The sequence below is a fragment of the Corynebacterium pseudokroppenstedtii genome, from assembly GCF_019754945.1.
GTDB classification, from domain to species: Bacteria; Actinomycetota; Actinomycetes; order Mycobacteriales; family Mycobacteriaceae; genus Corynebacterium; species Corynebacterium pseudokroppenstedtii.
The window spans coordinates 1-57377 of sequence record NZ_JAEUWU010000006.1; the positions used below are offsets into that span (position 1 = coordinate 1).

General features: G+C 55.2%; 60 protein-coding genes, 2 tRNA genes and 1 riboswitch. Of the genes, 34 read left to right on the forward strand and 28 right to left on the reverse strand.

The features are described from left to right. Positions 1-291: 291 nt before the first annotated feature. Positions 292-1569 carry a UDP-N-acetylglucosamine 1-carboxyvinyltransferase gene (gene murA / locus JMN36_RS10170; protein ID WP_204088641.1) on the reverse strand — a complete coding sequence of 426 codons (1278 nt, stop codon included), beginning with the start codon at positions 1567-1569 and terminating at the stop codon, positions 292-294. Positions 1570-1756: 187 nt separating this feature from the next. Here murA and JMN36_RS10175 point away from each other — a divergent pair, with 187 nt between their 5' ends. After that, positions 1757-2356, forward strand: a complete 600-nt coding sequence (locus JMN36_RS10175) for a cob(I)yrinic acid a,c-diamide adenosyltransferase (protein WP_204088109.1) — start codon at positions 1757-1759, stop codon at positions 2354-2356. Between the two features lie 46 nt (positions 2357-2402). Here the strand turns inward: JMN36_RS10175 and ramA are convergent, their stop codons facing one another. The 3 genes from ramA to JMN36_RS10190 form a co-directional block, all read right to left on the reverse strand. Then, complete coding sequence (gene ramA, locus JMN36_RS10180) at positions 2403-3242, reverse strand: acetate metabolism transcriptional regulator RamA (RefSeq protein WP_204088108.1); 840 nt, start codon at positions 3240-3242, stop codon at positions 2403-2405. A 567-nt stretch (positions 3243-3809) separates the two neighbouring features. Then, positions 3810-4370 carry a DUF2505 domain-containing protein gene (locus tag JMN36_RS10185; protein ID WP_204088107.1) on the reverse strand — a complete coding sequence of 187 codons (561 nt, stop codon included), beginning with the start codon at positions 4368-4370 and terminating at the stop codon, positions 3810-3812. A 70-nt stretch (positions 4371-4440) separates the two neighbouring features. Beyond that, on the reverse strand, positions 4441-5316 hold the full coding sequence (locus JMN36_RS10190; protein ID WP_236881949.1) for an enoyl-CoA hydratase-related protein: 876 nt from the start codon (positions 5314-5316) through the stop codon (positions 4441-4443). Positions 5317-5709: 393 nt separating this feature from the next. On the opposite strand from JMN36_RS10190, the gene cysK reads away from it, so the two are divergent. Together cysK and epsC are read left to right on the forward strand one after the other, a co-directional pair. Further along, positions 5710-6648: a cysteine synthase A gene (gene cysK, locus JMN36_RS10195; protein ID WP_204088106.1), complete on the forward strand. Its 939-nt coding sequence runs from the start codon at positions 5710-5712 to the stop codon at positions 6646-6648. Positions 6649-6739: 91 nt separating this feature from the next. Then, the gene (epsC, locus tag JMN36_RS10200) at positions 6740-7360 is read left to right on the forward strand and encodes a serine O-acetyltransferase EpsC (RefSeq protein ID WP_204088105.1); all 621 of its coding nucleotides are present in this window, start codon (positions 6740-6742) and stop codon (positions 7358-7360) included. A 42-nt stretch (positions 7361-7402) separates the two neighbouring features. Here epsC and JMN36_RS10205 read toward each other — a convergent pair whose 3' ends face one another. From JMN36_RS10205 to JMN36_RS10230, 6 genes are all read right to left on the reverse strand, one after another. Beyond that, positions 7403-7705 (reverse strand): GNAT family N-acetyltransferase, encoded by a 303-nt coding sequence (locus JMN36_RS10205; protein WP_204088104.1) that lies wholly within the window; start codon positions 7703-7705, stop codon positions 7403-7405. Between the two features lie 67 nt (positions 7706-7772). Then, positions 7773-7845 (reverse strand) — tRNA-Phe (locus JMN36_RS10210). A gap of 171 nt (positions 7846-8016) precedes the next feature. Beyond that, positions 8017-8838 (reverse strand): ABC transporter ATP-binding protein, encoded by an 822-nt coding sequence (locus tag JMN36_RS10215; protein ID WP_204088103.1) that lies wholly within the window; start codon positions 8836-8838, stop codon positions 8017-8019. Further along, entirely contained in the window at positions 8831-9868 is a 1038-nt protein-coding gene (locus tag JMN36_RS10220; protein WP_204088102.1) for a FecCD family ABC transporter permease, read from the reverse strand. The genes JMN36_RS10215 and JMN36_RS10220 overlap by 8 nt, the downstream gene beginning before the upstream one ends. Beyond that, complete coding sequence (locus tag JMN36_RS10225; RefSeq protein WP_204088639.1) at positions 9865-11088, reverse strand: ABC transporter substrate-binding protein; 1224 nt, start codon at positions 11086-11088, stop codon at positions 9865-9867. Before JMN36_RS10225 ends, JMN36_RS10220 begins: the two co-directional genes overlap by 4 nt. A 68-nt stretch (positions 11089-11156) precedes the next feature. Then, positions 11157-11225, reverse strand: a riboswitch (cobalamin riboswitch). 160 nt (positions 11226-11385) lie between these two features. Continuing rightward, positions 11386-11459: transfer RNA gene (locus tag JMN36_RS10230), tRNA-Asp, on the reverse strand. Between the two features lie 320 nt (positions 11460-11779). Between JMN36_RS10230 and JMN36_RS10235 the strand changes: the two genes are divergently transcribed. The 3 genes from JMN36_RS10235 (at position 11780) to JMN36_RS10245 (ending at position 15183) form a co-directional block, all read left to right on the forward strand. Further along, positions 11780-13201: an MFS transporter gene (locus JMN36_RS10235; protein WP_236881951.1), complete on the forward strand. Its 1422-nt coding sequence runs from the start codon at positions 11780-11782 to the stop codon at positions 13199-13201. Beyond that, a complete protein-coding gene (locus JMN36_RS10240; protein ID WP_221924385.1) occupies positions 13201-14283 on the forward strand; it encodes a glycerophosphodiester phosphodiesterase family protein in 1083 nt (360 codons plus the stop codon). Before JMN36_RS10235 ends, JMN36_RS10240 begins: the two co-directional genes overlap by 1 nt. A 555-nt stretch (positions 14284-14838) precedes the next feature. Further along, entirely contained in the window at positions 14839-15183 is a 345-nt protein-coding gene (locus JMN36_RS10245; protein WP_204088100.1) for a hypothetical protein, read from the forward strand. A 611-nt stretch (positions 15184-15794) separates the two neighbouring features. Here the strand turns inward: JMN36_RS10245 and JMN36_RS10250 are convergent. After that, the gene (locus tag JMN36_RS10250; RefSeq protein ID WP_204088099.1) at positions 15795-16007 is read right to left on the reverse strand and encodes a hypothetical protein; all 213 of its coding nucleotides are present in this window, start codon (positions 16005-16007) and stop codon (positions 15795-15797) included. 29 nt (positions 16008-16036) lie between these two features. Continuing rightward, complete coding sequence (locus JMN36_RS10255) at positions 16037-16348, reverse strand: hypothetical protein (protein ID WP_046203715.1); 312 nt, start codon at positions 16346-16348, stop codon at positions 16037-16039. 90 nt (positions 16349-16438) lie between these two features. On the opposite strand from JMN36_RS10255, the gene JMN36_RS10260 reads away from it, so the two are divergent. The 25 genes from JMN36_RS10260 (at position 16439) to JMN36_RS10380 (ending at position 42634) form a co-directional block, all read left to right on the forward strand. After that, complete coding sequence (locus JMN36_RS10260; protein WP_052722412.1) at positions 16439-16903, forward strand: phage terminase small subunit; 465 nt, start codon at positions 16439-16441, stop codon at positions 16901-16903. 3 nt (positions 16904-16906) lie between these two features. Next, positions 16907-18523, forward strand: a complete 1617-nt coding sequence (locus tag JMN36_RS10265; protein WP_221924386.1) for a hypothetical protein — start codon at positions 16907-16909, stop codon at positions 18521-18523. Beyond that, positions 18520-19998, forward strand: coding sequence for a phage portal protein (locus JMN36_RS10270; protein WP_204088097.1), 1479 nt, complete (start codon positions 18520-18522; stop codon positions 19996-19998). The genes JMN36_RS10265 and JMN36_RS10270 overlap by 4 nt, the downstream gene beginning before the upstream one ends. Beyond that, positions 19999-20592: a VG15 protein gene (locus tag JMN36_RS10275; protein WP_221924387.1), complete on the forward strand. Its 594-nt coding sequence runs from the start codon at positions 19999-20001 to the stop codon at positions 20590-20592. Positions 20593-20805: 213 nt separating this feature from the next. After that, positions 20806-21369 (forward strand): hypothetical protein, encoded by a 564-nt coding sequence (locus JMN36_RS10280; protein ID WP_221924388.1) that lies wholly within the window; start codon positions 20806-20808, stop codon positions 21367-21369. A 29-nt stretch (positions 21370-21398) separates the two neighbouring features. After that, on the forward strand, positions 21399-21827 hold the full coding sequence (locus tag JMN36_RS10285; RefSeq protein ID WP_012732201.1) for a hypothetical protein: 429 nt from the start codon (positions 21399-21401) through the stop codon (positions 21825-21827). Beyond that, entirely contained in the window at positions 21827-22885 is a 1059-nt protein-coding gene (locus JMN36_RS10290) for a major capsid protein (RefSeq protein WP_221924389.1), read from the forward strand. The genes JMN36_RS10285 and JMN36_RS10290 overlap by 1 nt, the downstream gene beginning before the upstream one ends. 18 nt (positions 22886-22903) lie before the next feature. Continuing rightward, complete coding sequence (locus JMN36_RS10295) at positions 22904-23287, forward strand: hypothetical protein (RefSeq protein ID WP_204088094.1); 384 nt, start codon at positions 22904-22906, stop codon at positions 23285-23287. Positions 23288-23318: 31 nt separating this feature from the next. Further along, positions 23319-23633 carry a hypothetical protein gene (locus tag JMN36_RS10300; protein ID WP_221924390.1) on the forward strand — a complete coding sequence of 105 codons (315 nt, stop codon included), beginning with the start codon at positions 23319-23321 and terminating at the stop codon, positions 23631-23633. A gap of 6 nt (positions 23634-23639) precedes the next feature. After that, a complete protein-coding gene (locus tag JMN36_RS10305; protein ID WP_221924391.1) occupies positions 23640-23927 on the forward strand; it encodes a hypothetical protein in 288 nt (95 codons plus the stop codon). Then, positions 23924-24301, forward strand: a complete 378-nt coding sequence (locus JMN36_RS10310; RefSeq protein ID WP_204088091.1) for a hypothetical protein — start codon at positions 23924-23926, stop codon at positions 24299-24301. Before JMN36_RS10305 ends, JMN36_RS10310 begins: the two co-directional genes overlap by 4 nt. Before the next feature lie 83 nt (positions 24302-24384). Continuing rightward, complete coding sequence (locus JMN36_RS10315) at positions 24385-25377, forward strand: phage tail tube protein (RefSeq protein ID WP_204088090.1); 993 nt, start codon at positions 24385-24387, stop codon at positions 25375-25377. Between the two features lie 50 nt (positions 25378-25427). Then, positions 25428-26057, forward strand: coding sequence for a hypothetical protein (locus tag JMN36_RS10320; protein ID WP_204088089.1), 630 nt, complete (start codon positions 25428-25430; stop codon positions 26055-26057). Positions 26058-26059: 2 nt separating this feature from the next. Continuing rightward, positions 26060-27337: a hypothetical protein gene (locus tag JMN36_RS10325; RefSeq protein WP_204088088.1), complete on the forward strand. Its 1278-nt coding sequence runs from the start codon at positions 26060-26062 to the stop codon at positions 27335-27337. 100 nt (positions 27338-27437) lie between these two features. Continuing rightward, positions 27438-32498 carry a hypothetical protein gene (locus tag JMN36_RS10330; protein WP_204088087.1) on the forward strand — a complete coding sequence of 1687 codons (5061 nt, stop codon included), beginning with the start codon at positions 27438-27440 and terminating at the stop codon, positions 32496-32498. Positions 32499-32618: 120 nt separating this feature from the next. Beyond that, positions 32619-32912, forward strand: coding sequence for a hypothetical protein (locus JMN36_RS10335; RefSeq protein WP_204088086.1), 294 nt, complete (start codon positions 32619-32621; stop codon positions 32910-32912). Beyond that, complete coding sequence (locus JMN36_RS10340) at positions 32890-33333, forward strand: hypothetical protein (RefSeq protein WP_204088085.1); 444 nt, start codon at positions 32890-32892, stop codon at positions 33331-33333. The genes JMN36_RS10335 and JMN36_RS10340 overlap by 23 nt, the downstream gene beginning before the upstream one ends. Before the next feature lie 2 nt (positions 33334-33335). Continuing rightward, positions 33336-37106 carry a tape measure protein gene (locus JMN36_RS10345; protein WP_221924392.1) on the forward strand — a complete coding sequence of 1257 codons (3771 nt, stop codon included), beginning with the start codon at positions 33336-33338 and terminating at the stop codon, positions 37104-37106. A gap of 24 nt (positions 37107-37130) precedes the next feature. Then, a complete protein-coding gene (locus JMN36_RS10350; RefSeq protein WP_221924393.1) occupies positions 37131-37982 on the forward strand; it encodes a hypothetical protein in 852 nt (283 codons plus the stop codon). Next, entirely contained in the window at positions 37945-39519 is a 1575-nt protein-coding gene (locus tag JMN36_RS10355; protein ID WP_204088082.1) for a Gp37-like protein, read from the forward strand. The genes JMN36_RS10350 and JMN36_RS10355 overlap by 38 nt, the downstream gene beginning before the upstream one ends. 260 nt (positions 39520-39779) lie before the next feature. Further along, positions 39780-40445, forward strand: coding sequence for a glycoside hydrolase family 25 protein (locus JMN36_RS10360; RefSeq protein ID WP_204088081.1), 666 nt, complete (start codon positions 39780-39782; stop codon positions 40443-40445). Between the two features lie 63 nt (positions 40446-40508). Then, positions 40509-40961, forward strand: coding sequence for a hypothetical protein (locus JMN36_RS10365; RefSeq protein ID WP_204088080.1), 453 nt, complete (start codon positions 40509-40511; stop codon positions 40959-40961). A 49-nt stretch (positions 40962-41010) separates the two neighbouring features. Next, on the forward strand, positions 41011-41373 hold the full coding sequence (locus JMN36_RS10370; protein ID WP_204088079.1) for a hypothetical protein: 363 nt from the start codon (positions 41011-41013) through the stop codon (positions 41371-41373). Then, entirely contained in the window at positions 41370-41648 is a 279-nt protein-coding gene (locus JMN36_RS10375; protein WP_204088078.1) for an HNH endonuclease, read from the forward strand. The genes JMN36_RS10370 and JMN36_RS10375 overlap by 4 nt, the downstream gene beginning before the upstream one ends. A gap of 101 nt (positions 41649-41749) precedes the next feature. Next, complete coding sequence (locus tag JMN36_RS10380) at positions 41750-42634, forward strand: SGNH/GDSL hydrolase family protein (RefSeq protein ID WP_204088077.1); 885 nt, start codon at positions 41750-41752, stop codon at positions 42632-42634. 467 nt (positions 42635-43101) lie between these two features. Here the strand turns inward: JMN36_RS10380 and JMN36_RS10385 are convergent, their stop codons facing one another. From JMN36_RS10385 to arsD, 6 genes are all read right to left on the reverse strand, one after another. After that, entirely contained in the window at positions 43102-43704 is a 603-nt protein-coding gene (locus JMN36_RS10385; protein ID WP_012732224.1) for a hypothetical protein, read from the reverse strand. 5 nt (positions 43705-43709) lie between these two features. Then, the gene (locus tag JMN36_RS10390) at positions 43710-44291 is read right to left on the reverse strand and encodes a hypothetical protein (RefSeq protein ID WP_204088076.1); all 582 of its coding nucleotides are present in this window, start codon (positions 44289-44291) and stop codon (positions 43710-43712) included. 23 nt (positions 44292-44314) lie between these two features. Continuing rightward, on the reverse strand, positions 44315-45604 hold the full coding sequence (locus JMN36_RS10395; RefSeq protein ID WP_012732226.1) for a hypothetical protein: 1290 nt from the start codon (positions 45602-45604) through the stop codon (positions 44315-44317). Positions 45605-45963: 359 nt separating this feature from the next. Beyond that, entirely contained in the window at positions 45964-46086 is a 123-nt protein-coding gene (locus JMN36_RS10955; RefSeq protein WP_269091350.1) for a hypothetical protein, read from the reverse strand. A gap of 44 nt (positions 46087-46130) precedes the next feature. Beyond that, positions 46131-47882: an arsenical pump-driving ATPase gene (gene arsA / locus JMN36_RS10400; RefSeq protein ID WP_221924394.1), complete on the reverse strand. Its 1752-nt coding sequence runs from the start codon at positions 47880-47882 to the stop codon at positions 46131-46133. Beyond that, a complete protein-coding gene (gene arsD, locus JMN36_RS10405; protein ID WP_204088074.1) occupies positions 47882-48250 on the reverse strand; it encodes an arsenite efflux transporter metallochaperone ArsD in 369 nt (122 codons plus the stop codon). The genes arsA and arsD overlap by 1 nt, the downstream gene beginning before the upstream one ends. Before the next feature lie 87 nt (positions 48251-48337). Here arsD and JMN36_RS10410 point away from each other — a divergent pair, with 87 nt between their 5' ends. Continuing rightward, entirely contained in the window at positions 48338-49084 is a 747-nt protein-coding gene (locus JMN36_RS10410) for a metalloregulator ArsR/SmtB family transcription factor (RefSeq protein WP_221924395.1), read from the forward strand. Positions 49085-49537: 453 nt separating this feature from the next. Here JMN36_RS10410 and JMN36_RS10415 read toward each other — a convergent pair whose 3' ends face one another. The 6 genes from JMN36_RS10415 to JMN36_RS10440 form a co-directional block, all read right to left on the reverse strand. Then, positions 49538-49738, reverse strand: coding sequence for a hypothetical protein (locus tag JMN36_RS10415; RefSeq protein WP_204088072.1), 201 nt, complete (start codon positions 49736-49738; stop codon positions 49538-49540). 3 nt (positions 49739-49741) lie between these two features. Next, the gene (locus JMN36_RS10420) at positions 49742-50554 is read right to left on the reverse strand and encodes a nucleotidyltransferase family protein (RefSeq protein WP_204088071.1); all 813 of its coding nucleotides are present in this window, start codon (positions 50552-50554) and stop codon (positions 49742-49744) included. Between the two features lie 97 nt (positions 50555-50651). After that, complete coding sequence (locus JMN36_RS11135) at positions 50652-50966, reverse strand: DUF2283 domain-containing protein (protein ID WP_204088070.1); 315 nt, start codon at positions 50964-50966, stop codon at positions 50652-50654. Between the two features lie 378 nt (positions 50967-51344). Next, positions 51345-51944, reverse strand: coding sequence for a phosphoribosyltransferase (locus JMN36_RS10430; protein ID WP_204088069.1), 600 nt, complete (start codon positions 51942-51944; stop codon positions 51345-51347). Positions 51945-52090: 146 nt separating this feature from the next. Next, entirely contained in the window at positions 52091-52981 is an 891-nt protein-coding gene (locus tag JMN36_RS10435; protein ID WP_204088068.1) for a DNA-processing protein DprA, read from the reverse strand. A 260-nt stretch (positions 52982-53241) separates the two neighbouring features. After that, a complete protein-coding gene (locus JMN36_RS10440) occupies positions 53242-53622 on the reverse strand; it encodes a hypothetical protein (RefSeq protein ID WP_204088067.1) in 381 nt (126 codons plus the stop codon). Between the two features lie 90 nt (positions 53623-53712). On the opposite strand from JMN36_RS10440, the gene JMN36_RS10445 reads away from it, so the two are divergent. Continuing rightward, positions 53713-53880: a hypothetical protein gene (locus JMN36_RS10445; RefSeq protein WP_204582244.1), complete on the forward strand. Its 168-nt coding sequence runs from the start codon at positions 53713-53715 to the stop codon at positions 53878-53880. Positions 53881-54036: 156 nt separating this feature from the next. Further along, complete coding sequence (locus JMN36_RS11140; RefSeq protein WP_221924402.1) at positions 54037-54168, forward strand: Fic family protein; 132 nt, start codon at positions 54037-54039, stop codon at positions 54166-54168. A gap of 187 nt (positions 54169-54355) precedes the next feature. Here the strand turns inward: JMN36_RS11140 and JMN36_RS10455 are convergent, their stop codons facing one another. The 4 genes from JMN36_RS10455 to JMN36_RS10470 form a co-directional block, all read right to left on the reverse strand. Then, on the reverse strand, positions 54356-54703 hold the full coding sequence (locus tag JMN36_RS10455) for a hypothetical protein (RefSeq protein WP_012732236.1): 348 nt from the start codon (positions 54701-54703) through the stop codon (positions 54356-54358). 619 nt (positions 54704-55322) lie between these two features. Beyond that, entirely contained in the window at positions 55323-55823 is a 501-nt protein-coding gene (gene ssb, locus JMN36_RS10460) for a single-stranded DNA-binding protein (RefSeq protein WP_221924396.1), read from the reverse strand. Positions 55824-55935: 112 nt separating this feature from the next. After that, positions 55936-56427: a hypothetical protein gene (locus tag JMN36_RS10465; RefSeq protein ID WP_221924397.1), complete on the reverse strand. Its 492-nt coding sequence runs from the start codon at positions 56425-56427 to the stop codon at positions 55936-55938. After that, complete coding sequence (locus JMN36_RS10470) at positions 56424-57281, reverse strand: helix-turn-helix domain-containing protein (RefSeq protein ID WP_204088063.1); 858 nt, start codon at positions 57279-57281, stop codon at positions 56424-56426. Before JMN36_RS10470 ends, JMN36_RS10465 begins: the two co-directional genes overlap by 4 nt. Between the last annotated feature and the right edge of the window lie 96 nt (positions 57282-57377).

A 57377-nucleotide genomic window follows, 5' to 3' on the forward strand; every position in this document is an offset into this window, starting at 1 on the left:
CCACCAACACAACCAACAACCGGCTACAAATCTTTCCAGCTGCCGGGCGGCTGCCTCGGCGACGACAAAAAACACTACACACCCCACCCACACACCACAAACCCCCAGCACACACCCACAAAACACACCAACAAACACAACAAAAAAGGGACCGCACACGCGACCCCGTCCCGTCCGTTCCATCGTCGGCAATCTAGTTGACCCCAGTAGCGCTCAGGAAAAACCGCCCTTGCGAGAGACCAATCAGTAGGTCTACGCGGCAAACACATCACGGGACTGAGTTACAAAGCATCACTCCGCAGAGTCGTGGTGGGCACGCTCGATCGTCGCTCCCAGTTCCGTCAACGTCTCCACAAAGTCCGGATACCCGCGGTCAATGTGATAAACGTCGTTGACTTCGGTCATACCGTCGGCACATAGGCCAGCTAAAACAAGCCCGGCACCTGCGCGGATGTCAGAGCTCCATACCGGGGCAGACGACAATTGTTCCACCCCTCGGATCATGACATGGTGGCCGTCGATGTAGGCATCGGCACCAAGGCGAGTCATTTCATCAACAAACCGGAAACGCGACTCGAAGACATTCTCGGTAATCACGGATGTGCCCTCCGACACGGAACACAGCGCAATCGCCATCGGTTGGAGGTCCGTCGGAAAGCCGGGAAACGGCAGCGTCTGGTAATCGACAGCCTTCGGACGGTGGTTTTGCACAACGCGGAATCCCGTCGCGTAGGTTTCTACCTCGGCACCCGCGCCCTTGACCTTCTCCAGAACCAGGTGAAGGAAAGACGGATCAATTCCGCCGACGGTGATATCGCCTTGGGTAATGGCAGCGGCATATGCCCAGGTACCCGCGACAATACGGTCCCCGATCACTTCGTGGCGGACCGGATCCAGCCGAGGAACCCCCTCGACCGTGATCGTATTCGAGCCAGCCCCGGAAATCTTCGCGCCCATTTCTGAGAGCATTGTGCACAAATCCACGATCTCAGGCTCGCGAGCAGCGTTATCCAGAATGGTGGTGCCCTCCGCCAACACCGCGGCCGTCAAAATATTCTCCGTCGCACCAACCGAAGGGAAATCGAGTTTGATCGACGCACCATGCAAGCTTTCAGCTTCAGATACGACGCAACCATGCTCGATTTTCGTCGTCGCACCCAGCTTTTCGAGACCACTTTGATGCATATCCAACGGGCGCGACCCGATCGCATCTCCCCCGGGCAAGGCAACCACCGCACGGTGACTACGAGCGGTCAACGGCCCGAGCACGCACACCGACGCGCGGAACTTACGCACAGCATCGAAATCCGCATCACTCGTCACGTGCTCTGGAACCGTGATGTAGACCGTCGGTCCATCCAGAACCACTCGGCACCCTAACCCCCGCAGGACGTCGGCCATATAAGGAACATCGGCGATCTCGGGGCAATTGGTCAGCACCGTCGTGCCCTCGGCCAACAACGCGGCCCCCATCAGCTTAAGGACACTGTTCTTCGCCCCCGTCACACGAACCTGCCCTTGCAAACGGGCTCCACCAGTTACCTTGAAATTATCGTTTCGGGATTTCACGTCACTCACACTTACAGGTTAAACAAGCATGATCGGGAATGCGCAGAAACCCATCTTAGCAGCGCGGTTGTCAATAATATTTCTGAAATTTTCCTCCCCGACGGCGCGAAACCGATCCTGGGCGACGGGGCTATATAAAGCACGCGAATAGGGAACGCGCAGACCGGCACGGACGTAACATGAAATCATGAGCGTCCATCTCACCCGCATCTACACACGAACCGGCGACGACGGAACCACCGGACTATCGGACTTCTCGCGCGTCAGCAAAAACGACCCGCGGCTTGTCGCATATTCGACGTGCGACGAGGCGAACACCATCATCGGCATGGCTCTCGCAGCCGAAAATAGCGCTGAGAAGCCGCAACTTCCCGACGCTGCGCAATCTGCTCTCGCCATTATTCAAAACGAACTTTTCGACGCGGGGGCCGATCTTTCAACGCCCGTCGTCGAAAATCCGAAATATCCCCCACTTCGGATTGAGCAAAGCTACATCGATCGCCTTGAGAAATGGTGCGACGAATTCAATGAAGACTTGCCTAAACTCGATTCGTTCATCCTCCCCGGGGGGACGATGACTTCGGCATTCTTGCAGAACGCGCGAGCGGTGGTGCGGCGTGCGGAACGGGCGGCGTGGGCAGCTGTCGAAGCGTATCCGGACACGACGTCGAAACTGCCCGCCAAGTACCTCAACCGGCTCTCTGACCTGCTGTTTATCTTGTCGCGTGTGGCGAACGACGGTAACGACGTGAAATGGGTTGGTGGAGGCACGCGCGACTCGTTGTAGACGCACCTGTATCGGTACAGGCGGTCTCAACGCCCAGAGCTCTGTTTTACGGCAAGGCCCCAATGCGACGTGCAGCATTCACCGCTTCATAGCGAGTGTGCGCACCCAATTTACGCATCACCGAACGGAGATAGCTCTTCACGGTTTCCGCTCCGATGCCCATCTCTTCCGCAGCCTCAACGTTGGTGTGCCCCAAGGCCACGCAGGCCAAAACATCCAGCTCACGCGCGGAAAGTTTCGTCGTTTGCTTTACCCGAACAGGCTGAACCATTTGATCACACAGCTGTTCAAGCTCTTGGCGAAGATCATCGGACTCTACACGGTTCGCCAGCATCCGGAGCTTCGAGTGAGTAGAGCGGACCTGCTCCCACTCGGCACCGTTCATTAACCGACCGCTCTTCCCACCACTGCGGCTCGGGTCGGTGCGGCGGAAAGCGTCGCCGACAGCCAAATCCTGCTCAAGGGTGCGGGCAGTCATGGTCACTTCTTCCAGGACTTTGTCGCCAAGGCGGACTGGTGAGTGAACGCCTGCATACAACACCCCGCGCAGGTCACGAGAGACGATGATCGGCACCGCAACCACGGAGTGCAGGCCCTCATCTTGAATGGCACGGTCGTGTTCGTGGGAGATCACCTTTGCCCGGGTGTAATCACTAACGCCGACCGGGCGACGCGTTGTTACCACGCGACCGCCCACGCCTGATCCGGCGTCGATGGAAAGATTGTGTAAAGCCGGTGTACGAAGCCCAACCCACGCGTTGATCTTAAGGCTGTTATCCGTCTCGATCGCGCCATACATAGTCACGGGAATTCCGGTGGCGTTCTTCAACGAGGCGAGAGCTCTCCGAACGGCTTCACCATCGTCTTTGTATCGTAGTGCGTCCACGACTACCCTCCTGGTATCCCCCACCGGGTTACACCCGATGGGGGCAAAAACACGCTTCGAGCTTCACTATAAAGCCAGTAAATTGCCCTACAAAATGTAACTGAAGGATTCAAACGATCATCGACGGTCGCTTGACCGGCTGTGAGCTGGGGTTTTCCATTGTGGTTGGGCAATATGGGAGCGGAAAAATGTGAACTATCTCTCACAGAGATAAATAAGATTTCTCATATTCTTTTAGCAGTAAAATCACGTGCTACCTTTTACTACCCCACCGACACCCGGTGACTAACCGACGCAGAAAAACCCATCTACCAGGACTTACGGTCCCCATTTCGGGTAGCTCAGACCGTTCGCCACACGAAAAGGCGCACAAAACGATGGGGGAAACGACCCGCCAGAGGGACGAAACAACAATCGAAACCGCGCGATAAGACGACAGAATGACGGACCGCTATAAAGGGGGTTTAACGCCGCCTAAAACCAAAAATTAAAACCTACGGTTCCGTTGTTTTTACCCCCTCTACCCCCATGCGTGTTGAGCGCGGTGTTTTCATCATCCCAGCACACCTACTGTCCCCACGTCTGGGTGGCCAGATCATTAATCCGCTCAATCGTCCTATCCAAGGAGGCGCCGAGACTCGAGACGACGCTTTTTTCGAGTTTCCGCCCCACCACAGGAATACGAGACTTCGCGGTCGCCTTCGCATCAACATGGCAACCGAGCGATTTTTCACCAACTTGATTAGTTTCACTCTGCTCAACCCCACCGGACGACGCAGAATAGCGAAACGTGATGCTCATCCGCCCGGTGTTCCCTGGCAGCGACGCTTCACTTTCAATGCGGAATGAGCCATTTTCCAACGGGAAAACCGTACTCGACTGCGTCATGCGCAGTGTTTTCGGCTTGGCGTCCTCGCCAGCGTCCTCCGGCGGCTGCATGACCTGTTCTGCCGTCGCCTCAGAGAAAACTGAGCCATCGTCACGACGTTCATAACGCGAGTCAACGATCGTTACCGGCCTCTCGGACGTGCCACCACTTCGCAGTAGAAATTCCTCGCTACAGCAAATTTCGTACACGCGGTCAATCGGCTGAGCAAAGTCACGTTGTTCCGTCTTCGACGCACTCATACGTGCCATTCTTTCATGAAGTCACACTGGCATGCGGAACACACTGGCACGGATGCACTAGCAGCAATTCCTACTGGTTATGCTGCCATTTCGCCGGGCGCTTTTCAGCGAAGGCCGACATCCCCTCTTTCTGGTCAGCAGTGGCGAACAAACTATAAAAGCTCTCCCGCTCTGCACGAAGCCCCTCAGACAACGTCGTCTCAAAGGCTCGATCCACAGCATTTGTCGCAGCGCGAAGAGCTGTAGCACTGAAACCAGCAACTGTTTTCGCAACCTCGTAAACATCCTCGGTAAAGGAGTCAGAGGGGAACACACGGGAGACCAAGCCGCAGCGTTCGGCTTCGTCGGCACGCATCGGCCTCCCCGTTAGCACCAAATCCATCGCCTTCGCTTTACCGATTGCCCTGGTTAAACGCTGAGTACCACCGAGGCCAGGAATAATTCCCAGCGTGATTTCCGGCTGCCCGAAGCGCGCAGTTTCCGAGGCCAACACAATGTCGCCGGTCATGGCCAGTTCGCACCCGCCCCCCAGCGCGTACCCCGACACCGCGGTAATGATTGGCGTATCGACCTCGCGCAGGCGATCGAGCTCGCCGAACATCCGTCGTTCCCTGATCTCAGGAAAGGTGCGGTCCTTCATCTCTTTAATGTCTGCGCCCGCGGCGAAGGCCTTCTCAGATCCGGTTATGACAATCACGCCGACAGATGGATCGGTATCCAAAGTCTCAACGGCATCCACCAAATCACGCACTAACGCCGCATTGAGCGCGTTGAGCGCGCGCGGACGATTCAGCGTCACCGTCGCTACGCGACCGTCCTGTGAGACCAGCACCGTCTCGTATTCAGCCGAGTCGGGCTGAACCTTCGATTCGCTCGCTTTATTGCCACTATTCTTTTCGTTCATTGTCGACGGATCCTCCGCGTTGTTGCTCGCGTTACTGGCCATGTATTTTCCACCTCAGTGTTAGTGCTCAGTGTTAGTGACGTGTTCGTTTCAACTGGATTTTTACGCCAAAACCCCGTTCCAGATCTGTGGCCGTCGGAGCTTCGGCGATCCAGTTGAAGTCTGTGGGGACGATCCTAACGTGAGGTCCGGACATACGGGACGAAACGCAGTTTTCGTCCTCGGTGGGTATTCGAACGTTCCAAACTCAGCACTCATCCGCTCAGTAGACACTCGCACGTTACAGACCGATCTGTCTGTTTATTTCAGGGAAGAAAGCGTAGACTGACGAACGGCGAGGGACGACATCTACGATTCCCTCAGCACGCAGCGAAAATAAGGTCTGCGGCCATTAGGCCAAGGACCGGTAAGAAATCACGAATTGGAGATTCACCCATGTCAAACGTCTATGACAATGTTTCTGAACTCGTCGGCAACACGCCACTAGTTCGACTGAACTCTCTCACAAAGGACCTTGACGCCGAGGTCCTCGTGAAGCTGGAGTACTACAACCCCGCCAACTCGGTGAAGGACCGCATCGGTGCAGCAATCATCGACGCAGCTGAAGCCGACGGTTCCCTCAAACCCGGCGGCACCATTATTGAAGCAACGTCCGGGAACACAGGCATCGCCCTCGCCATGGTCGGAGCCGCACGAGGCTACAAAGTAGTGCTCACCATGCCGGAGTCCATGTCGAAAGAGCGTCGCGCACTCCTCCGCGCACTCGGTGCAGAACTCGTCCTCACTCCGCCCCCATCAGGCATGCAGGGTGCCGTCGACAAGGCCCAAGAACTAGCCGATAACACCGAAAACTCCATCTTGGCGTCACAGTTCACCAACCCGGCCAACCCCAAGAAGCACTACGACACCACCGGGCCTGAGATCTGGAACGACACCGACGGAAACGTTGATGTTTTCGTTGCCGGTGTTGGCACTGGCGGCACCATTACCGGCGTCGGCAAGTACCTGAAGGAACAAAAGAGCGACGTCAAAGTTGTTGGTGTCGAGCCATCCGATTCTCCGCTGCTCTCTGAGGGCCGCGCGGGGTCTCACAAGATCCAGGGAATCGGAACCAACTTCTACCCTGAGACGCTTGACCGCGATATCCTGGACAATGTGTTGACCGTCAGCTTTGAGGACGCCGTTTCGACGGCACAGGCTGCGGCTGCGAAGGAAGGTATCCTCGGCGGGATTTCCTCCGGCGGCAACATCTGGGCTGCGCTTCAGGAAGCTAAGAAGCCGGAAAACAAAGGCAAGACCATTGTGACTGTGGTGTGCGACTTCGGTGAGCGCTACATCTCCACGCCGCTGTTCGAAGGACTTCGCGACGACTAAAGCTGGCTAATTCCGACGGCTGGAAGGGTCTGACGGGCGGATGGACACCCTCCATCTGCCCGTTTTGGTCATAACAGGTACGCTTCTTGGCATGCTCGGTTCGATCATCACAACCCTCAAAGAGGATCTGCGCAACGCACGCGAACATGACCCTGCAGCCAGAGGCGACGCAGAAAATGCCCTGGTCTACTCCGGTCTTCACGCGATTTGGTCGTACCGAGTAGCACACTGTTGGTGGGAACGCGGCTGGAAAGGCCCCGCCCGTGTCCTGTCGCAATTCACCCGGTTTATGACGGGGATCGAAATTCATCCCGGCGCGACGATTGGACGCAGGTTTTTCATCGACCACGGGATGGGCGTGGTCATCGGCGAAACCGCCGAAATTGGCGACGGCGTCATGCTCTATCACGGCGTGACTCTGGGTGGGCAGGTGCTTACACAGACCAAGCGTCACCCTACTGTGGGCGACAACGTCACTATCGGCGCTGGCGCGAAGGTGCTTGGCCCGATCACAATCGGTGACAACACGTCGATCGGCGCGAACGCCGTCGTGACGAAAGATATCCCGGCGAACTGCATCGCCGTCGGAATCCCCGCGACGTGCAGGCGACGCAAAGAATGCGAATGCACCAAGCTAGTCGACCCCGACAAATACGTCACGAGTGCTCATGACCCACTCAAAGGTGGGTCTAAAAAGTCGGACGCTTCATAGGAGCTTCGTAGGAGCCGGTGGAACGAGTGGCCAACGCCGCAGCTAGTCCACGACTAGGTCGGCGTAATCATGATTCTTGGACACAAAGTGGGCAACGGCAGAACACGTCGGAATGATATGCATGCCAGCTTCTCTAGTTTCATCAAGAGCTGACTTAATCAGCTTGGACGACAGGCCTTGGCCGCGGAACTCGGGGTGCACCACCGTGTGGTTGAAATCCCGTACGTCCCCAGCAGCCGTGGGAGAGTACTCGGCGAATCCCGCTATCTCACCGTCGACTTCAATAATGAAACGGTGACGATCAGCTTCATGCTTGACGTGGGCATTGACATCGTTATCTGACATAACCCCACTCTAGACGGATTAAACGAAGGAAACCCCTACTCCACACATTGGCAAAGTAGGGGTGATGTGGCCAGAGCCGGGATCGAACCGGCGACCTTTCACTTTTCAGGCGAACGCTCTGCCGACTGAGCTATCTGGCCACCACGTCAGCCCAGGTAAACCGGGCTTCACGCACGAGACGATACTTTACCTGTCGCCTCAGAAAGAACGCAAATAGGCCTACAGCCTGCACGTACAGAACCTGCAGGGCCACACAGGACTACGTGCGAACGATGGGATTCGGCTGCTTGACCGGTACCACCCAACCAGCGCTACTCGTCCTCACCGGCGTTAGTCGTCGCCGAGTGAAACTCAAGATTAATCCCATCCGGGGTTTCCCACACGCGCGATTCCACATCGAAGTGCCGCTCGATGACGTCCTCAGTGAAGACATCGCGTGGCGCACCCGCAGCAACAGGGTCGCCACCATCCAAAACAATGACGTAATCACAAAACTTCGCGGCTAGGTTCAAATCGTGAAGAACCACGACAGTCACCAGACTCGAGCTCGACACATACCCCATCAGCTGCAGCTGAGCACTAATATCAAGGTGGTTCGTCGGCTCATCAAGAAGGATCACATCAGGCTGCGTCGCCAGAGCGCGCGCAAGATGCACACGCTGCTGCTCACCGCCTGAGAGATGGACGAAGCGCCGATCAAGCAGGTCATGCACTCCCACCTCTCGTGCCGACGCCACCACCATGTCACGGTCGCTTTGGCGCATTCCCAGCACACCGAGGTACGGGGTTCGCCCCAACGCGATGACATCCCGGACGGTGACGTCGGTACTAGCCACATTATGTTGCGCGACAAAAGCCATCCGACGTGCGCGAATCTTCCGCGGGATCGTATCCCAGTCTTCACCGTCAATCGTGACGTGTCCAGAATGTGGGGCCAGGCCGGCGATGGCACGCAACAAGGTGGTCTTGCCCGACCCGTTACGCCCGACTATTCCGACCGTGTCACCTGAACGGGCCTCGAACGACACGTTATTCACCGGAGGAACGCGTGAGCATACGTCGGCAACAACGAATGAGACCGAGCGACCCGCGTTCTCCGCGGGATCAGTGGCTGAATCGTGATTGTTAGACATGAGTACGGCTCCCCCTCCCCTGCTTGACTAGCAGAGCGATGAACAACGGGACACCCACGAGTGCAGTGATAACACCCACGGGAATCTCCACGGGTGCAGCAACTGTCCTGCCCAGGGCGTCGACCCAAACCAATAGAATGGCCCCCAGAGCAGCAGAGACAGGAAGTACCCGGCGGTGGCCGGTCCCGACAATCAGCCGAGCGGCATGTGGGAGGACCAGGCCGACGAAGCCAATCGCACCAGAACTCGACACGATCGTCGCGGCCAAAAGGGAGGCGACGCCAATAACCACCATGCGAACGCGCTTGACATTGATACCTAATGACGCCGCGCTATCGGCGCCGAAGGTGAAGGCGTCCAATGCCGTCGAATGGCAAAAGAGCACGACGAAACTGACCGCGAAGATGGCGGCGCTGAGAGCAACTGTCTGCCAGGATGAACTCGCCAAGGAGCCCAGCATCCAGAACAGCACTCCACGCGTAGTGTTCGCGTCGGCTGAAAACATGATGAGGAAACTGGTGAGAGCGGAGAAGAGCTGAGTAATAGCAACCCCCGCGAGAATAATGTTGTGGTTACCATTCCCCGCCGCCCACGCGAGAAGAAGGACGAGCGAAAACGCTGCCAGTGCTCCCGCGAAAGCTCCCGTCGCCATCACAAACGACGCCGCTGTCGAGGCAGTCAGAACGACCACTACGGCCCCAGCCGAGGCTCCGGAACTGATACCAAGCAGGTAGGGGTCGGCCAAGCCATTGCGAAGCAGAGACTGCAGGACGGCACCACATAAGGAGAGCGCAGCACCTGCCACTGCAGCCAGCAGCGCACGTGGCATACGCAATTCCCAAATCGCGTTCTGCTCTAAAAGAGTGACCCCTTCGGGCGTCGAACTAAGTCCTAGTTTGAAAGCGACAACTCGCCATGCATCGGTCATCGAAACACTCAATGGCCCCAACGTTATAGAGAACAGAATGGAGACAAAGAGAGCGACCAGCGATACACCAACGAGAATCCAGAGTCTGACTGTTGACGTCACTCTTCTTTATTCCCCTGCTCTGGCTGAGGATTGTCCTCTGACGAGCCCTGGCCACCATTCTGATTGCCACCTGCGAGAGCATGAGCGACCTTTTCCATACCATCAACAGTCCGAATACCTGGGTTGAGATCACCACCGGCAACCACAATCAAGTGGTCATTCTTCACTGCCTTCATATTCCTCGTGACCGGATTATTTTTAAGGAATTTGATCTTTTCCTTCGCGGTCTCAGCAGTTTGCTGCTTACGGGTAAGGTCTCCCACAACGAGATAATCGGGATCTTTCGCAGCTATGGCTTCCCACCCAACTTGTGGCCATTCTTCCGAATTATCCTCAAACACATTCTTGAGCCCGAGCTGGTCCGCAATAATCTGAGGCGCGCCTTTACCACCGGCCATGTACGGGCTTTCTGAATTGGCAAACCAAAAGGCTACAGATGTCCCGGAAGGAATATCTTTACTTGAAGAGCTGAGCTTGGCAATGCGGTCCTCTAACTTCTTTTGGAGCTCATCACCTGCGGCTTTATCACCCATGATCTCGGCGAGATCGTGAATATCTGTATAGATATCAGACATCCGGAGTTTTTCTTTCCGGCCTCCGTCGCCATTATCACCCGGCTTATCCGACTTCGTGCATTCCGTGTGATCGAGATAAGCCGGTACACCAACCTTCTTATAGCTCTCGTAACTTCCGGAACCACTATCAGCCAACGTTTGTGCAAATGTCGCGGCTACAAAGTCTGGGTTTTGATCAAGGACCGTCTCCATCGAGGCGTTGTTATCGGACAAGCGTTTAATCTTGTCATTAGCGGCCTTGAGATTATCCAAAATAGGATCGGTCCAGGTCGCTGTACCAACGACTCGATCACCGAAGCCCATTGACAATAATTCCTCGGTCACACCTTGGTTTAGAGCAACGACGCGCTCAGGTTTTTGCTTAATCTCTAAGTCTCGGCCGCAATTCTTTAGGGTGACCGGATAGTCTCCCGATTGATCCCCCTTCGACGAAGCACTATCCGATACTGACTTTTCTGCATCATTTGAGGACTCGTTTCCCGAATCACAACCGGCCACTCCCAACATCGTTAGTGACGCGAGAATAGCGACGCTCAACCCGCGTTTCCGCGTTATTCGGCGGTTGCTTTTCGGTTGGCTTGTCAGTGCTGGAGTCCGCCACGAATGGTCAGAGCCGGAGTGGGGAAAGAGTAAGAAACCGCGCATGGAAAAACTATCCTCTCTACCTAAACGCGAGATATCGAAGTTCACGGATAGCCTCCAAGGCAAAACGCGGTATCCGGACTTAACGCAAAATAGCGTGTCACCGTTGCGCGTCAGTTGCAGATTTTCACTGCATTCCCCGCCTTTCCCAGTTTGATGGCTATCCGTCTACAGGTAGCTTACGGTAGAGCTTCCCACCTACCCATTTATGCAGGAGAAACAGGGGCCTATACGACGGCGATGCTGCCGATCCCCCGGAATGCAAAAACGGCCGGACACAAAGTCCGGCCGAAATAAATGCGACCCTGACGGGACTTGAACCCGCGACCTCCGCCGTGACAGGGCGGCGCGCTAACCAACTGCGCCACAGGGCCATCAACACGTCTATAACAAGAGTGCTAATTGCGTTGAGTAGCTCTCTCGGGGAGCCGCTCGAACGAGTTAGAACTCTACACAGAACACAGAATGTCCACAAATCACCACGTCAAGGGCGTTTTCTGTCAGAAAAGAGCGCGAAAAATGCTCTAAACCGTCACGGGGTCACCGGAGGTGCCCGAAACCTACGCAACCGTCACTTAAGGATGAGGGTTTTATCCCCATTCGGGGGATATGCGGACATGTCTGACCTCGACCGATGCGACGGTTACCAATTGATAATATTTTTTAGGGTCCCAGCTACCGCATAATATTTGGCGTGTCACAAGAGAAAACTGCGCGCCAATTATCCTTCCGCGCGCTCCCACCACAACCCCTGCTCCCCGCAGACGAAATCGCCCATAAATATCCTCGGCTCCGTCTGCAAGTATTCATGGGGATATTCATAGGATATGCAGGCTTTTACCTGGTTAGAAATAACATTTCACCGGTCGCCGCCCTGATCAAAAACGACGGCATCCTCGATACGGTCGCCATCGGCATTATCGCCAACGCCGTCTATATCTCCTACGGCCTCTCCAAGTTCATGATGGCCACCCTGTCTGACCGAGCGAACGCGCGACTGTTCATGCCGCTAGGCCTCGCGCTGTCAGGCATCACCAACATCCTTCTGGGAACCATCCCCGCCCTCCACGCCACGGTGGCCATCTTCACCCTCGTCATGTTCATCAACGGGTGGTTCCAGGGCATGGGGTGGCCTCCTTCCGGCCGTGCCCTCGTCCATTGGTTTTCGACGACGGAACGCGGGTGGAAAACGGCGATCTGGAACTGTGCTCACAACGTGGGCGGTGCTGGCGTCGGAATCTCGATCGCATGGGCATTGTCCATCACCGGGAACCAATGGCAATCGGCGTTTTGGCTTCCAGGCATCATCTCGCTCATTGTCGCTCTCATCGCTTTCCTATTAATTAGAGACACGCCTGAGTCCGAAGGCCTCCCGCCCATTGAGGAGTACCGGAACGACCCGGCCAAAACCGAAGCAATCGACGACAGCGAGATCGCAAACCAGTCGACCTTCACCATCATTTGGCGCCACATTTTGACCAATCGCGTCATGGTTCTCTTAGCTCTGGCCAACATCTTTATCTACGTTCTCCGCTACGGGATCCTCAGCTGGACGCCCGTGTATCTCCACGACATTCACGGCGCTAGCCTCAACGGTTCGATCGCCGGATTCTCCACCTTCGAAATTGCCGGAATTATTGGCACCCTCATATGTGGCTGGGTCACGGATAAAATCTTCCGCGGATATCGCACAAGTACCGGAATTCTCTTCCTCGGCGCGGTTGCTCTGTGCACCCTTGCTTACTGGCTCGTCCCCCATAACTCACCTTTGTGGATTCCTCTGCTGTTAGTCAGCCTCATTGGCGGACTCATCTACGGACCCGTCATGCTGATCGGACTTCAAGCCATCGACCTCGCCCCACGAAATATTGCGGGCACAGCGGCTGGGTTCACTGGGCTCATGGGATACGTCGTTGGTGCAACGCTTGCCTCCACAGGAATCGGATTTATCATCAAACACTGGGGATGGAATGTCACGTTCATTTTCCTGCTTGTGTGTGCCTTCATCGCAATTGCCCTTATCGCCGGCGTCGGCAAGGACGAGAAATTGCTGATGGAGCATCATTCCAACGCCAACAGCACTACCGCGCAGAGTAACGACGAAGGAGCCAAGTAATGAGAACTCCCCGAGCACGGATTTACACCGCAGCACTTCTGCTCACAGTCGTCGGGTCACTGGCAGCATGCAGTAGCTCCGACAACGACAATGGCACCTCCAGCGCCACGTCGGCATCAGACTCGACGACACAGTCCGCAGAGAAAACCAGCGGAAACCACGTCGATCTCGCAAGTTTTGACCTTCAGGCACACCGCGGTGGCCGTGGTGAGAACACCGAAGAGTCCAAACAAAGTTTTGAGACGGCGATCGATGAAGGCGCGCGAACTCTCGAAATGGACATTGTCCTTACGAAGGACGGTGTGCCGGCGGTGTGGCACGATCCGAAAATCGAGGACGAGAAATGCTCTGACACCCACCCCGCCACGCCTGATGATCCGCAGTTCCCATACGTCGGCAAGACTGTTCATGACCTGACGTGGGATCAAATCAGCACGCTGAAGTGTGACAAGAAGCTCGCTGATTTTCCTGATCAGAAGGTGGCTCCCGATAACCACATCCTGAAACTCAATGACGTTTTTGACCTCGTCAAAGAAAAGGGAGCAGACGTCCGCTACAACATTGAAACGAAGATCGAGGCGGATAAACGAGAAGTCTCTGCAACACCGGAAGAATTCGTTTCAACCATCATGGGTGTTGTTGACCAATACGGTGTTCGCGACAAAGTGACCATCCAGAGTTTCGACTGGCGGTCACTCAAACTCCTGAAAGAACAGCAGCCCGACGTGGCCTTGGCCGCGCTATACGACGAGACCACGTGGAAGAAAGATTCACCGTGGCTAGCCGATTACACCTATGAGAAGTACGACGGTGATGCTCTCAAGGCGATCCAGGCTCTCGGGGCACAAATCACTTCGCCTGGCTATGCGCAGCCCTACGACACCAAGGTTGGCGACAAGGACTTCCACCCCGTCGCGGACCGCGACTATGTAGAAAAAGCGCACGGAATGAATATCAAAGTTCTCCCCTGGACGGTCAACGATAAGGAAACCATCAAATACTTTATCGATAACGCGGGAGTCGACGGGCTTATCACCGATTACCCGAAGCGAGGAATGGAGGTCCTGAAAGAACTCTCGTAGAACGAGCCAACACTTACCCGCCCGGCCGCTGCTTGCCGGGCATTTTTGGGTTGCGTGCCGATTCGGGTTTCAGTGGCGATGTGCGGCTGCTAGAGACAAGCGGGACTCACTTAAACAGGGCCAACTACCTCCGACCGGAACGAAATTGAAACTAAGTTCGATATACTTAGCCAAGCATCACACACTCAGGATAGTGATGGCTGCCCACCGCAAACTAGATGAGGTGAACTAGATGTTTTCTTCGTAGACAATCTCATATCTCACTGTGATCGGCGGCGCGCTCGGTATTGTCGCTTGCTTCCTGTATGTCTTCGGCGTGGTTCCGAAAGAGGTCGGAGGAATTGGCCTACTCCTGGGGGGGGCATCTGTTCTATTGAGTTCAATAGAAATCGGAAAAGATCATAAAAGCAGTTCCAGCCCCATAGCGACTAGGTTTTCGATATCTGGAGGGTACGCATTGTGTTTGACTACATACCCGAGAAACACGATCTCGACTCTCGCTATGTTGATTTCAAAGCAGTAAAAAGAACGAAATCCCGTGCTTACAAATTCGCAGTGTGGAGCTCATGCCTCGGCGGACATAATTTCTTTCTTGGACAATGGCTAGTGGGAACGCTCCTTTTCCTCTTTACCGCGGCTTTGGCCCCCATTTATGTGTTTATGGACTGGCAAACGCTCCTGGCCACAATCATCATCGATGTTATGTGGTGTTATTACGGGGTCAAGAAAATCGCCGTATCCGACGAAGATGATCCAATGTATTCAGGGCACACTCCAAAATGGTTCTTCCCACTAATGGTCATTCACATGAACACGATTATCTGGGATATTGACTTCTGGGCCCGAAAGCGTAAGAAGGCGGAGAAAGAGAGCTCAAGCAAGGTAAACACCCAAGGATAAACTGTCTTGTACCAGCGAGTCGCGTTGGCTGACGTTCCGGTTGTTTTCACAACCGATAACCTGGATGTGCATCGAGATTCGACTCTCGTGCTCCATTGGGGATCTAAACGAAAAACGTATATATTCAGTCTCGGAAGCCAGGGTTGAAATAAGACCTCGGGCACCAACTCAAAAAGCCCGCGTTGACCGCGGGCTTTTACGTATCACAAGGGTGCTTTACGAGGTTTATACGCCGACCAAGGGTAGCCGGCCTGTTTCACACGTCGTGAAAATGTCGTGAAATTCTTCATGAAGACCCGGCTTGACGAACGAAAAATACCCCTGACCTGCGATTACAGGCGAGAGGGTGCTGTACTCTCAACGGGGTTCGAACTTGAAAACCTGTATTTTCCACCCCCGCTCTGACCAGGGAAAACACCAGCTCAAAGCGTGCACTAACCCCGCTAACTACCCCCGTAATCTACCAAAATCTACCAAAATTTAACAAACTCGTAGAGCCAAAATAGAGCCACAAACACACTACCCCCGCCCCGAACCCCCTCGCACCGTTAGAACACCAATTCGGACATAAAAAGAAGGGCTCGGCACAGACCAGACCCCCTACACAACAACTACTCTTCCGGCTGGTCTTTCTTCTTCCACTCTGTGAACGTCATGAACGGCGGCGGGGGCAACTGCAAACCATGATCCACCGCCCACACCTCCAAGTTCCGGAACACCTCAGTAATCCACACCATGTACTTGCGCTGCTCACGCTCCGACTTTGATACACGCTCCAGCTCAGAGCGGAACTCACTTGTGTCGCTCTGCCGGGCCTTATCCATCCTCGCTATTTCCTACCTCAGGTCAGCGATTACCCGCGAGTGAATATCCTGCGCTTCTTACGCTCACACCGCCACCTAGCCAAAATGCCTAACGTCCCGAACTTCTCCGACAGAATCGCCGGGGTATCAAAGACAAGGAACAGGAAACCCACAAGAAACTGGCTGACCGGCTCTCCTTCACCCACCCACCGAGCACCTGCCGCGTCACCGCCATCTCCCTCTCTCCGCATCTGGGCACCATGGGACCTCAGCGCGAGCGTCACACACACCGACGCCCACAAACCAGTCAGCGCCACATAAAACAAAGAAAGGGCCCCGGACTGGAAACAATCCGGGGCCACAGTCCCCCCCTAGCGCAGCTGCACTCTCAGCATAACACACTATAATCGAACATGCATACGATACTATTAACGCTAGACGGGGGTAACACCATGCCAGGACGAGGACCAGCACCGAAAAACCCAAACTCACGTGCGAGAAGAAACGAACAAAACATTCCGCAACGGGAAATCGTTGTCTCCTTTGTCCCCCAACCCGCACTCGAAGACATCTACGGAGACACCAACCCGGCAACACAACAACCCTGGACAGACCAAACACTCCAATTCTGGGACACCCTCGCCACCTTCCCACCACTCAAGACACAAGGCCTCCAACAAACACAATGGCTCGACCTTGCCCGCACCATGGTCATCGACGACGCATTCAACCGAGGCGACACCCGGCTAGGCCCAGAACGACGACTACAACTCGCCCAATACGGCATCACACCCGACAGCCTGGCACGCCACCGCATCACCATGGCCACCGCTGACGAAGCAGAAGACAAACGCCGCGCCTCCCGCGCCGCCGCCGACGTCCGAGGCCGCTACCGCAGCCTGAAAGCAGTTGACTAACTCATGCCATTTAAACCCAGCGAGGCCGGAGAATTCCCCTCTCTCGGCTGGGAATGCCTGGCCTGGATAGAGGAAAACCTCGCACAGCCAGATTCCGCCGAATACAGGCCACTTATCCTTACCCCAGACCAAGCCAACTTCCTCATCCACTACTACCGGCTTGACCCGGAAACAGGACAGCGGATATACACCCGAGGAATATTCTCACGCCCCAAAGGCTCCGGAAAATCCCCACTCATGGGCGCTATCGGAGCACTCGAAGCGCTCGGCCCCGTCTGCTTCGGCGGATGGGACGCAGCCGGACAACCCGTCGGTGTCCCCTGGTCTCACCACGTCACACCACGCATCCAATTCGCAGCTGTTAACGAAGACCAGTCAAAAAACGCCTACGGCCCACTCCTCGAAATGCTCCGTGACGGGCCAGCAGTAAACAACTACGACATCGACCCTATGGAAAGCTTCATCGCCCTACCTCGCGGTCGTATAGAGTTCATCACCTCCGGCGCTTTATCTAAGGAGGGTGGCAGGCCAGTGTGGGCGGCTCTCGACCAAACGGAATCATGGACACGCTCGAATGGTGGTGTGGCGCTCGCCGACACTTTGCGACGCAACCTCGGGAAGGTGGGAGGACACTCCATTGAAACACCGAATGCATTCCGGCCCGGATCAGGCTCCGTAGCAGAGAAGACATTCCAGGCTGTCGAACTTGAAAAACAGGGGCGGCTCAAGCGGGAAACCATCCTGGTTGACCACAGGGAAGCCCCCGCCGACACTGATCTTTCCGACCACGACTCCCTCTATCAAGGGCTGGTCTACGCCTACGGCGACTCAGCGCGAGATCGGGGAGGCTGGGTAGATATTGAACGGATTATTACTGAAATATGGGACCCGTCGACCGACCCGTCCGATGCCCGACAGTTTTATCTTAACCAGATAGTGTCCGCCTCCGATTCGTACCTCTCTCACCTTGAAGTGGACGCCATCGAGGATCGCAACAAAGCTATCCAGCCAGGCGATAAGGTCGTGCTCGGTTTCGACGGATCACGAGGCCGTGTCCGAGGCAACGCTGACGCCACCGCCCTGGTGGGGATGCGCGTTTCGGACGGGCACCTTTTTGAAATTGCAGTGTGGCAATCACCAACTCCCCGTGATCCCACCTGGGAACCAGATGCCAAGCAAGTCGACGCTGTTATTCGAGGGTGCTTTTCCCGCTACCGGGTCGTCGGCATGTATTGCGACCCGTCAGGGTGGACTGAGCATGTCTCAAGCTGGGAAGCTGATTTTTCCCAAAAATTAAAAGTTCGAGCAACATCTGAGCACCCCATGATGGCGTGGCCACGTGGGAAAACCGCTTCAGTGTATCAATCACTGACTCAATTCCGACAAGCCGTTGTTCACCGTGAGATCAGCTATGACGGTGGCGCTTATCTTCGGGCCCACTTGCTTAATGCCCGCCGTCGAGAAACGCGAACTGGATATTTGCTCTACAAATCATCGCCAGAGTCGGCTGATAAAATCGATGCAGCATATGCAGCGGTCATGGCCTATAAATGCTATCTCGACGCTGTGTCACGGGGGATAACGAAACAGAAAAAGAAGAGGGGGTCATTTGTCCTATGATCGAGGGACTAACGCAAACGGAAGACGACATTCTAAGCCTACTGAGCAGTCAGGTCGGAGCACACCGAGCCAGCAACGAGCGGCTAGCCGCCTACTATGACGGCACGCACCGAGTCCGGCGAATCGGTGTGGCTGTGCCACGCACCCTCGGGGACATTGGGGTGGTGTCGGGCTGGCCAGCCACCATTGTCGATACCTATGGCGACTTGCTACGCATGGACGGCTTTATCTCTCCTGACTACCCCGACCAGATGCGCACCATCACCCGCCGGTTCAACGTTCCGCTGCGCGTCTCAGAAGCCATTTTAGACATGCTAATCTTTGGGCTAGGCCTACTTGCTGTCGAGCCAGACACGACGGGCCAATTCCGACTGCGCTCGGTCTCTCCCATGTCCGGATCACTGTTGTGGGATGATGCCACCAATAGCCCAGTGGCTGGCTACCGACGGTCCGGGGTTGATTCACAAGGCTATTATCGCGAAGTCCTCTACCTACGTGGGCAAATCGTCATCGTGCTGCAGGATACGGCCCGAATTCAATCAGTCCAGAGATACCCCATCCCCGACAACGGGTTCCCCATGTTCAGGTTGCGCAACAGGCTACGCACCTCCCACTGGTCAGGGCAATCAGAAATCACGCCAGCCGTGCAATATCTCACCGACGCCGCCGCCCGCACCCTGGAAAACATGGAATACAATTCCGAGTTCTATGCCTCACCTCAAAGGTGGGCTACGGGGGCCTCACCCGAAGACTTTGGTTACGACCCTGACGGCATGTCTGAATTTGACCGCGTTGAGATGGGGTGGCGCACGTCCATCGGCAAGATGCTCGTCCTCAATGGCGATGAAGATGACCAAAAACAGCCTAGTGTCGGACAATTTGCTTCTTCACCCCCGACCCCATTTATTGAGCAGGTTAGGGCCTATTCCCAGCTCATCGCCTCGGAATCGAAAATCCCGGCTCAGTACTTCGGATTCATGACGCAAAACCCGCCATCGGGTGATTCCATCCGCGTGTGGAAAGAGCAGCTTATTCGCGCCTCAGAAATCAAAACCGAGCTGATGAACCCGGACTTGATTGCGCTCGCTCAGGTACTAGCTTCGCTGACTGAATTTGATGATGAGGTGGATGCGGATCGGTTAGCCGATGGCCTCGAGGTGGATTGGAGAGACCCGGCGACAGCGTCGAAAGCCGCAGATGCCGACTGGGCGCTCAAACTCCTCTCCGCTGGCGTCCTCTCCCCTGATTCTCAGGTTTTGCTCGAAAACCTGCATTTCTCTGCTGCTGATCGTCTGCGAATTGAGCAGGAAAACCGGGGGAAGCGTCTCTCTGCTCTCGCGAAGGTCATGGCTGCATCCAAGACGGACAGCGACCAATCCAGCTCCCCCAACGACACCGAAGACGGGGCGACCGAAGCAGAACAAGTCCCCTCTCCCGATGAGAACGCCAGCCAAGACGCGAAAGAGGGAAGATAAATGGCCACCGTGGATATTGAACACCCGTGGACATCGATTACCCCAGTGGTTGATCGGATTACGACGCTGGCCATTCGTGAGCTCAACATGGAGGCCGCTACCATCCTGGACGTCACCGACAACCCTTATGAGCAAAAAGACCTGTTACGGCAGCTAGCGCGGGAGACCATCGACGCCTACGGCCTATCAGTCACGGACGCGACAATGGCGTGGCTCGAGGAGCAAGAAGAATATATGGGAATGCGCCCGGTGGCGTGGGAGCCGAAGAAAGTTGATATTGATCGTGTGGAAGCACGGATGGCCCATGACTTCGGACCGTTGTTCTTCGAAGAGGATGGGTATGCCACCACGGTGAAGAATTTGGGTTTTCTTGTCTCTGACGAGTTGTACGGTCGGCAGCGCAAGACGACAGAGTTTACGGCATGGAACGGTAATGGGGCGTGGGCTCGGGTGGCACATCCGGGTGCTTGTGCGTTTTGTATGTTGATGGCGTCACGCGGTTTTGCCTACAAAACGCGGGAAACCGCAGGCGGTGGCGCATTATCACGATCATTGTCGGTGTCTGGTGATTTGCAAGAAACGAGGGAAGGTTGAGCTTCCTGACAGCACGATTCGGGCTCAGAAGATTTATGCCGAGGGGCGGGAACAGTCCCCTACTGGCAAGCCGGAGGATATTTTGTCATCTATGCGAAAAGTTGGAAATCTAAGCCATTGAACGTATGTGCTAAAATGTGTGATGATTGCGGTACTGTCCGGAAGGGATGAATGCCATGACCGTAATTGACACAAGCACATAGAGGAGTAGCTGTGACTGCACATGAGGGGGATCACTCCGATCAGGAGGCCGAAAAGGTCTCTGGAGTTGAGGACTCTGCATCCGAGGCCGAAAAGGCGGAGTCGAATTCAAGTTCTAGTGACTATCGACAAAAGTACGAGAAGATGCGCGCCCATTCCCGCACATGGGAAACACGGGCAGAGAAGTCGCTTGAGGAAGTCAAACACCTTACAGCCCAGCTTGACTCGTTGAAAGATGAGAACGGCAGGCTTGAGGAAACGGTGGAGGCACTTCGCTCACAATTGTCGGAGGCGACGAGCCAACTTGCTGAGGCGACGCGGCATCACGATCTGACAACGCGCATTGCAGATTTGGGCGGCAACGTTGGTCAGCTCTTTGATTCGAAGCGCTTTTGTAAAGCAGTAGACGAGTTGGATCTTGATGCCGATGATGCAGACTCCACGCTGAAAATGCTCATTAAGCAGCACAGCACTGCTACCGCCCCTAGCTCGTCACTGACATGGGAGCAGCCCGGCCAGGGCATTTCGAAAGGTGAAGAGCTGTGGAATCGCCGTAAGGCACGTCGGGGGGCGTAACATCATTCATCAACTATTCGGGGGGAATTATGCATATTCGGCCAACATTTGACCGGTATTCTCCTAGTGACCTGTCTTGGCTTGGTTCACGTCATGCTGTGGACAATGCGGAGACGGGAACCTTGGGGGAAAAGACAACCCATATTCGACGGGCAGTTTTACCGTCGGGTACCGCTTTGCACCGTGACGGCGACTACTGGCTTCCGGTGACATCGAAAACGCAGTCTGTGGACGGTTTTTTGCTCACTGACCAGGACAATGTTCCTGGAGAGGTTGTGCCCATTGTGTGGCATGGCCGTATCCGCGTTGATCGTCTTCCAGATTCAAACAACCGCGTGAAAATCGCAGAATGCGATCATCCTGAGTTCACGTTCGTTCACGAGCCGTCCGATTCTCTATGGAATGAGGATGGCTCGACGAATTTTGATCAGGTCGGATCACTGCGAGGTGATATTTAATGGGATCGTCACAGATTTGGACTGAGGTTCTTTCCCCTCAGGATTTAACGGTGTATGCCAACCACTACCTCACTGACCTTCAAGCCAACGGGTACTCCCTGTCCGCCTATTTCCCCGATCAGCTGGTCAATGACATTTTCTTCGCCTGGAAAACCGAGGAAGACACCAACCGGCTGGCGGAGGTACGCTCCGCCGATGCGGAGACCCCTATCGGATCGATGGGCGGTGGCCATAAGGCCACCATGCAACTACCCCTCATTGGGCAGAAAGTCCGCATCAACGAGATGGACCAGCTGCGCAGCTTCCGGCAGGGCAATGCCGAGTTCCAGGAAGACGACATGACTAAGGCCACTGAAACGGTCGTCCGTGCGGTGGCTAATCGTGTGGAAGTGGCTCGTGGCGATGTTCTCACCACTGGCCGCGTTCGTTACGCCGAAAACGGCGCGATTGTTGATGCAGGTATTGGCCGCGATAAGGAGTTCGAGGTCACGCCGAAGAAGCATTGGGACGATCCCAATGCTCCGGCGCTTGAAGACATCATTGATTGGGCGATGGCGTATGAGGATGCTAATGGCACCAAGCCGGGCACGATCATTGCTTCACCCAAGGTTATCCAGAAGCTGCAGGTTAATGCGCAGTTCCGGGACTCTGCGAATACGACTGGTGAGTTAGCTCGCGTCTCTTCTGGGGCTATTAATGCTGTCCTGCAGGATCAGGGGCTGCCGGGTATCACCTCGTATTCGAAGTCGGTACGGGATGGGAATGGTTCTCGCCGCATCCTGGACGAGAACACCGTGTACTTCCTGCCTCCTGAGACGCAATCTGGGCTGTTGGGCTATACGGTGTGGGGCCAGACTGTGGAGATGAATTCTCCGGAATATCAGCTCACTGGTCTAGGCCAGATCGCTGTGGGTGCGTGGCGCGAGAATGATCCGATGGCGTATTGGGTTCGTGCGAACTGTGCTGTCCAGCCGATTTTGACGAATCCGAATATGGCGATGGTCGCTCATGTCGTCAAGCCGGAGAGCGCACGTAAAGCTGCCAAGGTCTCGAAGTAGTCAGTGAGGGGCGGCACTGTGGATGTATATTGCACGGTCAGCGATGTGACGGATCGTTTGACGATGGTGCCTGATCGAGATGATCGCCGGTTTATTCGGGCGATGATTGATGAGGCCACTGTCGCCATTGATGCCTATATGGGTGGTCATGTGGGCGATGATGTTCCGTCTGCTGTTCGTGTGGTGTGTGCTCGGGTTGCCGCTCGTGCGGTCAGTCGTGGCTTATCCACTGCCCCGGTGGGTGCTGAGTCGCAGTCTTTTACTGCTGGGCCGTTTTCTACCACGCAGAATTTCGGGTCTAACTCGAATGGTGGCGGCGTGTTTTTGACTGCTGAGGACAAGCGGATGCTGCGTTCTGTGGGAGGTGACCGTCGTGGCGCGTTCACGGTCTCGTTGTACTAGGTCGGGGTTTCCCCTTCCTTTTACGGTGGAAGTGCATCATCGCGAGGATTCAGGGGTTGATGCGTTCGGTAATGCCACTAGGTCGTGGGGAAAGCCGGAGTCTGTTCGGGTCGCTGGCTGGTTCATTGATAGCTCGGACGAGCATGGTCCTGATGATCGGGATGTTCGGCGGGTGGATTGGGCTGGTTCTTTGTTGGCTCTTCCTGGCTGTGTTTGTGCTGGGGATCGGGTGGAGCTTGGTGGTGCCTGGTTTCTTGTTGCTGATGGTGGCCAGGATTACACGCATGGGCCCTGGTGGGATCCGGGTGTGGTGGAGTATAAACTTCATGTTTTTGAGGAGGCATAGCCGTGAGTGACCGTGTTGAGTGGAAATTCAACCATCAGTTTTTTTAACCGTGTCCTCAAGGAAGATGGCCAGACACGCGCGCTTGTCGATGCCAAGGCCGAGGAGTTTCGAGGAAAGGCTGGGTCGCATTGCACAGTGCTCCCTGCGATTCAGGGGAAAACGCGGTGGCGGGCTCTTGTGGTGCCCACTCCTCACGATTCGGAGGCCTATGCGTACGAGCTGAAACATAACTCGATGCAGAAGGCTATTGGTGAGTACCCGGTCGCGGCTAACCATCCAAGGAGTACAGAATGAGGCATCCTACAGCCGTCGTGGTCTCGTGCCTAAAGAAATGGTTCGTCGGCTCGGAGTACGAAAAGGTCCATGTTGCCACCAAAGTGCCTGACAACATTCAAGGCCCTGTTGTGCGGGTGGACAGTGCGCCACCTAATCGGGAAACGCCGATCACAGACCGGACGCGGATCATGCTGCAGGCCTATGGGGATGATGACCAGGACTGTGTCGATCTTCTGGCTGCCTGCCTTGACGGTCTAGAGATGGCGTATCGAGCTGATCTAGCCGTCATGGCGTGGGAGACCGATACCGAGCCATATAACTTCCCTGATCCAGATCGGCCGGGGGTAGCCAGGTGGCAAGCGGCCGGTACTTTGTGGACTGCGTTAAGCTAATCAATATTCATGTATAATACGAGGTGGCTTGTGCTTTAAACGAGGAAAGCCACTCGGGGATTCATACTTTTGGGGGGATTCGCATGGCACGTATGCGACAAAATATTGTTGTCGGCGCGCCCGAAGTGAAGAGCGGCGGGGCTGCTTGGATCGGTAAGGCCGGCATTAATCCACTTCAGGCTCCGCATTCGGCGTCGATCCGGGTAGCAGCATTGCCTGCTGTCAATCGGTTCAGCCCGGCGGGCTACATTTCTGAAGATGGCGTGACGAAGACTGTTGACCGGGATACGGACAATGTTGTGGATTGGAATGGCGACACAATGGCTGTTCTGCAGTCAAGCCATTCTGTCCAGATCAAGGCCAAGTTCCATGAGATCGTGAATTCTCATGTGGCGACAGCGATGCTTGGTGACGGGAATTTCCGTTCACGGCACGATGGGCGCGCTATCCAGATGATTGATAACGCGACCGACACCCCGTACCGGTCCTACATTTTCGACATTCACGGCGGCGATGGGGTCAAGGGGCGACTGTTCATCCCGAATGGCCGCGTCTCTGAGCTTGATGACCAGGTCTTTTCCCGCTCTGAGGTTGTTGGCTTTGACGCCACCATCGAGTGTTTCCCCGATGACAATGACAACAAGCTCTACACCTACATTGATCGCCGTAACGTCAAGCGCGACGAGGATGATCGCTTCCCTGACGATGGTCTTCCGGTGATCTCGCTGGCAGAGATCGAGGATATTGTGCGCAACGCTATTGATGGGTTGCCGATTTCTCCGGACTTGGTCGCCGGCTTGTTCTACTCCCTCATTGACGGCAAGGGCGGATTAGACCTCGATTTCATCGAGAAGCTTGTTAACCATCTGCGCCCGCTGGATGGTGTCGATGACATTCTTAAGCTGTTGGCTGATCTATTGGAGGGGGCCGATGGGGCCACGCTCATTCACGATGTTGAGGCTTTGCCGTTTACGCCGCTGAATAAGTATCGCCGGTGGGCTCAGTCTGTTGTTGATCTTCTCTCTGGTGCTGGCGGACGCCAGACCTTGGATGACCTCACTGGGGGGATTCTCTGACCTACTCGTGTAGGCATTGTTCATAAAAAATTTTTTGGAGGTTTATTCCTATGGCTGACAAAGAAAGCCTTTTGTCACAGATCACTAAGTCTCTGCGCGATCTTCAGCAGCAGGGTGGAGTGGAAAAAGATACTGCCGATTCTCTGTCCGGAATGTTCACGAATTTCAACGGGCTGATCGACAAGTTGACTGAGTCAATCCCCCAGCAAGTGTCCATGTTGGGCCGCACCGTCAAAGACGCCAAAACGCTTGCTGAAGATATCAAACAGATCCTCGGTGGCCCCCTGGTGTTCCCCGGCACTGGTGTTCCTGCCGCGATCAAGGGCATCAATGATGCGAAGACGACTCTGCATGATCAGGTCGCGGCCCAGTTTGGGGATTCAGAAGCGTTGCCACAGCAGGTCGCCGACCATGTCGACGAGTTGGCAAAGAACGCTGGAAAAGTAGGTGAGGCTATTGATGAGTTCGTCAATTCCACCTATGGCAAGAAGCTGTTCGATGGTATTACTCCGGGCGATGGTTTCCCTGAGCTAGTCGGTAAGTTCGACCATCTCACTGAAGGTGACCGTAAGAAGATCACTGACTTGGTGACCAGTATCGGCACTACAGCGAAACCGATGGGCGGCACGATTGTCGACATTTTGCGCGCTGTCCACAACGAGAACGAGGGGGCTAAGTAAATATGGAGTATAAGTACACTGACCGCGATTCGTACGGCGAATTCTCACCGTCAACTCTCATTGACCGGCTGGAGTCAGCCGGTGTCCTTCCCCATGAGCTCGCGAATGTTTTCACCCAGGCGTCCAACGCTGTGCTGAACGTGTCGGATGATGCCCGCTCCAACGTCGAGCAGGCGCTAAGCACGTTGGCGAATGAGGCCGAAAGCGGCCAAAAGGTGAAAGACACGTTGAGGGCAAACCTTGAAACAGCGCTGGAAGAACCCGATCCGCTTAAGAAGGTGGCGGATTTCAAGACGGCCGCGGACGAACTGGTTGACGGTCTTGAGAACCAGCTTAAGGATCTGGGCCTCGGCGACGTGTCTTCTCTTGATGATGTCCGGTCATCTGTAAGGGATTTTGCTGAAGCACTCGACACGCTCAATGCTTCAGCACCAATCGCAAAGATTGTTGAGAACCTTCCCGGCGGCGCTCTCCCCGGTCACGTTCTTGAGGCCCTGGCTGGGCTGCGTCAAGATGAGCTGGACGACATTCGTAAGCATGTCGACGCGATCACTGACCGGGGCGCCCGAGTCATCGCTGACCTGGCTTCCATTGGTGCCGATGAGGCCGTCCGCCATGCCGCCCGCGCTAATAAGACGCTGACTCCCCTGCTGGCTATTGCGCTAGCTATCGGTGCCGTTGTCGGCCAAGGCGCCGAAGCGGTCAAAGCTATCGCAGATGTGGGCGCTGCACTCAAAGCGGCTATCGTTAAAGGCTTCTTAACTGCAGGCAAGGGGCTTCTTGCCGCTCCAGTCATCGCCCAGGTCAAGTCGGCGAAGGCATTACCATTCGCCGTTGTTGCACTCCAGATGTTCAACCACCACGAAATCCGGATGGCCCTGCTCAATGTCTTCAACGACTTGATCATTAACACTGTCACCGCATTCAACACCTCGGTGGTGGTCAAAGCTATCCGCGCCGCTGTGGATATGCTGGTCTTGTCCACCCCGATCCGTATCGCGGTTCGCGGCAACAACATCATGTTGATCCTGAATGCTCTCAATATTGGCCGCATCCTGTTCAACATTTTCTTGCTGACACGTATCCCCCAGATCGGTCATCTGCCGATCCGCGGATTGGGCCTGCGTGGCGTGGAAACCCTGTTTGCGGGCGCCTACACCACATGGCGCCTACTCAAAACGATCCTCACCCCGCTGGCTTTCAAGCCGGGTGTGCTTCTGGGCGACGCTGTGGCCTTGGCCCTCGTCGCCTACCTTGTTGTCGGCGCTCTCACTGTTTAATTGTGAGTCTGCCCTCGGGGGCCAGGGTACATGCCCTCGCCCCCTTCTTTTTATGCCTTATACTGGGGATATAGTGACGCGTTGCTTTCGGGGGGGAAACATGCGTAATCGAGGAAATCTTGTTCATGGCGCACCAAACGTGCATGCCGGGGGTGGTGCGTGGATTGGGCACGCTGTTTCTAATCCGTTTGCTGTTCCCCTGTCGGCGAGGGAGCCGATTCGTCGACTACCTGGTGTTGGGCTTACCCCGGCCGGCTATGTGTCAGCCGATGGTGTCAAGGTAGATACATCGCTGGCCTCAGAGGAGACGAAATCCTGGTCGGGGCTATCGATGAATACTGTCTCGTCGCCGGATGGGGTTACGTTGTCAGTATCTTTCATGGAGCTGGGCAATTCCGCAGTGATGAGACTCACGCACGCCGATGGGGCAGTCAAAGAGCTATTCGATTCGTCTCGTGTTCGTGTTGAAGAGCGTCTGGATGAGCCCCTTCCTTATCGTTGTTTAAACTTCGATCTCCTGTCAGCAGATGGGCAGCGTACTCGACTGTTCGTTCCCCGCGCGGTGGTCACCGATATTGATTCGCAATCGTTTAACCGCTCTGAGTTAGCCGCCTGCGTGCTCACCCTGTCATGTACGCCGGATAGTAACGGCGTGTGTTTATACAGGTTGGTGGATCGCCAACCTCAGAAGCCAACTCCACGTGACCATGATGGACCAGATTTTGCCTTCGTTGGGCACGTGCGCGAGTGGGTCGAATACATCACTGGTGACGGACGACTTGCCAATCTTGGAGCTATCCGGGCGTCACTGTCCACGGCGCTCAGTATTATTTCCCGCATTTCTGAGCGGTCATTGGTCGATACCATCGATCAGCTGATTAATCGTGTTGAGCACACGGTCGCGGATATGACCGACTCTGAGCTTCTCCGGCTTATTGCTGATTGGGCTCCGCGTGATCTGATCACGGGTGCGAACCTGGATAATTTCAGGGCCGCGTTCGATAACGCCATGTCGTGGCTGCGTAGACGCACAAAGTCTATTGCCCATGCGGTGAAGAAGATTGCGACTCTCTGGTCGACTGTGGGCATCGGTGGGCTCATCGCAGGTTTGTCGAACGGTGATGTACAAAGGGCGATCGGTGACTTCATAGCGACTATTGGAGCCAATTGGCAAGAGTGGCTCACGGCTGTGATGGATGGCGATGTTGACCACATTATTGATAATGCGATTGCGTCTGTGAACGTCCCTGCTCTCGGTGACGCGCTGGCGAATCTTGCGGAGTCTGTGGGCCTGGGCCAGTGGTCGGGCCCGATCCGGGCGTGGGCCGGGTGGCTTGGCCAAGCGTCGGCAGGGTGGGGCACGGTGGTCGGAGACTGGCTGCGTAGTTTTCTCAACAATCAGAGTGTCTCTGATTTAAACCAGTGGTTGGGTGATGCGTTTCATCGGTGGAATGAGATCGCGGGCGATTTTGTTAATCGCATGGCATCAGGTGAATTATTGGCGGACTTGGCGCGTACCGGCGGTGATTTGTATCGGGCTGCCCAAAAACTGTGGGATAGCGCTGCCAGTATTGTCCGCGAGAATTGGGGGGCGTTTAACCCCGCTAATCTGGTTAAGGCGTATAACGCGTTCGTCGGCGCTTTTGATGCAGCACAGTACGGTGATATTGCTAACCGTTTTCTTACTGACTGGGCTAATCCTCCGGCGTTATCGAATGACTGGGCTTTATTGTCAGCTGCTCTAGCCGGTGACTTTACTCGCGGATCGGTGGCTGCTCTTGATGCGTTAAATCTCGCCCAGGTGTGGCCACAGCTGACGGCGGCCTGGGATCAGTTTTTACAGGGGGCCAACGCGGCGCTATCTGAATTGACCGCGCAAGATTGGTTGCTGGCGTCAATCATGTTGCTCGGCCCGCTTATCACGCTGGCAGCTGGTTTTGCGTTAACGATCGCGTTGTTTGTCTTTGGGCAGCCACTTTTTGCCATACCTGTGGGATTGTCAACGCTGGGCCTGGTTATCGGCATGTGGCTTGTTGTTACCCAGTTTGTCGGTTTCAGCCTCGGCGGGGCGTTGTTGCCATGGGCCGCGGATCTGATCGTGATTTCCCTCTTGACGGGCCATCCGTTGGCGGCGTTGTTCATTTTTTGGTCTGTGCTTAACGGGGCACGGTTTATTATTTTGGATTTTCCGTTGCTGGTGATTGCGGGGGCAGCACCGGTCACGATTAAGGCTGCTGTCCTGTTTTTAGCGTCTGCCTGGGTTATCGCACACGTAGCAGCATTGGTGGCCGTGACGTTGCTGGTGGTCGTTAAAGCCCGTGTGTTCTTGCGGCTGACTCAACCATTTCGAATGACTGGCCTAGAGCGGGCCGTGATTGCGGCGACGGTTGCTGTGATCACGTTTGTGATTGTGGCGCTGTTTTCGTCCACAGTGTTGGGGCTTATTGTTCTTCTTGCTGCACGGAACTTAACGATCACTGGGCGATCTGCTCTGATTAACATTCTTCGAGCTGTCACTATTGGCGGCGTTGTGCTCCCCGTTTTTGCGGCGGGGGTCATGCTGTCGCTAGTGCGTTTGCTGCGTTTTCAGCTGGCGATGATTCCTCCTGTGTCTATTGCGCTGGTCATTGTTCTTCCTCTTGCCCAGGCTCTGTTTTTCCATCGGCGTATAACGCGACTTCTCACAGCCTCAGAATTGGGAGCATTGGGGAGTGTCCTAGTGCCCCTGTTGAATTTTATTGTCTCGGTTTTCGGTTTAGCTGTCACCACTGTGCGGGCACTTATCCCCGCTCTTTTCTCTGGTACGACCGCCCTTATCACAGGCTTGGCGGCTATTCCTGCATCAATTGCTTTTTATGCGTCGTCGGTGACGTGGGTGCTCTCCCAAATTGCATCTTTTACTCTATTGAGGCGGGATATTAGGCCAGTTGTGCTTGTTATTGGCAGCGTGATGGCTCTATCGGCTCTCGCTGCGGCGGCGGGGCTGGTTGCTTCTGCCCCACTGTTGGCCCCACCACTGACGGTGATCGTCGTTGGTGGAGCTGTTGCTCTGGGTGTCGTCGGCGCTATTATCGCATGTTTTACGGCAGGACAGTTGTCTTTGTTCGTGACAGGTCTCCGTGGAGCGGCACAGCTACTACTGCGACTGGTGGTGGCATCCACCGTGGTGTCCGGCCTGTTTTTCATGTCGTCTGGGGTACTAGCAGGAATAGGACCGTTTATCTCGGCCCTGATTCTACGAGGTGTACGTGTCGCACGCTCGGCGGTATCAGTGGGGCTAATCCCTATCGTCGCTAAGATGTACCGCTTGGCTGTCCCCCTTCGGTGGATTATCGATGCCAGTATTGCAGCCGCCGGAGCTGTGGTGTTTGGGCTTGGGGAACTGGGTGCTCCGCTTCTTCATTGGCCCTTCCGTGGCCCGACCTACCGGTTCTGGGTTCCGCTTATTCTGGGTTTTTGGCTGGTGGTGTGGAATTATCTGGCCACCGGCTACTACGCTCTATGGCTGACTTACCTAATAGCGTTGTTCTTGTCAGCATATGGCGGCTGGGTCGCCTGGCTTATAATGGGTGGAGTCACTACCCCTGCTTCCGCCCCTCAATACGCGTGGGCCACAAACTTCACGATCGCGTGGGGGTTGACCTTAGTTATTTGTCTTGTTGGGGCGGCATTGCTGATTCCGGGCCGCTGGTTCCGGTATATCGTCACTGCCTTAGCGATCCCCTGGCTATTGCTCGACGCGGTTGGCCTAGACACTGTCACAACTATCGCCTCCGCCCTTGCCGGCCTCATCATGGCGCTACGAACAGCTGCTGGTGTGCTCTTTACTCCCCTCCGGGCTGTTCTTGCTGGAATTGCCGCCGCTAGCCTCGTTGCCGGGGCTCGCCTGCTGGGGTGGGGAGTTGTCATTCTCGCCGCCGATCTCTTCACCCCTATAGCTATTGCTTTAGGCGTGAATCACCGGTTCCTCATGGCCGCCATCATCACGTTGGCCTGGATCGGCATCCAGCTAGCCACACTCCCCAGGTTTATTGTCGCAGCAGCTCTGTCAGCAATAACCGGGATCAGCGGTGCCTTTATCACCGGTCGAGTCTTGCGCATACTCGCTGCCGACATGGCCGCACTCACTGGAGCGATCCCCTGGCTGCGGTCACAGAAACTCGCCCAAATGGGTGTTGTTTCCCTCGCTGTTATCCCGGTCGTCCTCTTTGTCGGCATCCCGCTTACGATGGTGACTCGGCGATTAACTGCCCCTGTGCGTGTACTTATTGCTATTGCTTTCACCGCAACAGTGGCCACCTTCGCTGTGGCCGCCGCCACGATTGTGCCTGGAGTCGGAGGGGCGCTCACAGCTGTTGTTGCCCTAGCCATTTTCGTCACGGTCCTTGCCCAACACCCAAGAGTTCTTCTCTCCCCACTGGCAGGACTTATCGCTTTATCCGCAGGTCTAGCAGTCGTGGCCGCCGTACTATTTTATCTTTCTGGCCAGCCAATTCGAGCGGCCCGCCGTGTGACGATCGCGCTGCGGGCACTCATCACCCTACTAGGTGCGCCGATTGTGATGTGGGGGCTGCTGATTGTCGCTGCAGCCGGGGTGATTATTGCAGTCGCGTCGGTTATCAGCACAGGGCGCGTGGTGGATGTGCTGGTGTCTTTAGCGGTGTTGTCTGTTGTCGTGTCCGTAATGGGGCTAGTTGTTGTCACACTGCTTTTGACGGTTTTTAACCGTGCCAGTGGCCTGACTATTGCGGGAATAGTTACCGTGACAGTGCTGACGGTGGTGGGGCTTATTATCGTGTTCAGCCTAATCCCGCTTTATGTTCGAATAGTGAACACTATATCGTTCCCGCTGGTTGGCATCCCGATGGATATTTTCAATATTCTGACTCGGAATTCCCTGTTGGGAAGAATCTCGCGCCTGTGGGTTCTGGTTCATGTGCTGGCTATCGGTACAATATCTCTCGGTCTTGTGGCCTTGGTCGTGGTGTTGGGCATCGCCGGAACGATCACAGGGTTTGCTTCCACGGCTGGTATCGCCACGGTCATCGTGCTGGTCTACCTCTACGTTTTTATCCCCATCGTTGCTGTCATTATTTTCGTGGCGGCATCCGCTGCGGTTGCGTATGGATGGTGGTGGTGGGTGACCTTCGGCCCGAAGTAGTCGAACGTATGTACTGCTATGATATCTGTAGACCTAATGGCGTTTCATCAGGAAACTACCTGTATCTGCCTGTTAGGTAAAAGATAGAACTCGCATTCGACATAGGGGGGAAGGTCGCATATGGCCGCCAAGAAGACAACGAAAAAGTCAGACCAGGCTCACGATGACTGGTTTGATTACACCACCCACAGCGGAGAATCGATCAGCCTGCCACCCATCGGCTCGGTCATTACCGCTGGGGATCGTCGCCGGGCGAAACGCGATGGTGTGGACGATGAAGAGTTTTCATGGATCATGCTGGAACGGGCAGCTGACAAGGCTGCCGAGGGAACTCTGGACATTATTGACGCCATGCAGATGGACGAGTTCAACACGTTTATGAAGGCGTGGAGTGACGGGGGCGACAAAAGCTAGCCTGTCAGAGATTATTTCCCTGATCGACGCTATGGATAGGGACCCGAATTTTTCTATGGCAGTCGAGCGGGAATTGATCGAAGTCGGCGTGCGATGGCGGTGGGTCAATGATGGTAGTGACCGGCTGTCGTGGGATGACGTGATCGCTTTGATCGCTACTGCGGGCCCTGATTCGGCTATCGTGCGTGATGCTCGCAAGGATGAGTGGGAGTGGGATTTAACCAACCAGTTGCTTGCGTTTATTGCGGATCAGCTGAAGATGAGCGCCTGGGATGGTAAGGGTGCACGGCCGGAACCGATTCCTCGACCTGGGGTGGATGGTAAGGAAATGGAGACGGCTGGTGTGAAACCGGAGGGCTTGTCGAAAGCTGAGATGGACGAGTGGCTGGGCGATGATTGGTCTGGCGTTAACGGGGGCTAAAAATGGCGGCGAACTTTGATGTTGGCACCGGGTGGGTGAGCATTGTCCCGAAGATGGGCAATTTCTCCCAGGTTCGTAAACAATTGGATAAGGCAATAGTTGCTCCGTCCCAATCGTGGGGCGAGCAGATGGGTAACAAGATCACCTCTGGCTTGAAGAAGACGGTGAAAGTCGGGGCGATTGCTGTTACCGCTGCCGCCGGTGTGAGTGCTGGTAAAGCATTCTCTGATGGGTTCAACCGTTTAGCGTCGACTGATCGGGCCGAGAAAGCTCTTGAGGGTTTGGGCTATAAGGGTAATGAGATTACCCAGATCATGGGAAACGTTAATAAGTCTATTGAGGGCACGTCGTTTCTCATGGGTGATACTGCTCAGGTTGCGTCGGTGATGTTGGGCTCGGGTATTAAACCGGGTCAGGAGCTTCAAGACACGCTGAGTCATGTTGCTGATGCTGCCGCGCATTCGAATACGTCGATTAGTGAGATGGGGTCGATCTGGTCGAAGGTTGCTGCTCGTGGGCATGTCGACGGTGAGGTGATGGCCCAGCTCATGGACCGTGGTATCGGTCTGCAGGATCAGCTCGCCAAGCAGATGGGCGTGTCCAAAGATGCGGTGGCGGATATGGTCAGCTCTGGGAAGGTGTCGTTTGCTGATTTCTCCCAGGCTATGGATTCCATGTTCCATGGGGCGGCGCAGAAGCAGCGCGAAACGTTCCAGGGGTCTATGGAATATATGAAGGCTATGGCCTCCCACGTCACCGCTGAGATCATTCAACCGTTATATAACGGGATGATCCCGGTGTTTAACGCCATTTCTGATGGTTTCGCGGGTCTTGAAGGCAAGCTTGGCCCGATTGCGCAGCAGATTAGTAATGCGATAGCCCCGGTCTTTGAGCATTTGGCTAACGATGTTATCCCCGCAGTGTTTTCCGCAATAGATAGTATCAATGTTGATACTGTCATGGGGGCTTTTGGGCCGCTCAAGGAGGGGCTAGCCCAAATGGGCCCCTTGTTAGAGCAGCTTGCTCAGGCCGCTATCCGTGTGGTGGCCGCCTTGGCCCCGGCGATTCCACCACTGGCAGCTGTACTCGTGGCCATTGTGAATGGGACACTGCCTGCGCTAACCGCACTATTGAATGCGCTGGTCCCGATCATTACTTCGGTGATTGTTCCCGCGATTACCGCGTTAAGTAACGAGTTGGCTAAACACCCACAGTTAGCGGCGGCGGCTGCTAACGGTTTTATGCTCTGGGCTGAAGCATTCGTCCCATTGAATAGGGGTTTTAAGGCTGTTAAGGCGGGGGCCGGCATTATGGAAGCGTTCGGGCCCCGCATAGGAATAATTGTGAAGTCCCTGTTCAATATCGGAAATGCGCTCAAGAGCGTTATCGGTGTCGGGCGCATCATTTTTACTGGCCTGAGGACACTGCCTGCGCTGATGAGCGCGATTTTCAGCACTAACCCTGTTGGTGTCATCATGACCGCCATCGGGCTTCTCATCACCGGCATCACCTTGTTTTTGACGAAAACTCAAGCTGGTCAAGCGATCTTGGCGTCAGTGGGTAGCGCTTTGCAAGCCTTCTGGGAATGGCTGCAGCCAGTCTTTGAGTCAATCGGCACGTGGTTGTCGACAGCATGGTCGGCTATTTCCTCGTTCTTCTCTCAGGCTGCGAGCGTGATCGGCACTATCGTGCCGTATGTTGTGTCGGTGCTTCTAACGCCGATAATGATTCAGGTGGAAATAGCGAAGGCCGCTATTCTTCTGGCGTTCAACTTGATTAAAGCCGGATGGGATTTGCTGGTCACCGGAATGGTCGCATTGTGGGAGTCGGTTTTGCACCCCATGTGGGACTTCATGGGCATGGTTGTGAGCACCCTGTGGTCGGCGGTACTCCAACCAATTTTCTCTCTGATCGGTGCGGCGTGGAACATGCTACTCAGCGGCATGGCGGCTGTCTGGAATGGTGTTCTACAGCCTGCCTGGAACCTTATGGGGGCGGTGCTACAGGGCCTGTGGAATGGTATCTTGCAGCCAATATTCACCGCGATTGGTGCCGTCTGGTCTGCTGTCGTCAATGGGATTAAAGCAGTCATTGATAATGTTTTGATTCCCGCCTGGCGCGGAATGTCCGATTTTATCTCGATGATTGTGGATAGGTTTGTGAAACCGGCGTTCGACAGGATGAGCGACGGGGTTCGGACTGTTCAGCATTGGTTCGAGGTTGCGGCTGATGGTATCAAGCATGCGTGGACGTCGGTGTGGGACACTATTCGTGATATTGCAAAGAAGATTGCTGGTGTTGCCTACAATAACGCGATTCTGCCTGCCTGGAATGCGATTGCGAATGTTACGGGTGTGCAGAAACTCGATCGTGTGAATTTCGCTACGGGTGGTGTGATGCCCGGCTATACGCCTGGCCGTGATGTGCATACGTTCTTCTCCCCCACCGCCGGGGTGCTTAACTTGTCTGGCGGTGAGGCGGTGATGCGGCCGGAGTGGACTCGTGCTGTGGGTGGGCCTGCTGCTGTGGCGCGGATGAATGCGCTGGCGCGGTCTGGTCGTGGTAGTGGCTTATCGGTGGGGTTTGCTGATGGTGGTGTTATTGGTGGTATTAAGCATGCTGCGGGTAAGGCCTGGGAGGTCACCGATGATGTGTTGGATAAGGCGATGGAGCTTGGTAGTGATTTCGCTAATGCGGCTAAGCGGTTGTTCTTCGGCAAGATTGATGCGGTGAAGGGCCGTCTGGGTATTGGTCGTGGTACTAGCTTGGCTAAGTCGGTGGCGCCGGCATATCTGACTAAGGGTGCTGATAATGCGTGGAATTGGCTAAAGGAAAAGGTCTCAGAGGTTGCTAAGAAAGTGAAAGAGAGGTTGAGCGTCGGCGGCAACGTTGAGATGTATCGCGGGCTTGTCGAACGGCTTCTTCGTGAAAAAGGGCAGCCTGTTTCCCTTGTTAATAGTGTTTTGCGCCGTATGCAGCAAGAGTCTGGTGGTAATCCGCACGCGATCAATAATTGGGATTCGAATGCGGCTAAGGGGACGCCGTCGAAGGGTCTTATGCAGACTATTAATCCAACATTCCAGTCGTATAAAGACCCTGGATATGACGATATTTGGGATCCGGAATCCAATATTCGCGCATCGATGAACTATGCGCTGGCCACGTATGGTTCGCTGTCGGCGGCATATGATCGTGCCGGCGGCTACAAGCGTGGTGGTGTTCTTCCAGCGTTCCTGCGTGATTCTGGCGGAATCCTGCCCAATAATTCCATCGCCGTCAATACATCCGGAGACAGTGAATGGGTCCTATCTTCCCAGCAGATGCAGGACTTCGCTCAGGGTATGACTGAAGCCTCTCAGCATATGGATGAAACCGCTCAAGCGTTTGCTGATGGTGTCGAGGCCTGGCTTAACGGCGAAGAAGACCGGATCGGGGCACCAATCGAATGGGGCGCGCAATTCCTCGGAGACATTCTCTCCGATGTGACCGAGGACCTTGGCTCACCCTGGGGGATTGACGGTACAAAGGCACCCGACATCCTTGATAATCAAGGCCGGGTGAAGGTCTCTGTCGCAGGCCCTGCTGACGATCCTGGCCGTAGCGTACTGCCACCCGTGGAGGTGCACGTCAATATGAACGGGGACAATATGACGGTGTCATCAGATGATGTGCGGCGTGGGGTCAATCAGGCTTTGGCTGACTATCAGCGCAGGATTGAGGCCTTAGAGCGCGGCGTTCAAATCAATACGTTCACAACACCAATGGTGGTGTAACACCAATTATCCAGGGGGCTGCTGATGGATATTCAGCTTTTAGACTATCGAAGAAAAACATGGCACCTGGCCGGAGATGACGAGGGTGCCGAGGGGGTAACGCTCGGCAAGATCAGTAACACCGTCGGCAACATCAGTGACCAAAAGGATAAACACCAATCACGTTTCCAGTCACCAAGCCTAGATATCGGTGAGCTTGACCCTATCGAGCCGACACTCACCGTGCAGATCACCACAACACCCGAACTCACCGTCGAGACAGTCACCCGTCGGTTCCTTAACGGCTTAGACTTTTTCAAACCAGCCAAACTCATCGTCACGGAATCTCGCCAACCATCACTGTGCCTCTTCGTGCATCTTGTAAAACCGGTAGGCCTGCCCGAGGACACCACCGCCATAGACGGCACCACCATGGAGGTTGAACTTACCGCTAAGGACGGCTGCTGGTTCGGCCCCCAACATAGCGGCACCGGCATTGTAGCCATCGAAAACACCGGCGATATTCCACTATGGCCAACTGTTCGCTGGCGGGGCATGGCAGCACGATTCACCGAAGACCGCAATGGCCTCATCGTGCTCCCACCAGCCTTAGGCCGATCAGGACTGACGTATTACACCGACCCAGCCACCGGGGGCCTTGTCACCGACAACCAGGGCTACCCGAACCATACAGCCTGGGCCACCATGCGCGGCGTGGCCTGGACACGGCCAGTCATGCCAGGAGACGGCACAGCAGTGGAGTGCCACCATTGCCAAGTGCTGTGGCGAAACCGTTACCTTTCACCATGGGCGCAATCAGGGGGGATAATTTCTAATGCAGGAACATCAAATAACGCAAATGGCTGCGATTGGTCAGAGGCGACGGGACGACCATAAGCCGTTCGTCTATTTGACTGACAAATACTTAACCCCACAGGTCATCGTCACCGGCTACGTCTCACTCAAAGCCTCAGATAAGGTCAACGATGCTGGCACCTTCGCACTCGAAGTCCCAGCCCATCACCCGATGGTTGATGTACTTATCCCACCGTTAGCCTTCGACGGCGACCCCAACTCGGCTTTACGCAAGCTCACCGACATACAACAATTCCTCATCGTCGAATACGGGCACACCCGCTACACGTATTTCGTCGACAAGATCGTCGACCACAGTCAGCGTGCCAACCCGACTGTCGAAATCAGCGGAGCCTCCATCTATGAAATGACCGACTATCTTGTCATGGAATCCAACCCGATGTCGATCAAATCGCTCCAACCCAAATATATGGACGTGCGGGCCGGGGACTCACTCCGCGTGATAAAAACGTTCATCCTCATGAACCTGCGCAGGCTCTACCAATTTGATCTTCTACCCGACCCCGACCCGTGGTCACCGATCGCCTGGCGAGACTATGCAGATTGGCCGATCATGGTCAACCCTTTGCACAAGTCAGTTGATACTCCCTGGACGGTGCTTGCTGCCCGCTTCGACTCACTAGCCGACCTGACAAAAGAAACCTTAGATGCGGCGGGGCTCAGGCTCACGATCACTCTGTGGATGCCGTGGGATCGGCAACCGTTCCCTACTCACACGCGCCTGTGGAAACCCACCTTCATTATCGATGTCGTCCCCGTAACAGCCGATTCGTCCGTCGCCGGCCATATCCGTGAGGGCGTGAAAAACATCAAGCGCAAGTGGGATCCGGAAGACAACGTATCGACTGTCGGCATGTCCGCCCGCTCCAATCCGGACGGCTACAAGCCCTGGGTGATGCTCCGACCAGACCACATCGACTACGCCACTTCGGATGTCACCATTACCCGCTCAAAGTACGCTGACGTCACTGTTGGTGGGAAAAGCCCAGGTGCGATTAACCAACTGTTGAAGCGGGCAACAGCTTCTTTTGTAGGTGGGGCTATTGCGGGAGCGAAAACGGCGTGGCCTGGGCACGATAAACAATTGGATGACTTGCAGTCGAAGCTGGAGAAAGCCGGAGGCAAGCTGACGGAAGATAAATTGTTGGCGTTTACCCACCACCAGGCAACACGGCGAGCACATTATCTAGGCCCCTACCGGCGTCGTGAGCTTGTTGCCTCAGGTGAAGGTTTCACGGTGGAGGGCGAGCAGCAAGCGTTTGAGGCGCTCGCCAAGGGCAAAGGTGGACTCTCGGCAGCGTTTAAGATCACCAATGAATGCCCATACTCTCTCGGCTATGAGGTGAATGTGGGTGACCAAATTGGTGTCGAATGGCGAGAAATGGTGCTATCCACATGGATTGATGAAGCCACAATCACCTGTGAAGATGGCCACCCGCCGGAGGTAGAACTAGCCGTTGGTGAAGCAAAAGCTCGCCGATCTGCTCTACAACAACTCAACGATAACCAAAAGCACATCTCGTCGGTCACAAAGCGACTAAAGACCCTCATCGGCTAGAATATAAGTTCGAGCGAGTAGACTTCATGTTGTATAAAACAAGGGGGTGGAGCACATGGGGGTGTGCCTGAGTGAAGATGCGCCCGTGGGGGCATGGGTTGTGGGAAGATCCATGCTAAATGCGGTTAATGAGGCGCACGCATTGTTTTTCGGCCAAGACGACTACACCACAGGGCGATCAGCGATGGAAGCGCTGATCCCTACACTACACACGTGGCTACCGAACCTAAGTTCGATCAACAAGTAGAAAAGAGGTAACTATGCCACTGTACGGACTAGATGTCTCTGAACATCAAAACGGAATGTACCTACACCGCGCACAAGCCGAAGGATACGACTTCGTCATCATCCGACTCTGCGACGGCACCTACCGAGATAAAGTCTTCGGCTCCCATCTTCAAGACGCGGAAAACGCAGGGCTGATCACGTCAGCATACTGGTATCTTCGCGCCCCCTCAGAGGGAAGCACCATCGCCCAACAAGTCGACGTCATCGACCAACAAATGGGAGGACGCCGCGACCTCGGCGTATGGATCGACGTTGAGTCCGTCAGCAGAAATCACCAACTCCTCCTCACTGGCGACGATGTGTGGGCCGCGAAACGTGAACTCGAATCACGCGGCTACTACGTGCCCGGCATCTACTCGGGTGCCTGGTACTGGGAAAACATGCCCGGCGGTGAACCATCCATGGATGGGCTCGGGGCACTATGGGTCTCCAACTACGGATCCAACGGCTACGGCACTGCCGCCCAACTCTACCCCGGCGACACCGACCGCCGATGGAACTACCCACTCGGCAACCACGCCCCCGACATCCTCCAATACGGCTCCAACTGCTATGCCGCCGGCTACCCCGGTGTTGTCGACGTCAACGCCTACCGCGGAAGCCACGACGAACTCCGGCACCTGTTCACCGGCAACTAACCAACCCCACCCCCTAGCGCAGCCATCACAATCCTGACCGCACACCACGTAGAGGATTACACCATGGCTAAGCACGACATCCCACACATCAACAACATTCATCCTGGCGAATTTCACCTCGACCGAGGCATCACCCACTCCCCCTGGTACCTCCGGCAAGTCGTCTACACCACTGCAGGGATCATCGGGCTAGCCGTCACCGCCCTCGGTATTGCCACACCAGGACAAGTCGACGACTGGTTCCAAACCGCCGCCGGCATCGCCGCAGCTGTCAGCGGCGCACTCGCAGCCGTCTCCACTGGAGAGCACTCCGACTACCGGCCGACAGGACGCCCGAAAGACGCAGAAACCCAACCCGGCGACAACAACACACTCCACGCCCCACAAACACCCCCATCACCGCCTGTCACCTACACCCCCACCACGCCCACCAACGACGCCTACCAGCCACCACGCCCCACTATCACACCCCAAGGCGGAACACCCGGCCATCCCACACCAGCCCCCGAACACTAACCCCGGCCACACATCCGAAAAAACACCAACTAACCGCACAGGGGGCACTATGCACGGGCCACTCACCACCCTCCTCATCACAGGAGTCTCCAGCGCCATCGCAGGGCTTGCCTCATGGTTCGCCGCCATCACCAACGCCCATGGCAAAGAAAAAGTCGCCAAAGAACAAACGCGCTACCCCGAATGGAAAGCGTTCGTCGACGCCATCCAAAAGGAAACCGAACGCACCAAAAATGAACTCACCGGAAGGATCAACAACCTACAAACCCAAGTCGACACCCTCCGTGAACGAGTCAACACTCTTAGCAACAAATACGATGCTGCCCTCGGTCACATAGCCGAATGGCGCCACGCCCACCCCGACGAAATTCCCAACAGGCCAGCCCCCGCCGCCATCAAACACGACCTATGAACACACACAACCCGAACAAACCTGAAACTCCCCGGCATCTCCGCACACGCATACGGCAGCGAGACCACTACACCTGCCAACTCTGCGGAGCGCCAGGACGGGAAGTTGACCACATCATCCCCACCAGCCAAGGCGGCACCCACACCTCCACCAACCTGCGCGTGCTCTGCCGCACCTGCCACACCCGCAAAACAACCCGGGAAACACGCGTAGGAAAGACGCAGAAAACACAACGCCTCCACCTCCCACCTGAACCTCATCCCGGCATCACCTAATTCCGACCCACCCCGAGAGTCCACCCCCAGAGGTTTACTTTTTGCTCAGAATCACTAACGTCTGGTAGGTCGATTAAGTACTTAAGGATAAAGTAGGCACAATGAAAACAATAAAAACGATCACCGCCACCTCCATCCTCGCCCTCACACCAGCGTCACTACTTCCCCTCCCCACACACCCAGCACACGCCGACACCATCAACGCCGGCGACAAATACGTCGCCCTCGGAGACTCCTACGCCTCCACCGGCACCCTCGCCCAACAAGTCCCCGGCACCCACCCCGCCTGTGTCCAAGACCAAGACAACTACCCCCACCAACTCGCCCAAAAACTCAACCTCAACCTCGACGACGCCTCCTGCGCCTGGGCACTCACCTACCAATACGACCAACCACAAAACCACGCCCTACCAGGCACAGCACCCACCCCACAAAAAGAACACCTCACTGAGGACACTAAACTCATCACCATCAGCCTCGGCGGCAACGATGCCGGACTAGCCGACGTATTCGCACAATGCGCCCCCCACATCCACATACCCGGACTACCCGACTGCAAAGACACAGCAGAACCGACAGCCACCGCACAAATCAACAACCCCGACCCAGAAGGCCGAACCCTCCACCAACGCCTCGTCGACATCGCCAACAACGCTCGACAACGCTCACCACACGCAAAGATAGTATTCACCGGCTACTACACCGCCGCAATGAAAGACTACCAATGCATAGATGATGGCTTCCTTTCCGACAACGACCGCGCATTCCTCGAACAATACGTCACAAACATCAACAACGTCGTCAAATCCGCCGCCCAAGACACCAACGCCACCTACGTCACCCCACCTAACCAACCCGACGGATGGTGCAGCCCAGCTAACGAACGCAACTCAAGCTACTTCGGAATCCCCGAAGGCAGCCTCATCGCCCACCCCACACACACCGGACAACAACGCATGGCACAAACCATCGCCAACCAGCTCTAACACAACCCCAGGGGACCACCCCCTACCCCCACCACCACACAACCCCCGGGCGACTAAGGCGTTAGTGGTGTGTACGGGTCTTGGGGGTGGGCTGCAGATTTGTTTTATTGTTGGTTTTTATGGGTAGAGGTATAGTAGCAGGACACCCCCTTTCCTCGGGGTGTGATGAGAGAGGGGCCCCTGTGGGCGGCCGGGCGAGGCGCCTGCGGGGGTCTTTTCTGTTTTCGTGGTGCGGATGATGGCAGCGATGTCACTGGTAGGTTAGCGTTCGTTGACCATGAGTTGGGCTACGTTGAGGTGATGTCTAGGGGTTAAGGCTGTGTTGGTGTGGTTTACGATATCTTTCTTGGTTCGCAATGGAGAAGCGGGACCAGCCCAGGTGCGGTTGGTCCCTATGGGTGGATGGTTGGTTAGGTAGTTTAGACCGTGGTGTGGCTGGTCACTTCGGCCAACGCATCAGGATCAGTTTATTCTTCTATTGTACTATCCACGCGCAGCTCGGAGTAGCGGCTTTCTGGGATGGATGCGTCGAATGGGGCTCCTACTTCGTGCCAGGTCAGGTCTTCCCCGCATGTCACATTCTGGTTTGTGGTGTCCAGGATGAGGAATCCCCAGACCAGCCGGCCTTGTTTGCCAGCGGGAAGGTTGTACGGGCCTACGACTTGTTTCAGGGCCCAGTGCTCCGTGTATACGTAGTTGAAACCGAAGGTGTTGGTCATCAACTTCGGCAGTTCAGCTTTCTCTTTTATTTGGACACTGGTTTCAACCGTCTGTGTGCGAACATCCTTGATGTGTTGTTTTACGGGGACAGGATGATTGTTGTGGTTGGCGACGCTGGCGGCATCGGTCTGTTTAAACCAGCGGCGTTTAGCAATGGGATAGATCCCATTGCTGTTCGGTGTAGCGCATGACGTTCCTGGTTTGAAGTCATCGTTCCAGCGCTGTGGCAGTTCGAAATCCCCGGCGAATGTTCCGGGTGAGGATTTCTCCGTAGCGGTGGAGATGCCTGGTGTTGTCAGGCCGATTGCGAGTGTGCACAGTGTTACAGCAATTTTTCGACGGTAACGCATATGGGTTAGCCTTCGATCTTGTCATTGTCGCGTGTGCTGATGGCCACGTGACGTTCCTTCGGTAAGCTAGCGGTGAAGTTTCCACCGTTTGCCTTCCATGTGTGGTCTGCGCCGCAAATAGTCTTCTGTCCTTCGAAGTCAGAAACAATCCAGCCAGCACGAAGGACGGCAGTTTTGCCGGGGGCGATATTGTATGGTCCCACGGTTTCGCCAACCTCGTAGGTTTGCGTGTCGGTGTAGCTGGTGGAGAAGGTCATGTGGATTAAATCCAAGATGGGGAAGTCAACGCCAGCAGACACATTCCAGGTTTTGGTCTTGGTTTCTGTGATTTGGCGTGTGACGGGTAGCGGTTCGTCATTGTAGTTGGATATTGTCCAGGTTCCGGCGGACCCGTCAAAATAGCTACGTTTGATAGCGATGGTTTGCCCGGTATCGCCTGGGTTAGTGCAATGATCTCCGATGGTCGTCGGATTTGCTGTTCCTTGGTCACGGGGTGGCAGTGCGTGTGCGGCTGGTGCAACGAAAAGTGAGGCTGCTGCTGCGGTTCCTGCTGCTGCTGTTGTAATGGTGCGGATGATGTTTTTCATGGTGTCTCCTGTCATGGGTGTGATTAGTTAGATGATTGGGTGGGTACGGGCAATGTACGCCACTGGTCTGGTGTGATGTCTTCAGTTCTGGTTGATCCGTCCTTGGATGTGATTTTTGCCTGTGCCCAGAATCCACTGGGTGCTGACGCCTGAGGATAGTGGGAGAGCAAGGAGTATTTTCCGTCTTTTCCGCAATGGATTTCTTGGTAATTCACTCGCGTCATGGTTGTTCCGTATTCCACGCGGACTTTTTCACCGGGGGCTAGGTGAACGGGTTTTAGAGGAGTGCCCACTGGCATGTATGCGCGCTCAATCACTCCGATAGATTCCAACCAGCCGTTGGGCAGGTGGTTTCTTACGTTTTTCCAGTTAGAGTAGCCGTTGTATTCTGCGCCAACCACGTAGTCTGTCTGTGGTGTGTACGTGTACTCGGAATCTGACCAATTCAGGAAGTCGTTTGAATAGCCTGGTTTTGCAAAATCTGGTTTTGTTGCTGTGATGTGATATGGGTACCAGGTTTTGTCTCTGTTGTTGCATGTTTGACCTAGCGTAGGCCAGGACGAATCATGCTGTGGTTCCTGTGTGGGTTCGATAATTTCGTCGCGCTTGGGGTCTGCAACTTTTTCCAGGCTCGGCCCTGAGTGGCTGTTGTAGGTGTTTCCACTGGGCTTACTGTTTGCCCCTGGGTTGCGGGTTGGAATATCCATCGCAAGGTCTGAGACGGTGCCATCAGCTTTGATGATGTACGCGTATGCGTAGCGTTCGGCGGGGCCGGTACCGCGAATAACGTTGGCGCCTTCGGCATTGGTAAGGACGCCGTCTTGGCAGGTGACGTACATAGCGATGAAGTCTTTTTCGACGACACCGTATTCAATGCGGACGGATTCTCCCGGTCCTAGGTTGATGGGCCCGAAGGTTTCGTTGTCTAGCCACCCGTTGGATTCCTTTAATCCAATGTCGGATTTGGCGGTAGTGTTCCACCCGGAGGGGAGAGAGGCCTTGGAATTCGCGTCAATCTTGTGATTAGTTCCTGTTTCGATTGAGGCGGTGTAAGGAACTGTTTTGTCTGTTTTGTTGGTGAATTGGATGTTTCCATCACCGAGGTAGCGACGACCGGTTTCCCCATAGTGCCATTCAGGGTAGTGATCAGTGTGTGCTGATTCCGGAGTACAACTCTTGTACAGGTTTGTGATTGGGTAGCCTTGAGGCATATCTGGGATGGCCTGTGCGACGGGTGTACCGACTGTAGCCAGTGGGGCTGCGATGAGTAGTGCAGCTCCCAGCATCCGGGCACTTATGCTGGATATAGACATGAATGCTTTCCTGCTGGTTCATTTGTGAGGGGCGCTCCTTGATGGGGAGCTCAATGGGATCAGAATGCGATGATGCTTGCTCGATCCTTTAATAAGGATATAGCAATTCTTAAACATTACAACCGGAGCAGCCTCATGACAGGAACTATGGTTCAAGGTGCTGGTGGTGGTGTTGTACGGTGCTGGTGTGATTGGCGTGCCCTGGTTTTGTTCCGTTTGAGTAGATGGGAGATTTGGAACATGCTGAGGAAATTTGATCAGGATGTGATGGGCGGCGTCGTTCGTTGAGTTGAGCATCGCATCCTGTCGGAGAGTCTTTCGGTGTGAGCTGTATGTCAGGCCATTGCGGTGTGTTCTTTCTATAGGTCGTTGTCGGGGCGGTCGCCGCGGATCAAGGCGACGAGGTCGTTGAGGGTCATCAACACGTATTGGGCGCCGGGGTTGGTGGTGCCACGTCGTTTAGCGACGACTATTCCCACCACGGCGTCATCGTTTTAACTTCGGTAAATCGATATTTGCATAGTTCTTAGTCGGGTATGACGGGTAGTTGAACCACTTCTACCCCTGCCTGATTAACGACCGAATTAATTACCTCCTGTTGCGCATTGGCTCTTCGTAGCAGGAACGGTGATGACGTCTCGGTTGCTGGGAGCGACTGGTTGATTACCCATGCCCACGGCTCGATACCTGCTCGCGATAGGTCGGCTGCGAGCGACTGTGCCTCGAGCATTGGCGTGGTTTCTGGCAGTGTTACGAGGATTGGCCGGGTCACTTCCGTATTTTGCAGGTGTTGGAGCGTGGTCGCAGAATCGTCACGTCCGGATTGACGCATGAGTTCGCGGTGGTAGGACCCAGTGGCGTCCAGTAACAGCAGGGTGTGCCCAGTGGGGGCGGTGTCGAGGACAACCCACTGGTTTTCGGCCGTTGATACGACTTCAGAAAATGCGTTGAAAACGGCCACTTCTTCTGTGCACGGGGAGCGCAGGTCTTCCTCCAACTGTGCGTACCCGTCGGCATCGAGGGAAGCGCCTTTGCTGGCGAGTACTTCTTCTCGGTAGCTAGCTGTCACCGCGTCAGGATCGATAGATGACACCGTCAAACCGCCGATGCTGTCTTCGAGGGAAGCATCGAGGTGATTCGCAGGGTCCGTGGTGGACAGATGTACCGGCTTGCCGCGCTTAGCGAGCTCCAATGCCAGCATTTGCGCCACGGTGGTTTTGCCAACCCCACCTTTGCCCATGCACAAGACGAGTTTCGGTTTCCCCTGTGCTAGCTCATCCACCAGATTGGATAAATCAACGTGCGAATTTGAAACGGACTGCGTCAAGCCCGGCTCTAGTGCGGGACCCGCGTTCGAACTTTCATTACCGTCAGGCTCGCCCAGGTGTGATAGGCCGTCTACCCCCATCACCGGGTTAGCCTTCAACTCGAGCCGTACCGTTGGAATACTATTGATCGCGCTCAGTTCAGGATTTGTGGCAAGGCCATCAAGTAGTGCCTGTTCCCTGGCATAAATTGACTCCGACAGCTGATCGGTAGCGGCGCTTACTGGCAGGATGCCGTTGATCACCAACAGTGCCGGTTTGATTCCCATCTCAAGTAGTTCACCGGTGGAACGGTTAGCTTCCTGCAGAGTCGAGATTTGAGCTCTGGCCACCAGAACCAGTGAAGTTTGTGCCGGGTCAGCCAGAGCGGCGACCGCCTCGTGATAGGTTTGCCGGTTCTTCTCCAGTCCAGACATCGGCCCCAGACACGAGGCATCGCCCGCGCCTTTATCAATGAAACTTGACCAATCGCCAGGTAAGGACAGTAACCGCAGAGTGTGTCCGGTCGGGGCGGTATCGAAAATGATGTGGTCATAGCGGGTAGTAATGTCTTCGTTAGTTAGATAATCGACGAATCGATTAAAGCTAGCGACTTCAACGGTGCAGGAACCGGACAAGGTTTCTTCGGTTGTTGCTAGCACCTCGGGTGGCAGCAAGCCACGAACCGGACCCAGGATAGATTCGCGATACCGCTCCGCTTCTGCTTCCGGGTCAATCTCTACCGCATCAAAGCTGCTAGCGCCGGGCACAAGGTCGGTTAGCTCTGCTCCGCCCGATCCGATCTCACGGCCGAATACCTGCCCAATGTTCGAGGCTGGATCAGTTGACACTAGCAGCACTCGTTTACCTTCACCTGCCGCACGGGTGGCTAGAGAGCAAGCAACCGTGGTCTTTCCGACTCCACCTTTACCAGTGAAAAACGCAAACTTGGTGCTCAGTTCAGGAAGGGGCATTAGCAGCACCCACTTTCGCCACAGCAGCCAGACTCAACGACGGGCAAAGTGGTCTTTTCCTCCGGGGATACCCCGGCGAATTGACGGAGCTGATCAACTTGTGGGTAAGAACCAGTAGCAACGATAGTGCCATCGACCACAGTAACTGGCAGGCCGTCTGTACCCGCCACCTCGACATATGCGCGAACTGGCTCGCACGTCGCAAAATCAGTAGGGGCAGACGCCAGATTATGCCTGGTCACGGTAATGCCCTCCTTTTCCAGAGTGGTCAGCGCCGCATTGAAATCAACGAGAGCTTGGTCTACGTCGGTTCCGCAGAGCCCGGAAGAACAGCACAGGGCCGGTTCATAGACATCGATTTGACGCACAATTAACTCCTTACATTTCGATGGTTGTCGTACTGACTCGAACTCTATCACGTTTCGATGTTTATCGAAACATGATAGGGTTCTTGCATGACCAGCCAACATGCTCCGAATTGCTGCCCCGCACCTGCAGTTGCCGACGAAGGACGGTGTCGGGACGCGGCGAGTATTTTTGCGGCACTTAGTGATGTCACGCGGCTGCAAGTGGCTCTGTTCATATACCGCTGTTCACCGAACCCGGTGTGCGCATGTTCATTCCCCGAGGTTTTTAATATCAGCCGGTCAACCATTTCGCACCATCTCACCAAGCTGGTAAATGCTGGCATATTAGGCCGTGAACAGCAGGGTAAGTGGGCCTACTATTCGATCGCCTCGGAATTTGATACTCAACTCCTTGACATTGTCGCTAAACACGTGCCTCAACAAACCACACGCCGAAAGGAAGCCGCCGTGACCAAAATCCTTTTCGCCTGCAGACAAAACGCTGGTCGCTCACAAATGGCAGCTGCCATTGCGCAAGAACTAGCAACATCTGACGTGACCATCATGAGCGCAGGCACCGAACCGGCCGAGGAAGTACACCCCGAGGTACGCGACGCCCTCGCCGAAATTGCGTTAGAGCCGTTTGCGCAGCCAGAAAAACTGGATCCGACGAAAGTGAAGATGGCCGATTGGGTGATCACGATGGGATGTGGCGAATCATGCCCAATTTTCCCCGGAACCCACTATGAAGACTGGGAGGTCGCCGATCCGTCGAGGGAACCCACAGAGGTCGTACGCGAAATCCGCGACGATATTACCAAGCGCGTAAAAGAGTTGTTGAGCCGAATTTCTTAAGGAAAATCTGCGCACCCGTAAGGGTATTTGCACACACCCACCCCGACCGGAACGGGGAAAACATGCATAGTCTGCGCCATCGGCGTTGTCGCATTTGGCCGTAGATGCACGTAAACCCCCTCGGCGGGGCCAGGAGGTTACGGCGATGTGGAGTCGCTTACGAAACGATCTCTACAAGGCAGATTGTAGAGTGGTCAGTGGGGCGGGTCAACCATTATCCACCGCTCATATGGTTTCCTTGCTTGCTAGTTTTTGGTGGTTTTCCATCCGTGTGGGATTGGTGGAGTTCCCTGGTGGTTCTCCGATTGATCGTGATGTTCGTTGCCGTTTCCTTGGCAGGGTCTATGCTCATTGCCCCTGTTAGATATGGCAAAACCCCACTTCCTTTGTTTTCGGAGGTGGGGTTAGGTGTTGCTCATGGCTGAGCAGGAGCACGGACTCAGACAAAGTTGGCTAGGCAGAGAGAAAATAACGGGAGTGCGATTTTTCTAACTGCTCGCGGCTCTGGCTGGCTACTGTCACGATTTCAAGATCCTCGTCGGAGTTTTTTTGGTCTCGTCGCAGTCGTTCCTCTACTGCCTCGATCAGGGAGGCAAACCTCTCAACCTTTACGTTGCCACGTTTGCGGTGGTATTCGATGAGAAAACCTGGCATTAGCTAACCTTTCTGCTCATCTGGTGAGGGTAGCGACGATTCGAGGTTGTTTCGAGTCTCTCTAAGGGCCTTAAGTATATCACCGATGATGGCATACACTTGCTCTATTTTTCGGTTGTTTTCTGTCACTGGTGGGGCTATAGCACCCGGTTTGTTGTCTTTTCGGTGACGGCTACGGACCTCTTGTTGAGACAACTCGACGTGGCAGATCCTATCCGACACGTTGTGGAGGGTATAAACGATTTCCCGCTCTCTTTTGTCAAGGCACTCACACCCTCCTTGGTACCGGATTGCTCTGCCGAAGATGTCGGCTGCGGTTTCGTAGGCGTTTGCCCAAATGGCCTGGAGTGGTGTGCGAATCTGGATTTCTGCTTTGCCTGCGGGGAAATCTACGTGGATGTGGACCGCTCGGTAGCCATTGTGGGGCTCGGAGCGCATATCAAGGATCCTGGTCTTTTTCGCTCCAGATACTTTCATAACTCCTTCGAGCCGTCGGGCAACTGTGTCTTGCATCTCGAGGGTGCCGTCGAAGTCTATACGTAGCCCAGCTATGTCCTGGATCCGGTCAATGGGGGTGGTATCCATCCTCCTTAGTTTTTCGATTAGCGTCTGATACGTTTTCAACCTACTCGAGTATCGGTAGCGGTTGGAGTTGGGTTCGACTTCTTCATTACCTTTCGCTTCAACGAGGATGGATGATACTAATTCATCTTTGATGATGGGTTCTATTGCTTTGATCAGTCTCGTTTGTTGGAGCATGAATTGGGCGAATAGCTTTTTGTCGTAGTTCCTTCCTTCTCGGAGCGCTTTCCCCATCTTGTGTATTTCATTGTTTGACCAGGATGGCTTGTCTTTTAGGAAGCTCAAGGTTTTATATCTCTCGGTTGTGACTTCACTTGTTTTATTGTGGATTTTACTTTCTTAGAGATAGTCGTGGTTTTCCACCCGCGTGGGGTTTCGTGGGCTGACCTCCTGTTATTCGTAACTCCCGTACTGTATCAAGCACTTGATCGAGACGATGAGCACACTCTGTACTGACGTGGTATGATTGTGTAATTTCACGCACTCGGGGTGCTGTTGCGGGGCTGAGCAATTCAATCCCTACTACGACGTTGTACTCATCTAAGTCAACCAGGACAATCTCACTCAGTTCCTTCGTTCGGGCTACAGGGGCGTCATTGAGTTCAATATAGGCAGCGCCGGCTAAGGCGTCGATGGTTACCTTCATTATCGATCTTCTCCTACTACCGCTGTGGTGATAACTAAGACGTCTTGCTCTCTTTTGGCATCCTCCCTGCCTTAAAGGGCGGGGATTCCTACTGCCCCGGTTTCCCGGTGGCTTCGGTAGAGCTTGGGTAGTGGGTGCAGGTGACTTTTCCGGTTGGCCGGTGGTAGTCAATCAGGTAAGAGTTCATGTCTAACCTTCTGTGTTTTTCCATTCGTGTCGGTTGCTATGGATATATAAAAGGCCCCTTGCGGTGGGCGGGCTAGATTAATTGTTTTAAAAAGACTTTTGGTCTTGCCGCAACCAGTGATATGATGACGGTACGACGAGCCGGTTACCGGAGCGTTGTCGCCTGGAGCCGCGATAGGCTCCAGAGCTTTCTTAAAAGAACTGGTAGTTCGAGAATGATGGCTTCTGTCGGCGCATCGTTTCAAGAATCGTGGGGGTTGTTCCAAAGCCGTCCTTGAGCCAGCGGGCCAACGCAGTTGCCGTCACATGCTGCACTCCTCCCTGCCGTAGAGCACCGACTGCGGAGAGCATATGTCCGCCCGATGCCCACGTGTCATCAATGAGAAGTATTCGTTGGCCAGTCAGCTGATGGCAGCAATTAAAGTTTTCTGGTCGGATACTCCTTTTCCATTGTTCTTCCATGCCGTTTAGGTCGGAGGGCTGTAGGGCATCAGTCAGTGGTGGTGCGTCTTGGATTTTTTCCAATGCTCTCTTCAGCACTATTTGTAGTGGGTGGGGGCCTGTCCGACTACTCAGTGAGGGAACATAAGTGACGGCATCGAATTGGTCACGTTCGAGAGCGCGGATTATGCCTAGGTAAGCAAGACACGTGACAATCTGCTTGGCCATATCGAACGATCCCGGCATGGTTGCTGTCGCGGACTTTTTGTAGTCTCTCATCACGCGGCCTGATTGCTTCATGTTCACTGCGTAGATGCCGAAGCCGAGCCGGTCGGGGCGACTGGCTTTCATGTTCCGCTGGTCGCAAGTGAAACAGGTGGGAAAAGAGGCGTTTGTTTTGCTACCGCGACAGTAGACGCATGCGTCTTTAGTCGCTGTGGCTGGGTAGATATAGGCTTCCCCGTCAAGAAACCGGGTAACTTGCTGGTAGAACGCGGTCATGCGAATAGGCTGAGGCTGTCGCGACGACGCTGGATGCAGGCCAGGGCAATGTGTACAGCCTCGTGTGCGCTTGTGGCGACTTCAGCTTCTCCCCTGTCCACCATTTCCTTTGCCCAGGATATGGTCTTGGCGATACCGGCGGGGAAGATGACGGGGTGACCGTGGCCTACTGCGGCCTTGGCCTGGTGTCTGGTTCCGGATTTTTCGGTGGCTGCCATCACTAGTGTTGCCACGCTAAATCCTGACATGACGGCGTTGCGCATGGGGAATCGGAATGGGGCTCCGGGGGTGTCGGGTTCGAATTGGGTGATAATTTGGCCCCCATGAGTTTCGATAGTTTTCCGCAGTTCTTGGTGGGCTTTAGGGTAGGTGTGTGCGAGTCCGGTGCCCATAACAGCCACTGTGCGGCCACCAACTTCGAGTGCACCACTGTGGGCGGCGGCGTCGATTCCTTGTGCTAGGCCGGATACGACTGTGATGCCGTGTTCGGATAGCTGGCGTGCGACGTCGTAGGCTGCGCGTGCCTGAGCGTCGGTAGGGTGTCTTGAACCGACGATGCTAATGCCGATGTCGTTTGGTTTGTTGTCTCCCGTCCAGTAGATCAGGGCTGGGGATTCGTGGACTTCTCGCAGTAGGTGGGGGTAGTCCGGTTCGAGGATGCTGGCTATGTTGAAGCCGCGTCTGTCCCAGTCAGCTATATCTGCTCGGCATTGTTCAAAGCTATTCGTTTCGCTGGGGAATGGGAGATAATCCCCGTGGTCGGCTATTACCTGTGTGGCGTCCCCTGTGGTGATGAGTTCGGCGACTCGTTCTGGCTGGGTCAAGTTGAGTTTTGTTCTGGTGAGTTCGAGGACGTGTGCAAGGTGGTCGAGCCGCGACCTCTCCATCCGTCTTCACCACCTAACGAGTTAGAACGCTCATATTTACTGTCTGGATTAAGTATAACGATCTGTAGGGACACTCCCTAGCGTTTCTCTGCGCATGTCCATCCTCGTGGGGTTTCGTGTGCTTGTCCGGCTAGTTCGAGGTCGCGGAGGGCTTCGACGACCTGGTTTTCGTTGTGTCCGGGGCAGCATGCGGTGATCGCCCGAATGCTGAGTGGGTGGGTGAGAGTGTGGAGGCCAGCATCTCGTGGGGTTCAGCGTGGTTATAGGTCGTTGTCTGGCCGGTCGCCGCGAATCAAAGCGACCAGATCGTTAACAGTCATCAACACGAACTGCGCGCCAGGGTTGGTGGTGCCGCGTCGTTTGGCGACGACTATTCCGGCTACTGCAGAATCGTTGCCCATTTCTATGTGAGCTTCTTTGACCCATGTGCCTGGCTCGAGTTGGCCTCCGTAGTTTTTGCATTCGATGCATAGTCCTTGGCCGCGGCTGTCGCGTACTCCGGTGATGTCTCCTCGGTCGTTGGCGCCGCTGAGTCTGCGTCGCTCGATGAAGTCGCTGTCGAGCTCTTCGGCTAGGTAGGTGGCGACGGCGGTTTCAAACGCCGTCCCAGCCTTTTTTGCTGATCTTCTATTCCTTGACATGCGTTGACCTTTCAAAGTTAGTGTTTTGGAATATCGAAATGTCCCACCGCGCGGGTAGAGTTGATGCTTAAGAGTGAGAAAGGAGGGGTTATGAGGGCAGAAAACATCGCCGCCTATATCCAAGAAGCCACTACTGGGCGTGGCCCGGCGGCTCCATCATTAGCCTATGAACCGGTCGATGATGCTGAGGTAGATGAGTCAATTCGTCAGGTTTCTCAACAGTGGGCTGAAGCGTTAGCCCGCCTTGAACACCTATGACGGGGTCTTCTCCTCAGTGTTTGCCTGTGGACACGGTTATTGCCATTAACAAGCAACAGGCTAGGGGGCGGGTCTGCCTCTTTGATTATGGGGGGTTTGGATGCTGCGGTATGTGCCCCTTTTTAGGAGTTTTTTGGGCACAGACGGTGTCGCTCGATTTACGAGGAGGCTGCGGTTGTTCTCTTCGAGCTTGCTACGCGGCATCCGTTTTCTGATGGGAATAAACGAACAACTTGGGTAGTTGCGGCAGTCCACTTGAATCGCCGTGGGGGTTACTGTGGTCGCTGAGCAGAGTGAAGTTGTAGAGCTAGTTGTAGATGTTGTCTGCCATAGAATCAGTAGTTCCGATCTTACTTTGTGGTTTGTGAATCACAGTTCGCGATTGTGATCGCCTTTTCGGCTGTATATGAGCGTTCTTCGCAGACTGTCGGTTACGTGGCATGGGCGCGCTCCTTGCATTGTTCGCCGGATAGCGTCATTGGTTGTGCCGTTCGCAGGTTCTGCAGTAGAGGTAGCCGCCTCGCATGGCTGTGGTGGCGAGGGTGAGGGTGTGGCCTTTCCGGCAGGTGACGTTTCCGGTGTCTCCCCACTCGCGTCCGGCGACAACCCCGGCAATGGGGAGTTTGGCTTTCTCGTAGGTTTGCAGGTAGGCCTCGCACTGGGCTAGTGCCGGGCACTGGTGGCAAGCTTGTTTGAGTTTGGTGCGTGCACTGTCGGTGAGTTTGGTGGCTGACCACTCGGGCCGGCCTGCGCAGAGTGTGCGTCGTGTAATAATCGGCGGGTCAATGGCTGGTAGTGATGGTAGTGTGCGTTGGTTGGTCATAATGCTCCTTTGTAGTAGGTTCGCCCGGCTACTACCCCAAAGATGGGGGCTCCTACTTGTTCATGGGCTTGTAGGTAGTCTTCGCACTGGTTGAGTGCTGGGCACTGTTGGCAGATGGCGATGAAGTCGGGGGCCATGTCCTCTTTGTCGCTGTCGGTGGTCCACTCTGGGTGATCTTGGCATAGTTTGCGTTTGGTGATGGGGGGCGGAGTGAATCTTGATGGGGTGTGGATGTGGGGAATGCGGTTTGTTGTCATTGTTTGCTCGCTTTGCGTGGGGGTGTGATGTCGAGCCAGACGGGGTGTGGTGTGTGGCCTGGTTTGTGCAGTTCGGGGTCTGTGACTGTGGCCGAGGGGTACACCGTGTGGGTTACTTGTTGGAGTAGTGAGTTGGTGAGTACGAGTCGGAGTTTGTCGTCTGTGCTGGCCTCTCTGGGTTGGTAGTGGAGTGTGACGGTGCCGGGTTTGTGGGTGTTGTGGGTACTGCACCATTTGCGGATGTGCGCTTCCAACATTCGGCCTATGATCGTGGCGAATTTCCTGTTTTTTGGTGTGGGGTGGGTGTCTGTGATGGGTGGCCTGTTGTAGGGGATTCGGATGGGGCTCATGGTTTCCTCTCCTTATCGGGGTTGTTGGTCAGAAAGGGGGTTGGTCGTCGGTGTTGAATCCGCCCGCGTTCCAGCTGGCCTTGGCGGGGTGCTGGGGTTGTTCCATGGGGTTTTGTTTTGGCCGGTTTGTTGTTGGTTTCGGGGCTGATTACCTCCACCCCCATTATTGCCGGTGGCGAATAGAACACTTGTTCCAACCTCACCGGCCGTCAGCTCCAACTTCGACCGCTTCTGGCCGTCCTGCCCCTCCCACCGGCGCTGCCTGAGTACACCAGTGGCGATCACCCGCTGGCCTTTGCCGAGGGTGGCCACACCCTCAGCCAGTTTCGACCAGGCCGTGCAGCCCAAAAATGTTGCTTCCCCGTCTTCCCACTGGCCGGTTTGTTTGTTGTAGACCCGCTGTGAGCTGGCAATAGTGAAGCTGGCGACGGGTTTGCCGTCGTTGGTGTAGCGGACTTCTGGGTCGGCTACGAGTCGGCCGACGATGGTGGTGTGGATGGGCGTTTGTGCCATGTTGAGCATTCCTTTCATGAAAATAGGGTTTTAAGACGTTTGAACCCCCGCGGGTAGGCCACTACACCAGCGGGGGCGTGTTCGTGGCTCTACGGGGCCAATGGGCGCGAATTTAGAGCTTCTTAGGGCTCCACCAATGGCCCGGCTCAGCCCGATACGGCGGGGCGTCCTTCCGCCGCTCCAGCATGTCCGCGATCATCCGAGCTACACGAGGGTGGACACGCTGCTGATACTCACGCGGTGTTTCATCGCGTTGAACAGGGGTTTTGCTGTAGTAGGCCTCAACTTCGGCCTGTGTGGTGGGCGCTTCTCCCCGAGCCTTAGCCAGTGCCGTGCGGCCTTCCGGCGACTGCTCCCAGCGTGTTTTAGCCACCCGCGCAGCCTCGAGAATGTCCAACGGGGTCACCATCCGCTGAGTGATCTTCTCCATGCAGAAAATCGTGACCGCCTCAAGCCACAGCCAGTCGGGCAGGCGGTAGCGGCCCACCACCTCCGCCCACGCCTGAACCGTCTTCGTGTCAGGGACAGGGAACCGGTCTTTGGCCAGGTAACGGCCCTTTTCAAGGATGTCGAGAGCCAGTTCTTCAGCCTGATCTTGGTTCATTGTTCGATCTCCTGCTGATCCAGGACTTCGCCGTCAACGATGGTTGCCTGGTTGCGCACTTCTCGTTGTTGTCGCAGCTCACGGCGTACGTCGTCCCACTGCTCAGCTTCGCTCTTTCGTTGCGGCACCTGCCTAGGCAATGACCGGGCTGGAAGCGGCTCATCGTCCCAACCGCCACGCTCCAGCCACGTTGTCGGGTGAGGAATGAACTGCTTTTCCGGGAGGTTCGGATCAGCCGCAAGCCTCAGTGCCCCGTCAATGACGCGTTGAGCATCCCCGGCAGCCTTGATGGCCGCCGCGAATTTGGCCCGCGCTTTCTTCTTGCCAACCTTGCGTGGGTAGGCATCCCAGAATTCATCGAACCGATCAGACCGAGACTCACGCTCGCTCGAACCGGAGGTTTGAGCATGATCTTCTTGAGATAACGAAGTTATCTCTTTAGTTTTCTTGGAATATAGTCTTCTTATGCGTCCGGAATTTCCGGATACGGGTTTTCCGGATACGGGTTTTCCGGAACCGGCCAAATCGCCACTTCCGAATTCCTCGGACACGGGGAAGTAACCTGAAAGCACTTCATAGTCCCAACCTGCAAACCTCCCACTTTCAGCACGTTTCTCAATCCGCCGCATATGGCCAGACTCGATAAGGTCATTAATAGCCTTAGCGACCGTGTCTTTGTTCATCCCCAGAGCGTGCGCAACCGACGTGGTAGTGATGTTCCACCCGTCCCTGTGTGACCGCATGAAGATGTAAACGGCCTTGGCCCTCGCGGGTAGCTCAGTAGATCTTGAGATGCTGTTCGGAATCAGGGTGAAGTCGTCTTCAGGCCCTGGGCCCTGAAATATTTGCGACATTACTTTTCACCTCCTACAGATTTCGCTAACTGCATCCGGGCGAGCCAATGGGCGCGGAAATCCTCACCACTCAACCCCGCCACAAACTCAATCCAC

Coding starts and splice junctions, on each gene's coding strand:
- JMN36_RS10185 (WP_204088107.1), bottom strand. CDS start 4,370: ATGAGTGCGTCGAAGACGGAACAACGTGACTTTGCTCAGCCGATTGAC.
- JMN36_RS10435 (WP_204088068.1), bottom strand. CDS start 52,981: ATGGAGAGGTCGCGGCTCGACCACCTTGCACACGTCCTCGAACTCACC.
- JMN36_RS10420 (WP_204088071.1), bottom strand. CDS start 50,554: ATGGGGAAAGCGCTCCGAGAAGGAAGGAACTACGACAAAAAGCTATTC.
- JMN36_RS10465 (WP_221924397.1), bottom strand. CDS start 56,427: ATGAACCAAGATCAGGCTGAAGAACTGGCTCTCGACATCCTTGAAAAG.
- JMN36_RS10410 (WP_221924395.1), top strand. CDS start 48,338: ATGACCAGCCAACATGCTCCGAATTGCTGCCCCGCACCTGCAGTTGCC.
- JMN36_RS10225 (WP_204088639.1), bottom strand. CDS start 11,088: ATGCGCGGTTTCTTACTCTTTCCCCACTCCGGCTCTGACCATTCGTGG.
- JMN36_RS10325 (WP_204088088.1), top strand. CDS start 26,060: ATGGAGTATAAGTACACTGACCGCGATTCGTACGGCGAATTCTCACCG.
- JMN36_RS10445 (WP_204582244.1), top strand. CDS start 53,713: ATGAGGGCAGAAAACATCGCCGCCTATATCCAAGAAGCCACTACTGGG.
- ssb (WP_221924396.1), bottom strand. CDS start 55,823: ATGGCACAAACGCCCATCCACACCACCATCGTCGGCCGACTCGTAGCC.
- JMN36_RS10335 (WP_204088086.1), top strand. CDS start 32,619: ATGGCCGCCAAGAAGACAACGAAAAAGTCAGACCAGGCTCACGATGAC.
- JMN36_RS10345 (WP_221924392.1), top strand. CDS start 33,336: ATGGCGGCGAACTTTGATGTTGGCACCGGGTGGGTGAGCATTGTCCCG.
- JMN36_RS10470 (WP_204088063.1), bottom strand. CDS start 57,281: ATGTCGCAAATATTTCAGGGCCCAGGGCCTGAAGACGACTTCACCCTG.
- JMN36_RS10275 (WP_221924387.1), top strand. CDS start 19,999: ATGGCCACCGTGGATATTGAACACCCGTGGACATCGATTACCCCAGTG.
- JMN36_RS10385 (WP_012732224.1), bottom strand. CDS start 43,704: ATGCGTTACCGTCGAAAAATTGCTGTAACACTGTGCACACTCGCAATC.
- JMN36_RS10415 (WP_204088072.1), bottom strand. CDS start 49,738: ATGCCAGGTTTTCTCATCGAATACCACCGCAAACGTGGCAACGTAAAG.
- JMN36_RS10395 (WP_012732226.1), bottom strand. CDS start 45,604: ATGTCTATATCCAGCATAAGTGCCCGGATGCTGGGAGCTGCACTACTC.
- JMN36_RS10205 (WP_204088104.1), bottom strand. CDS start 7,705: ATGTCAGATAACGATGTCAATGCCCACGTCAAGCATGAAGCTGATCGT.
- JMN36_RS10320 (WP_204088089.1), top strand. CDS start 25,428: ATGGCTGACAAAGAAAGCCTTTTGTCACAGATCACTAAGTCTCTGCGC.
- epsC (WP_204088105.1), top strand. CDS start 6,740: ATGCTCGGTTCGATCATCACAACCCTCAAAGAGGATCTGCGCAACGCA.
- JMN36_RS10360 (WP_204088081.1), top strand. CDS start 39,780: ATGCCACTGTACGGACTAGATGTCTCTGAACATCAAAACGGAATGTAC.
- JMN36_RS10370 (WP_204088079.1), top strand. CDS start 41,011: ATGCACGGGCCACTCACCACCCTCCTCATCACAGGAGTCTCCAGCGCC.
- JMN36_RS10440 (WP_204088067.1), bottom strand. CDS start 53,622: ATGTCAAGGAATAGAAGATCAGCAAAAAAGGCTGGGACGGCGTTTGAA.
- arsA (WP_221924394.1), bottom strand. CDS start 47,882: ATGCCCCTTCCTGAACTGAGCACCAAGTTTGCGTTTTTCACTGGTAAA.
- JMN36_RS10375 (WP_204088078.1), top strand. CDS start 41,370: ATGAACACACACAACCCGAACAAACCTGAAACTCCCCGGCATCTCCGC.
- JMN36_RS10330 (WP_204088087.1), top strand. CDS start 27,438: ATGCGTAATCGAGGAAATCTTGTTCATGGCGCACCAAACGTGCATGCC.
- JMN36_RS10315 (WP_204088090.1), top strand. CDS start 24,385: ATGGCACGTATGCGACAAAATATTGTTGTCGGCGCGCCCGAAGTGAAG.
- cysK (WP_204088106.1), top strand. CDS start 5,710: ATGTCAAACGTCTATGACAATGTTTCTGAACTCGTCGGCAACACGCCA.
- JMN36_RS10390 (WP_204088076.1), bottom strand. CDS start 44,291: ATGAAAAACATCATCCGCACCATTACAACAGCAGCAGCAGGAACCGCA.
- JMN36_RS10380 (WP_204088077.1), top strand. CDS start 41,750: ATGAAAACAATAAAAACGATCACCGCCACCTCCATCCTCGCCCTCACA.
- JMN36_RS10270 (WP_204088097.1), top strand. CDS start 18,520: ATGATCGAGGGACTAACGCAAACGGAAGACGACATTCTAAGCCTACTG.
- JMN36_RS11135 (WP_204088070.1), bottom strand. CDS start 50,966: ATGAAGGTAACCATCGACGCCTTAGCCGGCGCTGCCTATATTGAACTC.
- JMN36_RS10240 (WP_221924385.1), top strand. CDS start 13,201: ATGAGAACTCCCCGAGCACGGATTTACACCGCAGCACTTCTGCTCACA.
- JMN36_RS10290 (WP_221924389.1), top strand. CDS start 21,827: ATGGGATCGTCACAGATTTGGACTGAGGTTCTTTCCCCTCAGGATTTA.
- JMN36_RS10175 (WP_204088109.1), top strand. CDS start 1,757: ATGAGCGTCCATCTCACCCGCATCTACACACGAACCGGCGACGACGGA.
- JMN36_RS10455 (WP_012732236.1), bottom strand. CDS start 54,703: ATGACCAACCAACGCACACTACCATCACTACCAGCCATTGACCCGCCG.
- JMN36_RS10355 (WP_204088082.1), top strand. CDS start 37,945: ATGGCTGCGATTGGTCAGAGGCGACGGGACGACCATAAGCCGTTCGTC.
- JMN36_RS10310 (WP_204088091.1), top strand. CDS start 23,924: ATGAGGCATCCTACAGCCGTCGTGGTCTCGTGCCTAAAGAAATGGTTC.
- JMN36_RS10265 (WP_221924386.1), top strand. CDS start 16,907: ATGCCATTTAAACCCAGCGAGGCCGGAGAATTCCCCTCTCTCGGCTGG.
- JMN36_RS10215 (WP_204088103.1), bottom strand. CDS start 8,838: ATGTCTAACAATCACGATTCAGCCACTGATCCCGCGGAGAACGCGGGT.
- JMN36_RS10285 (WP_012732201.1), top strand. CDS start 21,399: ATGCATATTCGGCCAACATTTGACCGGTATTCTCCTAGTGACCTGTCT.
- JMN36_RS10190 (WP_236881949.1), bottom strand. CDS start 5,316: ATGGCCAGTAACGCGAGCAACAACGCGGAGGATCCGTCGACAATGAAC.
- JMN36_RS10350 (WP_221924393.1), top strand. CDS start 37,131: ATGGATATTCAGCTTTTAGACTATCGAAGAAAAACATGGCACCTGGCC.
- JMN36_RS10430 (WP_204088069.1), bottom strand. CDS start 51,944: ATGAAAGCCAGTCGCCCCGACCGGCTCGGCTTCGGCATCTACGCAGTG.
- JMN36_RS10250 (WP_204088099.1), bottom strand. CDS start 16,007: ATGGATAAGGCCCGGCAGAGCGACACAAGTGAGTTCCGCTCTGAGCTG.
- JMN36_RS10365 (WP_204088080.1), top strand. CDS start 40,509: ATGGCTAAGCACGACATCCCACACATCAACAACATTCATCCTGGCGAA.
- JMN36_RS10260 (WP_052722412.1), top strand. CDS start 16,439: ATGCCAGGACGAGGACCAGCACCGAAAAACCCAAACTCACGTGCGAGA.